At 63.9% G+C, this 57,172-nt stretch carries 50 protein-coding genes and 3 pseudogenes (2 of these 53 running past the window's edge); 33 read left to right on the forward strand and 20 right to left on the reverse strand.

The genetic code is table 11. The features are described 5' to 3' along the window. The 7 genes from AR540_RS12145 to AR540_RS12175 all read left to right on the forward strand — a co-directional run. Nucleotides 1-222 carry the 3' end of a FecR domain-containing protein gene (locus tag AR540_RS12145; protein ID WP_442963789.1) on the forward strand. 723 nt of this gene lie to the left of the window's left edge, so 222 of the gene's 945 nt are visible here — the last part of the coding sequence; its start codon lies off the left edge, out of view; it ends in the stop codon at nt 220-222. Between the two features lie 70 nt (nt 223-292). Next, a complete protein-coding gene (locus AR540_RS12150) occupies nt 293-2,689 on the forward strand; it encodes a TonB-dependent receptor (RefSeq protein WP_059229245.1) in 2,397 nt (798 codons plus the stop codon). A gap of 35 nt (nt 2,690-2,724) precedes the next feature. Further along, nucleotides 2,725-3,618, forward strand: coding sequence for an ABC transporter substrate-binding protein (locus AR540_RS12155; RefSeq protein ID WP_442963790.1), 894 nt, complete (start codon nt 2,725-2,727; stop codon nt 3,616-3,618). Beyond that, nucleotides 3,615-4,616 carry a FecCD family ABC transporter permease gene (locus AR540_RS12160; RefSeq protein WP_059229249.1) on the forward strand — a complete coding sequence of 334 codons (1,002 nt, stop codon included), beginning with the start codon at nt 3,615-3,617 and terminating at the stop codon, nt 4,614-4,616. The genes AR540_RS12155 and AR540_RS12160 overlap by 4 nt, the downstream gene beginning before the upstream one ends. After that, nucleotides 4,606-5,637, forward strand: a complete 1,032-nt coding sequence (locus AR540_RS12165) for a FecCD family ABC transporter permease (RefSeq protein WP_059229251.1) — start codon at nt 4,606-4,608, stop codon at nt 5,635-5,637. Before AR540_RS12160 ends, AR540_RS12165 begins: the two co-directional genes overlap by 11 nt. Nucleotides 5,638-5,647: 10 nt before the next feature. Beyond that, complete coding sequence (locus AR540_RS12170) at nt 5,648-6,445, forward strand: ABC transporter ATP-binding protein (RefSeq protein WP_059229253.1); 798 nt, start codon at nt 5,648-5,650, stop codon at nt 6,443-6,445. After that, a complete protein-coding gene (locus tag AR540_RS12175; RefSeq protein WP_059229255.1) occupies nt 6,436-7,221 on the forward strand; it encodes an IucA/IucC family C-terminal-domain containing protein in 786 nt (261 codons plus the stop codon). The genes AR540_RS12170 and AR540_RS12175 overlap by 10 nt, the downstream gene beginning before the upstream one ends. 103 nt (nt 7,222-7,324) lie before the next feature. On the opposite strand, the gene AR540_RS12180 is transcribed toward AR540_RS12175, so the two are convergent. Further along, nucleotides 7,325-8,221 (reverse strand): LysR family transcriptional regulator, encoded by an 897-nt coding sequence (locus AR540_RS12180; RefSeq protein ID WP_059229257.1) that lies wholly within the window; start codon nt 8,219-8,221, stop codon nt 7,325-7,327. An 87-nt stretch (nt 8,222-8,308) separates the two neighbouring features. Between AR540_RS12180 and AR540_RS12185 the strand changes: the two genes are divergently transcribed. The 5 genes from AR540_RS12185 (at nt 8,309) to AR540_RS12205 (ending at nt 13,369) form a co-directional block, all read left to right on the forward strand. Beyond that, nucleotides 8,309-9,085: an SDR family NAD(P)-dependent oxidoreductase gene (locus AR540_RS12185; protein ID WP_059229259.1), complete on the forward strand. Its 777-nt coding sequence runs from the start codon at nt 8,309-8,311 to the stop codon at nt 9,083-9,085. A 1-nt stretch (nt 9,086) separates the two neighbouring features. Then, nucleotides 9,087-9,842, forward strand: coding sequence for an SDR family NAD(P)-dependent oxidoreductase (locus AR540_RS12190; protein ID WP_059229261.1), 756 nt, complete (start codon nt 9,087-9,089; stop codon nt 9,840-9,842). 40 nt (nt 9,843-9,882) lie between these two features. Continuing rightward, nucleotides 9,883-11,274 carry an aspartate aminotransferase family protein gene (locus AR540_RS12195; protein WP_059229265.1) on the forward strand — a complete coding sequence of 464 codons (1,392 nt, stop codon included), beginning with the start codon at nt 9,883-9,885 and terminating at the stop codon, nt 11,272-11,274. A gap of 17 nt (nt 11,275-11,291) precedes the next feature. After that, nucleotides 11,292-12,659 carry a glutamine synthetase family protein gene (locus AR540_RS12200; protein WP_059229267.1) on the forward strand — a complete coding sequence of 456 codons (1,368 nt, stop codon included), beginning with the start codon at nt 11,292-11,294 and terminating at the stop codon, nt 12,657-12,659. Between the two features lie 332 nt (nt 12,660-12,991). Further along, nucleotides 12,992-13,369, forward strand: a complete 378-nt coding sequence (locus tag AR540_RS12205; protein WP_153014227.1) for a hypothetical protein — start codon at nt 12,992-12,994, stop codon at nt 13,367-13,369. A 105-nt stretch (nt 13,370-13,474) separates the two neighbouring features. Here the strand turns inward: AR540_RS12205 and AR540_RS12210 are convergent, their stop codons facing one another. From AR540_RS12210 to AR540_RS12225, 4 genes are all read right to left on the reverse strand, one after another. Further along, nucleotides 13,475-14,806: a tetratricopeptide repeat protein gene (locus AR540_RS12210; protein WP_059229270.1), complete on the reverse strand. Its 1,332-nt coding sequence runs from the start codon at nt 14,804-14,806 to the stop codon at nt 13,475-13,477. A gap of 73 nt (nt 14,807-14,879) precedes the next feature. Further along, a complete protein-coding gene (locus tag AR540_RS12215; protein WP_059229271.1) occupies nt 14,880-15,413 on the reverse strand; it encodes a ProQ/FinO family protein in 534 nt (177 codons plus the stop codon). A gap of 284 nt (nt 15,414-15,697) precedes the next feature. Further along, the gene (locus AR540_RS12220; protein WP_059229273.1) at nt 15,698-16,363 is read right to left on the reverse strand and encodes a response regulator; all 666 of its coding nucleotides are present in this window, start codon (nt 16,361-16,363) and stop codon (nt 15,698-15,700) included. Next, nucleotides 16,360-19,752 (reverse strand): hybrid sensor histidine kinase/response regulator, encoded by a 3,393-nt coding sequence (locus AR540_RS12225; protein ID WP_059229275.1) that lies wholly within the window; start codon nt 19,750-19,752, stop codon nt 16,360-16,362. Before AR540_RS12225 ends, AR540_RS12220 begins: the two co-directional genes overlap by 4 nt. 374 nt (nt 19,753-20,126) lie before the next feature. Between AR540_RS12225 and urtA the strand changes: the two genes are divergently transcribed. From urtA to AR540_RS12270, 9 genes are all read left to right on the forward strand, one after another. After that, on the forward strand, nt 20,127-21,371 hold the full coding sequence (urtA, locus tag AR540_RS12230) for an urea ABC transporter substrate-binding protein (protein ID WP_059229277.1): 1,245 nt from the start codon (nt 20,127-20,129) through the stop codon (nt 21,369-21,371). Nucleotides 21,372-21,427: 56 nt separating this feature from the next. Further along, nucleotides 21,428-22,345: an urea ABC transporter permease subunit UrtB gene (gene urtB / locus AR540_RS12235; protein WP_059229279.1), complete on the forward strand. Its 918-nt coding sequence runs from the start codon at nt 21,428-21,430 to the stop codon at nt 22,343-22,345. A gap of 10 nt (nt 22,346-22,355) precedes the next feature. After that, nucleotides 22,356-23,519: an urea ABC transporter permease subunit UrtC gene (gene urtC, locus AR540_RS12240; RefSeq protein ID WP_059229281.1), complete on the forward strand. Its 1,164-nt coding sequence runs from the start codon at nt 22,356-22,358 to the stop codon at nt 23,517-23,519. Beyond that, nucleotides 23,516-24,280, forward strand: a complete 765-nt coding sequence (gene urtD, locus AR540_RS12245; RefSeq protein ID WP_059229283.1) for an urea ABC transporter ATP-binding protein UrtD — start codon at nt 23,516-23,518, stop codon at nt 24,278-24,280. The genes urtC and urtD overlap by 4 nt, the downstream gene beginning before the upstream one ends. A 55-nt stretch (nt 24,281-24,335) precedes the next feature. Further along, on the forward strand, nt 24,336-25,025 hold the full coding sequence (gene urtE / locus AR540_RS12250; RefSeq protein WP_059229285.1) for an urea ABC transporter ATP-binding subunit UrtE: 690 nt from the start codon (nt 24,336-24,338) through the stop codon (nt 25,023-25,025). A 391-nt stretch (nt 25,026-25,416) separates the two neighbouring features. Then, entirely contained in the window at nt 25,417-26,646 is a 1,230-nt protein-coding gene (gene fmdA, locus AR540_RS12255; RefSeq protein ID WP_059229287.1) for a formamidase, read from the forward strand. 48 nt (nt 26,647-26,694) lie between these two features. After that, nucleotides 26,695-27,042, forward strand: coding sequence for an FmdB family zinc ribbon protein (locus AR540_RS12260; RefSeq protein ID WP_059229289.1), 348 nt, complete (start codon nt 26,695-26,697; stop codon nt 27,040-27,042). Nucleotides 27,043-27,076: 34 nt separating this feature from the next. Next, complete coding sequence (locus AR540_RS12265) at nt 27,077-28,120, forward strand: aliphatic amidase (RefSeq protein WP_059229290.1); 1,044 nt, start codon at nt 27,077-27,079, stop codon at nt 28,118-28,120. A gap of 20 nt (nt 28,121-28,140) precedes the next feature. Further along, complete coding sequence (locus tag AR540_RS12270) at nt 28,141-29,172, forward strand: AAA family ATPase (RefSeq protein ID WP_059229293.1); 1,032 nt, start codon at nt 28,141-28,143, stop codon at nt 29,170-29,172. Between the two features lie 131 nt (nt 29,173-29,303). Here AR540_RS12270 and AR540_RS12275 read toward each other — a convergent pair whose 3' ends face one another. Together AR540_RS12275 and AR540_RS26550 are read right to left on the reverse strand one after the other, a co-directional pair. Then, complete coding sequence (locus tag AR540_RS12275; protein WP_059229743.1) at nt 29,304-29,828, reverse strand: nuclear transport factor 2 family protein; 525 nt, start codon at nt 29,826-29,828, stop codon at nt 29,304-29,306. Between the two features lie 345 nt (nt 29,829-30,173). Then, nucleotides 30,174-31,080: pseudogene (locus tag AR540_RS26550) on the reverse strand (LysR family transcriptional regulator). A 253-nt stretch (nt 31,081-31,333) separates the two neighbouring features. Between AR540_RS26550 and AR540_RS12285 the strand changes: the two are divergent. From AR540_RS12285 to AR540_RS12305, 5 genes and pseudogenes are all read left to right on the forward strand, one after another. Then, entirely contained in the window at nt 31,334-32,155 is an 822-nt protein-coding gene (locus AR540_RS12285) for a 2Fe-2S iron-sulfur cluster-binding protein (RefSeq protein ID WP_059229295.1), read from the forward strand. Beyond that, entirely contained in the window at nt 32,142-33,134 is a 993-nt protein-coding gene (locus tag AR540_RS12290; RefSeq protein ID WP_059229297.1) for an FAD binding domain-containing protein, read from the forward strand. The genes AR540_RS12285 and AR540_RS12290 overlap by 14 nt, the downstream gene beginning before the upstream one ends. Nucleotides 33,135-33,156: 22 nt before the next feature. After that, nucleotides 33,157-35,346, forward strand: a pseudogene (locus AR540_RS12295) (xanthine dehydrogenase family protein molybdopterin-binding subunit). A 13-nt stretch (nt 35,347-35,359) separates the two neighbouring features. After that, nucleotides 35,360-36,394: an XdhC family protein gene (locus AR540_RS12300; protein ID WP_059229299.1), complete on the forward strand. Its 1,035-nt coding sequence runs from the start codon at nt 35,360-35,362 to the stop codon at nt 36,392-36,394. Between the two features lie 30 nt (nt 36,395-36,424). Then, nucleotides 36,425-37,090, forward strand: a complete 666-nt coding sequence (locus tag AR540_RS12305; RefSeq protein WP_059229301.1) for an NADPH-dependent F420 reductase — start codon at nt 36,425-36,427, stop codon at nt 37,088-37,090. Here AR540_RS12305 and AR540_RS12310 read toward each other — a convergent pair. From AR540_RS12310 to AR540_RS12325, 6 genes are all read right to left on the reverse strand, one after another. After that, on the reverse strand, nt 37,087-37,842 hold the full coding sequence (locus tag AR540_RS12310; RefSeq protein WP_082706984.1) for a carboxymuconolactone decarboxylase family protein: 756 nt from the start codon (nt 37,840-37,842) through the stop codon (nt 37,087-37,089). The genes AR540_RS12305 and AR540_RS12310 overlap by 4 nt on opposite strands. Then, the gene (locus tag AR540_RS24840) at nt 37,823-38,269 is read right to left on the reverse strand and encodes a (R)-mandelonitrile lyase (protein ID WP_236712052.1); all 447 of its coding nucleotides are present in this window, start codon (nt 38,267-38,269) and stop codon (nt 37,823-37,825) included. The genes AR540_RS12310 and AR540_RS24840 overlap by 20 nt, the downstream gene beginning before the upstream one ends. A gap of 44 nt (nt 38,270-38,313) precedes the next feature. Continuing rightward, a complete protein-coding gene (locus tag AR540_RS24845; RefSeq protein ID WP_082706986.1) occupies nt 38,314-38,727 on the reverse strand; it encodes a (R)-mandelonitrile lyase in 414 nt (137 codons plus the stop codon). A 31-nt stretch (nt 38,728-38,758) separates the two neighbouring features. Further along, nucleotides 38,759-39,205: a hypothetical protein gene (locus AR540_RS12315; RefSeq protein WP_059229303.1), complete on the reverse strand. Its 447-nt coding sequence runs from the start codon at nt 39,203-39,205 to the stop codon at nt 38,759-38,761. A 109-nt stretch (nt 39,206-39,314) separates the two neighbouring features. Continuing rightward, the gene (locus AR540_RS12320) at nt 39,315-40,220 is read right to left on the reverse strand and encodes a LysR family transcriptional regulator (RefSeq protein ID WP_059229305.1); all 906 of its coding nucleotides are present in this window, start codon (nt 40,218-40,220) and stop codon (nt 39,315-39,317) included. 87 nt (nt 40,221-40,307) lie between these two features. Then, the gene (locus AR540_RS12325; protein ID WP_059229307.1) at nt 40,308-41,198 is read right to left on the reverse strand and encodes a LysR family transcriptional regulator; all 891 of its coding nucleotides are present in this window, start codon (nt 41,196-41,198) and stop codon (nt 40,308-40,310) included. Nucleotides 41,199-41,403: 205 nt separating this feature from the next. On the opposite strand from AR540_RS12325, the gene AR540_RS12330 reads away from it, so the two are divergent. The 5 genes from AR540_RS12330 to AR540_RS26080 all read left to right on the forward strand — a co-directional run bounded on the left by AR540_RS12330 (nt 41,404) and on the right by AR540_RS26080 (nt 46,095). After that, nucleotides 41,404-42,606, forward strand: a complete 1,203-nt coding sequence (locus AR540_RS12330) for an MFS transporter (RefSeq protein ID WP_059229745.1) — start codon at nt 41,404-41,406, stop codon at nt 42,604-42,606. Between the two features lie 112 nt (nt 42,607-42,718). Beyond that, nucleotides 42,719-43,825, forward strand: coding sequence for an alpha/beta hydrolase (locus AR540_RS12335; protein WP_153014228.1), 1,107 nt, complete (start codon nt 42,719-42,721; stop codon nt 43,823-43,825). Nucleotides 43,826-43,894: 69 nt separating this feature from the next. Next, nucleotides 43,895-44,884: an aldo/keto reductase gene (locus AR540_RS12340; protein WP_059229309.1), complete on the forward strand. Its 990-nt coding sequence runs from the start codon at nt 43,895-43,897 to the stop codon at nt 44,882-44,884. A gap of 120 nt (nt 44,885-45,004) precedes the next feature. Continuing rightward, entirely contained in the window at nt 45,005-45,364 is a 360-nt protein-coding gene (locus AR540_RS12345) for a cyclophilin-like fold protein (RefSeq protein ID WP_059229747.1), read from the forward strand. 548 nt (nt 45,365-45,912) lie between these two features. Next, complete coding sequence (locus tag AR540_RS26080) at nt 45,913-46,095, forward strand: hypothetical protein (RefSeq protein WP_236712054.1); 183 nt, start codon at nt 45,913-45,915, stop codon at nt 46,093-46,095. Nucleotides 46,096-46,722: 627 nt separating this feature from the next. On the opposite strand, the gene AR540_RS26555 is transcribed toward AR540_RS26080, so the two are convergent. After that, a complete protein-coding gene (locus tag AR540_RS26555) occupies nt 46,723-47,451 on the reverse strand; it encodes a methyl-accepting chemotaxis protein (RefSeq protein WP_442963791.1) in 729 nt (242 codons plus the stop codon). A gap of 129 nt (nt 47,452-47,580) precedes the next feature. Continuing rightward, nucleotides 47,581-48,675 (reverse strand): annotated as a pseudogene (locus tag AR540_RS26560) (HAMP domain-containing protein); the annotation flags it as partial. Nucleotides 48,676-50,438: 1,763 nt separating this feature from the next. Between AR540_RS26560 and mgrA the strand changes: the two are divergent. Then, nucleotides 50,439-51,620 carry an L-glyceraldehyde 3-phosphate reductase gene (gene mgrA / locus AR540_RS12360; RefSeq protein WP_236712055.1) on the forward strand — a complete coding sequence of 394 codons (1,182 nt, stop codon included), beginning with the start codon at nt 50,439-50,441 and terminating at the stop codon, nt 51,618-51,620. 64 nt (nt 51,621-51,684) lie between these two features. After that, nucleotides 51,685-52,458, forward strand: a complete 774-nt coding sequence (locus AR540_RS12365) for an L-iditol 2-dehydrogenase (RefSeq protein WP_059229313.1) — start codon at nt 51,685-51,687, stop codon at nt 52,456-52,458. 11 nt (nt 52,459-52,469) lie between these two features. Here AR540_RS12365 and AR540_RS12370 read toward each other — a convergent pair whose 3' ends face one another. The 5 genes from AR540_RS12370 to AR540_RS12390 form a co-directional block, all read right to left on the reverse strand. Next, nucleotides 52,470-53,063 carry a DUF1349 domain-containing protein gene (locus tag AR540_RS12370; protein ID WP_059229315.1) on the reverse strand — a complete coding sequence of 198 codons (594 nt, stop codon included), beginning with the start codon at nt 53,061-53,063 and terminating at the stop codon, nt 52,470-52,472. A 79-nt stretch (nt 53,064-53,142) separates the two neighbouring features. Then, nucleotides 53,143-53,634, reverse strand: a complete 492-nt coding sequence (locus tag AR540_RS12375) for a DUF2269 family protein (RefSeq protein WP_059229316.1) — start codon at nt 53,632-53,634, stop codon at nt 53,143-53,145. Beyond that, on the reverse strand, nt 53,631-54,287 hold the full coding sequence (locus AR540_RS12380; RefSeq protein ID WP_153014229.1) for a hypothetical protein: 657 nt from the start codon (nt 54,285-54,287) through the stop codon (nt 53,631-53,633). The genes AR540_RS12375 and AR540_RS12380 overlap by 4 nt, the downstream gene beginning before the upstream one ends. 731 nt (nt 54,288-55,018) lie before the next feature. Continuing rightward, nucleotides 55,019-55,963, reverse strand: a complete 945-nt coding sequence (locus AR540_RS12385) for a DNA replication terminus site-binding protein (RefSeq protein WP_059229319.1) — start codon at nt 55,961-55,963, stop codon at nt 55,019-55,021. A 96-nt stretch (nt 55,964-56,059) separates the two neighbouring features. Further along, nucleotides 56,060-57,172, reverse strand: partial view of an alkaline phosphatase D family protein gene (locus AR540_RS12390; protein WP_059229322.1) — the 3' portion only. Its footprint extends 465 nt past the window's final position; the window shows 1,113 of its 1,578 coding nt (coding positions 466-1,578); its start codon lies off the right edge, out of view; the stop codon is at nt 56,060-56,062.

The raw sequence follows: 57,172 nt of genomic DNA on the forward strand, positions 1-57,172 counted from the left end.
GCGCAGGACCAGCCGCTGGGCGAGTTCCTGCACGAATTCAGCCGCTATCGCCCGGGCCTGCTGCGCTGGGATCCGGCGGTGGCCCATCTGCGGGTCACCGGCAGTTTCCAGCTGGCCGACAGCGACCGCGTACTGACGCTGCTGGCTGCCACCCTGCCACTGGAATTGCAGTGGCGTACCCGCTTCTGGGTCACCCTGGTGCCGCGTCCGCCCGCCGCCTGAAAAAAGCCTGTCCCCTTTTTCCGCCTCGTCGGTCATTACGAGTACAGGACACTCAACAGGAGGGGATTCGATGGTGGCGTTGGTATTGCGTCCGTTGCTGCGCACGGGCTTGCTGGTGGCGTTGAGCGGTACTCCCTGGTGGATCGGTTCGGCCTGGGCCCAGGAGGCGGCCCGCCGGCACTACGAGATTCCGGCGGGCAGTCTCGCCCAGGCATTGACCCGCTTCGCCGCGGAATCCGGGGTCAACCTGGCGGTCGACCCGGGCCTGGTGGGCAATCGCAACAGCGCCGGCCTCAACGGCGACTACGGCGTGGAGGAGGGGTTCAGCCGCCTGCTGGCCGGCTCGGGGCTGCGGCTGCAGCCGCTGGGCGAGCGCGACTTCACCCTGGCGCCGGCATCGCAGGAGAGCGGCGTCAAGGAGCTGGCCAGCACCGCCATCGTCGCCACCAGCCTGCAGGCGGACGATGCCCCCTATGCCGGTGGCCAGGTCGCGCGCCAGGGCTCCCAGGGGTTGCTGGGCAATCGCGACTTCATGGACACGCCCTTCAGCCAGACGTCCTACACCGCCCAGACCGTGCAGAATCTCCAGGCCCGCACCCTCACCGACCTGATCGCCAGCGATCCCTCGGTGCGCTCCACCAATCCGGCGGGCGGCCGCTTCGAGCAGTTCACCATCCGCGGTTTCAGCCTGTTCAACAGCGACGTGGCCTACAACGGTCTCTATGGCGTGCTGCCGACCTATTCCATCGACATGGAGATGGCCGAGCGAGTCGACATCCTCAAGGGGCCGAGCCAGTTGCTCAACGGCATCTCTCCGCGCGGCAGCGTCGGCGGTGGTATCAACGTGGTGCCCAAGCGCGCCACCGACCAGCCCATCACCGAATTCACCGGCAGCTATGCCTCCGATAGCCAGGTCGGCGGGGCGGTGGACATCGGTCGCCGTTTCGGCGAGGACAACCGCTACGGCGTGCGCTTCAATGGCGTCAAGCAAGCGGGCGACACCACCTGGGATCACCAGAGTGTCGACCGCCAGATGGGCGTGCTCGGCCTGGACTATCGCGTGGAACGCCTGCGCCTGGGGCTGGACCTGGGCCACATCGAGCGCGATACCGACGCGCCCCAGGAGCGGGTGCTGGTTGGCGCCAATGCCCGGGTGCCCGATGCCGATGACGTGCGCCACAACTATGCCCAGCGCTGGACCCGCGCCCAGACCAGGGACACCTTCGGCGCCCTGCGTGGCGAATTCGACGTCGACGATTCGCTAATGGTCTACGGCGCCGTGGGCGCGCGCCGCAGCGATCACGACTTCCTGCGCCACAACGTTTCCATCACCAACGACGCCGGCGACTTCACCGTCCAGCCGCGCGACTTCACCCGCGACGAGAATGTGCGCACCGCCAACGTCGGCGCGCGCAAATGGCTGCAGACCGGGCCGGTCAGCCACGAACTCAACGTCAGCGCCGACTACTTCTACATGGACTTCGAGAACGGCGGCGGTCGCTACGCCAGCGGGCCGAGCAACCTCTACGACCCCCGGGACCTGCCCGCGCCGGGCGTGCGCACCCGGTCCGATGCCAAGGACTACACCGAGAACCGCTTCAGTGGCGTGGCCCTGGCCGACACCCTGGGCTTCTTCGACGACCGCCTACTGGTCACCCTCGGCGCCCGCTGGCAGCGGGTCAAGGTGGACGACTGGTCCGACGGCGTGAAGCAGCCCACCGCCTACGACGAGGAAAAGATCTCTCCTTCCGCGGGCGTGCTGTTCAAGGCCACCGAGCGGCTGTCGCTCTATGCCAACTACATGGAGGGACTCAGCCAGGGCAAGATCGCGCCGTCCACCGCGGTGAACGAGGACCAGATCTTCCCGCCCTTCATCAGCCGCCAGGCGGAGGTGGGCGCCAAGTACGACTTCGGCGCCGTGGCCGTGACCGCGAGTGCCTTCCGTATCAAGCAGCCGGCCTACGAGACCAATGCCACCAGTCGCGTCTTCGGGCCAAACGGCAAGCGCGTCAACGACGGGGTGGAGCTTAGCGTGTTCGGCGAACCGCTGGCGGGCTTCCGCGTACTCGGCGGCCTGATGTACATCGACAGCGAACTCAAGGACACGGTAGGCGGTACCTTCGATGGCAACCGTGCCCCGGCCACGCCCAGGCTCAATGCCAACCTCGGCGCCGAACTGGACATCCCGGCGGTGCCGGGCCTGACTCTGACCGGACGGGGGATCTATACCAGCTCCCAGTACCTGGACCAGGCCAACAGCAAGGAAATCGACGCCTGGCACCGCTTCGACGTGGGCGCGCGCTATGCCTTCAAGATCGACGCCACCCGCGTGACCTTGCGGGCTTCGGTGGAAAACGTGATGAACGAGCGCTACTGGGCCTCGGCCGGCGCCTCGGACGACAGCGAGCCGGGCCTGACGCTCTCCACGCCGCGGACCCTGGTCCTCTCGACCAGCGTGGCGTTCTGAACGCCTTGATGGTGTACGGCGCTGGTACATCGGTGCTGACCCGGCGCCGACTGTTCGGTCTCTGCGGCGCCCTGGCCACCGCCTTGTCCCTGGGCCCAGGCGTGTCCTGGGCGCAGTCCACGCGCGTTGCCACGCTGTTCCAGGGCGCCACCGACAGCGCCGTGGCCCTGGGGCTCAGACCCTGCGGAGTGGTCGAGTCCTGGAGCGAGAAACCGGTCTATCGCTACCTGCGCCCGGCGCTGGCAGGGGTGCCCTCGTTGGGCCTGGAGACCCAGCCAAGCCTGGAGGACCTGGCGCTGCTGGCGCCCGACCTGATCGTCGCCTCGCGCTTTCGCCATGGCCGGATCGCGCCGTTGCTGCAGCAACTGTGCCCGGTGGTGATGCTGGAAGAGGTCTTCGAATTCAAGCAGACCCTGCTGGCCCTGGGCACCGCCGCGGGGCGTGAAGCGGACGCCACGGCACTGCTGCAGGCCTGGCAGGCGCGCATCGCCTACTTGCGCGAGGCGCTGCAACGCCACTACGGCGCCCAGTGGCCGCCAACGGTGGCGATACTGGATGTGCGCGCCGATCACCTGCGCAGCTACCTGCCCGACAGCTTCGCCGGGCGGGTACTCAGTGAACTGGGCTTCGCCTGGCCGGTGGCCAGCCAGGGCAGTGCCGCGCCCTCGATCAAGCTGACCTCCCGGGAAAGCCTGCCCGTGGTGGAGGCCGAGGTCTTCTTCGTCTTCCTGCGCGCCGACCAGACCGCGGTGCAGCGCAACTACGCGAGTCTGCTCGAACACCCGCTCTGGCAACGCCTGAGCGCCCCCCGGCGCGGGCAGGTCTGGCGGGTCGACGGGGTGGCCTGGAGCCTGGGCGGCGGCATCCTCGCGGCGAATCGGCTGCTGGACGACATCGAACGCGTCCTGGCCGCCCAGGGGGTCGGATGACCACGTCCCTCAGATTGCTGCTGCTCGCGCTGGCCTTGGCGCTGACCGCCGTGCTGAGTCTCTCGGTTGGCGCCCGCTGGATCGGGCCTACCAGCGTGGTGGCGGCGCTGGCGCAGGATCCTTCGCTGGCGCTGGACGCCACCCTGGTCAACACCACGCGCCTGACGCGGCTGCTGGTCGCCCTAGTGGTGGGGGCCAACCTGGCGGTGGCCGGTGCCCTGATGCAGGCCATGACGCGCAATCCCCTGGCTTCGCCGGGGCTGTTCGGCATCAACGCCGGCGCCACCTTCGCCCTGGTGCTGGGTATCACGCTGCTGGGGCTGTCCAGCCCGGAAAGTTGGGTGCTTTGTGCGCTGCTGGGCGCGGCGGTGGCTGGCACCCTGGTCTGGACCCTGGGCAACCAGGGCCAGGCGCGCCTGACGCCGCTGCGCATCGTGCTGGCCGGCGGCGCCCTGGCGGCGCTGTTCACCGCCTTCAGCCAGGCGCTGCTGGTCATCAACCAGGAGGGCCTGGACAGCGTGCTGTTCTGGCTGGCGGGTTCGGTGGGTGAGCGCAACCTGGCTACCGCTACGCCCTTGCTGGTCTTCAGCCTGCTGGCCCTGGCCGCCGCCGGGGTCCTGGCCGGACAGCTGGATGTGCTGGTCGCCGGTGATGACCTGGCCCGCGGCCTGGGCCAGCCCATCGGGCTGATCCGGCTGCTGGCCGGGGTGCTGGTGATCTGCCTGGCCGGCGGCGCCGTGGCTCTGGCCGGCAACATCGGCTTTCTCGGCCTGATGGTGCCGCACCTGTTGCGTGGGCTGTTGGCAGGCGCGCGAAACGAGCATCGCTGGCTGATTCCTGGCTGCGCCCTGGGCGGGGCCCTATTGTTGGTACTGGCCGACAGTCTGGCGCGGGTGGTGATCCTGCCCCAGGAGGTGCCCGTGGGCATCGTGACCGCCCTGTTCGGCGGGCCCTTCTTCATCCATCTCGCGCGCCGGGGAGGTCGTCATGGCCGCTGAGTTGGTCTGGCGGCTCGGCCGTTTTTCCCGGCGCCTGGCCCCGGGCACCCTGGGGCGGCTGACCGTCGCCTCGCTGGCGGCCCTGGCGGCCTTGCTGCTGTGCCTCTGCCTGGGCAAGGTCTGGTTGACGCCCCCCCAGGTGTTCGACGCGCTGGTCGAACCGCAGGGCGGTGGCCTGGGCTTCATCGTCACCCAGCTGCGCCTGCCGCGGGCGCTGTTGGCGGCTCTGGTCGGCAGCGCCCTGGCGGTGTCCGGCCTGCTGCTGCAGGGCCAGGTGCGCAATCCCCTGGCCTCGCCGGACCTGCTGGGCATCACCAGTGGCGCCAGTGCCGGGGCGGTCTTCTACCTGGCGGTTCTGGCCGGCAACCTGGGCCCGCACGGCCTGCCGCTGGCTGCGATGCTCGGCGCGGGCCTGGCGGCGTTGCTGGTCTATGGCCTGGCCTGGAATCACGGCGCCTCGCCGCTGCGGCTGGTGCTGGTGGGGGTAGGGGTGTCGGCCATGCTCGCCGCGGCTACCACCTTCCTGCTGGTGTTCAGTCCGCTGACCACCACGCTGTCCGCCTACGTCTGGCTGACCGGCAGCGTCTATGGCGCCAGCTGGCCGGAGGTGCGCGCCCTGGGGCTGTGGTGGCTGGCCTTGCTGCTGCCGCTGGCGGCCCTGGCGCGACATGCCGTGCTGGCGCAGCTCGACGACGACCTCGCCCGCGGTCTCGGCGTGCGCCTGCAGCGGCAACGTGCGGCCTTGCTGGCGCTGGCCGTGGCCCTGGCTGGCGTCGCCATCGCCTGGGGTGGCGCCATCGCCTTCGCCGGGCTCATCGCCCCCCACATCGCCCGGCGCCTGGTGCCGGGCGGCTTCGCCGGTCAGGCGCTGATGGCGGCCCTGGTGGGGGCCCTGCTGGTGATGCTCGCCGACCTCCTGGGTCGTACCCTGTTCCTGCCCCTGGATCTGCCGGCCGGTATCTTCGTCGCCGCCCTGGGGACACCCTTTTTCCTCTACCTGCTGATCCGGCAGCGTCCCTGAAGGAGTCTTCATGGCTACCCTGGCCAGCCGCGGCCTGACTCTCGGCTATGGCACCCAGACCATCATCGAGGGGCTCGACCTCCAACTACCGCCAGGCCGTGTCTCGGTCCTCATCGGCAGCAACGGTTCCGGCAAGAGTACCCTGCTCAAGGCCTGCGCCCGGCTGCTGGAACCGCGCCAGGGCCAGGTGCTGCTCGATGGCCAGGACATCCACCGGCAGTCCACCGCCGCCCTGGCCCGACGATTGGCGGTGCTGCCGCAGACCCCGGTGGCGCCCGAGGGCATCAGCGTGCGACAGCTGGTGGGCCTGGGCCGCTATCCGTACCAGAGCTGGATGCGCCAATGGTCGGCGGACGATGCCGCGGCGGTGGACCGGGCGCTGCGCCTCACCGACCTGCTGGGGCTGGCGGAGCGGCCGGTGGACGACCTCTCCGGTGGGCAGCGCCAGCGCGCCTGGATCGCCCTGACCCTGGCCCAGGACACCGATTGCCTGCTGCTGGACGAACCCACCACCTACCTGGACCTGGCGCACCAGATCGAGGTGCTGGACTTGCTGCGCCAGCTGAACCGGGAGGAGGGCAAGACCATCGTCATGGTGCTGCACGACCTCAATCTCGCCTGCCGCTATGCCGATCACCTGGTCGCCGTCCACCAGCGTCGCGCTTACGCCCAGGGCGCTTCCGCGGCGGTGTTGACGGAAGCCCTGGTTCGCGAGGTGTTCGCCCTGGAATGTCGCATCATCGCCGACCCCTATTTCGGCACGCCGCTGTGCATTCCCTTCGGTCGCGAGGTACCGCCATGTGCCTGAGGCCCACCCTCGACAGTGCCCAACGGGACGAGCTGCGCGCCACCTTCGGCCTGCGCGAAGCCAGTGAGCGCGACAGGCAGCACAGCCAGCCGGTGGCCGCCTGGGTGGACGCCGCGCGCTGCGCCGAGTTGCTCGACGACCTGACGGCGCGCATGAAAGTCCCCACGCGGCGGGTCGCGGCTTCACTGCTGACCAAACGGCTGGGCTTCCTCACCACCGGAGTGGCCTTCCATGCCCTGTCGGCCTATGGCCGGCGCCTGGACCTGACGCCTGGCAATGTCTGGATCGAGGATGGCCACGTCCAGGGGCGCTGGCGATCAGCCCTGCCGCTGAGCGATACCCGGCCGCTGCCTGCCGTGGAGGATCACGCCACCGCACGGGCGCTGCTGGCCCGCACCCTGTTCGGCGAGCTGCTGCGGCCGCTCTGGGAGACCCTGGCGCAGGTTGGCCGTGTCTCGCCGCGCATCCTCTGGGAGAACGCGGCGGTGCGGCTCTATTCGCTGTACGACCGGCGCCTTGCCGAACTGGACGATCCGGCCATTCGTGCCCGCTGCGCCGAGGACTTCGCCTGGCTGCTGGCGGCCACGCCGGCGGAGCTGGGGCTGGAGACCAATCCGCTGGTGCAATTCCGCCGGCCTGCAACGGCTAGTACCGTGGGACGTCCCGTCCGTTTCCGGCGCACCTGCTGCTTCTACTACCAGGCCACGGCACCCGCCGAATACTGCGCCAGCTGTCCGCTGATCCGCCCCCGGGAGGGCGCAGGCCCGGGCATCTGAGCGACCTGTTCCAGGCCTTGCTACCCGCCGCCTTGGCCAAGGAGGCGGTGGACCAGGCCTTGCGTGCGCAGTTGCAGCGGCTGCGCGAGAGCCTGTGACGCCGCTACGCCGGCTTGGTACCGATCTGCTCGCGGAGCAGCTGCAGATAGCGCCGCGCGCCCAGGCCCTGGGGGCGGTTCTTGATCCAGATGACGTCGATCCAGCGACGGATCTGGCTGGCCATGTTGTCGAACTGCACCTGTTCGAGCAGGCCGGCGGCGATCAGCGGGCGCACCAGCGGATGGGGCAGATAGGCCCAGCCCAGGCCGGCCTGCACCAGGTCGAGGGTAGCCAGGTAGCTGTCGGTCAGCCAGACCCGTTGCGACAGCACGATCTGCGGGTCCGAGGCATTGCGGTCACCACCAGCCACCACGATCTGGCGGGTGTCGGCCATCAGCGTCTCGCCCAGCGGCCGGCCCGCGCGGGTCGAGGGATAACCGGGCGCGGCCACTGCCGTGAGCAATTGACTGCCGGCCTCGGCGAAGCCTTCGTGCTCGTCGATGCCCGGGCGCTCGAAGATCAATGCCATGTCCACGCTGCCTTCGTGCAGCAGGCGGATCGCCTCGGCCCGCGCCGCCGAGCGGATCTCGATTTCCAATGCCGGAAACTCCTCGGCCAGAGTCACCAGGGGCCGGCTCCAGGCGCCGGTCTGCAGCTCCGGCGCCATCACCAGCACGAAGCGCCGCTCCAGCCCCGCGTGCAACTGCAAGGCATGGGCATCGAGCAGATTCAACTGGCTGGCTACCTGGCGTGCCTGGGGTTCGAGGGCGCGAGCGGCAGGAGTGGGCAGGGCCTTGCGGGTGGCGCGGTCGAACAGCACCAGGTCCAGCTCGGCCTCCAGTTGGGAAATCGCCATGTTGACGGCGGAGGGCACGCGCCCGAGAGCCCGCGCGGCGGCGGAGAAGGAGCCCTCGTCGATCACGGCGAGAAAGACCCGGAGCGTTTCGCTGGTGAAGGCCATGATCGTCAATTTCTCTGATAACGATCGTCTTTTTGTATCAGCCGGAAAGATCTAAAGTCCAGCGAAACGGCGATGGATAGGTGTCTCATGTCTCGGACGATGATAGGTCAGGTAGCTTTGGTCAGCGGTGTCGGCAGTGCTGCCGGCATCGGCCTCGCCTGCGCACGGCGCCTGGGCACGGCCGGGGCGAAACTGATCGTCACCGCCAGCAGCGCACGGGTTGCCGAGCGGGTGGCGGAGTTGCGCGCCGCGGGCTTCACCGTCGAGGGCCGAGCGCTGGACCTCACCGAAGAAGCGGCGGTCCTGGAGTTCGCCCGCTGGGCCGAAGAGCGCTGGGGCCGGATCGATGTCCTGGTGAACAACGCCGGGATGGCCATGCAGGGTAGCCCCGAGCCCCTGGTCGAATTGGCCCGGATGAGTCTCGCCGACTGGAATCTGTCGCTGGCGCGCAATCTCACGACGACCTTTCTGCTCACCCGCGCCGTGCTGCCCGGCATGCAGCAACGGCGTTATGGCCGCATCGTCCACGTCAGCTCGGCCACCGGCATTCGGGCGGGCAACGTAGGGGAGGCCGCCTACAGCGCGGCCAAGGCCGCCATGGTCGGCCTGAACATGAGCCTGGCGCTGGAGGTGGCGGGCCAGGGCATCACGGTGAACGCCGTGGCGCCCGGCTGGATCGCCACCGAGTCCAGCCTGCCGGAAGAGCTGTGGGCGGCGACCCGCGTTCCCGTGGGCCGCGCTGGCCGTCCCGCCGAGGTCGCGGCGGCGGTGGCCTTCCTGGCCTCAGCGGAGGCGAGCTACATCACCGGCGAATGCCTGGTGGTGGACGGCGGCAACAGCCGCATCGAAAACAAGGGAGCCTGACATGCAAGCTGTCGTCTTGATCAGCGGCGTCCTGGGGGGCATCGGCCAGGCCGTAGCCGAGCAGTTCGTGCGCGGTGGCTGGCAGGTCTTCGGCATCGACCGCGATGGCGCGGCGTTGGCGGCTCGCCAGGCCGGGGGCCAACTGGCTGGCTACCATGCCGCCGATCTGCGCCAAGTCGGCACGACCCAGGACGTGGTCGCGGCCGCGCTGGCCACCCTGGGCCGGCTCGACGCCCTGGTCAATTGCGCTGGCGTCTGGCGCGAAGGCCCGGCGGAGACCTTCAGCGAGGAAGACTTCGACCTGGTGCTGGACGTCAACCTCAAGGCCAGTTTCTTCCTCTGCGCCGCGGCCATCCCCGCCTTGCGCGACACCCGCGGCGCCATCGTCAACCTCAGCAGCGACGCCGGGCGCCAGGGCAACCGCAACGCCGCCGTCTATTGCGCCAGCAAGGGCGCGGTGACCCTGATGACCAAGGCCCTGGCGCTGGACCTGGCCCCCAGCGGCGTGCGCTGCAACAGCATCTCTCCAGGCGACGTAGCCACGCCGATGCTGAGCTTCCAGGCGGAGCGCTACGGCAACGGCGATCCCGCCGGTTATCTGCAAGACCTGCTCGCCAAGTATCCCCAGGGTGAGAGCGCGACCTTCATCCAACCCGAGGAAGTCGCCGAACTGGCCTTCTTCCTTTGCCAGCCCGCCGCCCGCTCCATCACCGGCGCGGACCTGGCCATAGATCGTGGTATCTCGGCCGGCCACTGAGCCGGACGAACCCTTCATCCAACCTCGGAGACCTAGCGTCATGACCACCAGTGGCATCAGCGAAGCGGCAGTCACAGCCTTCACCACCCGCGAGCGCGAGCGTTTCCTCGCGCAGAACCCCAAATCCCGCGTCCTCGCCGAGCGTGCCCGGCATTCCCTGTTCGGCGGGGTGCCAATGCACTGGATGAGCGACTGGTCGATGCCCAGCGCGCTGTTCGTCAGCCATGCCCAGGGCGCCCGCTTCCATGACGTCGACGGCCATGAGTACGTCGACTTCTGCCTGGGCGACACCGGCAGCATGTTCGGCCACTCGCCCGTACCCATCGCCCGCGCGCTAGCGGAGCAGGGCGCTCGCGGCCTGACCACCATGCTGCCAGGCGAGGACGCGATAGTGGCTGGCGAACTGCTCGCCGAGCGCTTCGGCCTGCCGTTCTGGCAGGTGGCGGCCACCGCCACCGATGCCAACCGCTATGTGATCCGCTGGGCGCGGGCCATCACCAATCGCAAGATGCTGCTGGTGTTCGACGGCTGCTACCACGGCACCGTCGACGACGTCATGGTGCGCTACCAGGACGGCCGCACCGTGCATCGCGGTGGGTTGATCGGTCAGGCCAGCAATCTGGCCGAGACCAGTCGCGCCGTGCCCTTCAACGACCTGGCGGCGCTGGAAGCGGCCCTGGCCCAGGGTGACGTCGCCGCGCTGCTCTGCGAACCGGCCATGACCAACATTGGCATGGTGTTGCCCGAGCCGGGCTTCATGGAGCAGGTTCGTGCCCTGACCCGCAAGTACGGCACCCTGCTGATCATCGACGAAACCCATACCCTGTCCACCGGTCCCGGTGGCTGCACCCGCGCCTGGAACCTGCAGCCGGACTTCATCACCTTCGGCAAGCCCATCGCTGGCGGCGTGGCCTGCTCGGCCTACGGCTGCAGCTATGAAATGGCCCAGGCCATGCGCCTCGCGCAGCAGCACGCCAGCGAGACCAGCCATGGTCATGGGCACAGTGGCATGGGCACCACCCTGTCGGCCAACGCCCTGGCCATGCACTGCCTGAGGGTCAACCTGGAAGAGGTGATGACCTCCGCCGCCTACGACCTGATGCTGCCGCTGGCCGCGCGTCTCGCCGCTGGCCTGCGCCAGCTGATCGCCCGCCACGGTCTGGCCTGGTCGGTGACCGAGCTGGGCGCCCGCTGCGAATTCCAGTTCTGCGTCACCCCGCCCAAGACCGGCGCCCAGGCCGAGGCGGCCTTCCACGATAGCCTGCAGCAGGCGCTGCACCTCTATCTGATCAACCGCGGCATCCTCATCACGCCGTTCCACAACATGACCCTGTGCTGCCCGGATACCACCGCGGCCGATGTCGATCGCCTCATCGCCACCCTGGATGATGCCCTGACCGAATTGCTGGCCGTGCCCGGCGCCCGTTGCTGAACAGAAGAGAACTCATCATGACATTCGCCGATCCCCAGGAAGCCCGGGATTTCCTTGCCGCCCATCCCGAGGTGCGCAGCATCGAGCTGATGCTGATCGACGCCAATGGCGTACCCCGCGGCAAGCTGCTGCACCGTGACGAACTGCTGGCCATCTACGAACAGGGCCGCCCGTTGCCCAGCTCCATCCTGGCCCTGACCATCCAGGGCGAGGACGTCGAGGCCACCGGCTTGGTCTGGGAAGTGGCCGATGTCGATTGCTGGACCTATCCGCTGCCCGGCAGCCTGACCCTGCAACCCTGGCGCTCGTCCCCGACCGGCCAGGTGCAGGTGACCATGCACCCGACCCAGGGCTTGCCAGCGGCCCCGGCCGATCCGCGCCAGGCGTTGGTGCGCGTCATCGAGCGCCTGCAGGCCGATGGGTTCCACCCGGTGATGGCCGTGGAGCTGGAGTTCTACCTGCTGGATCGCGAACGCGATGCCGAAGGACGCCCGCAACCAGCGCTGCAGATGAATGGTGGTCGACCCCAGGCGCCGCAGGTCTATGGCGTGTACGAACTGGAGCAGTTGCAGCCGTTCCTGGACGATCTCTACGCCGCCTGCGAGGTACAGGGCCTGCCGGTGCGCACCGCCATCTCCGAATACGCGCCGGGCCAGGTCGAGCTGACCCTGGAACACCGCCTCGATGCCCTGCAGGCCATCGACGAGGGCGTGCGCTACAAGCGGCTGGTCAAGGGTGTTGCCAATCGCCACGGCTTGCAGGCCTGCTTCATGGCCAAGCCCTTCGGCGACCGCGCCGGCAGCGGCATGCACCTGCACGTCAGCCTGGCCGATGCCGAGGGCAACAACCTCTACGCCAGCGAAGACCCCGAGGGCACGCCGCTGCTGCGCCACTCCATTGGCGGCATGATGCACAGCCTGCTCGACTCCCTGGCCATCTTCTGCCCCAACGCCAACTCCTACCGGCGCTTCCAGGCCAACAGCTATGCGCCGCTGGCCAAGAGCTGGGGGGTGAACAACCGTACGGTGTCCTTCCGCGTTCCCGGCGGTCCGGCATCCAGTCGCCACATCGAACACCGCATCTGCGGCGCTGACGCCAATCCCTATCTCGCCGCCGCCGCCATCCTCGCCGGGATCCACCAGGGCATCCGCGATCAACGCGATCCCGGCCCGGCCATCGTCGGCAACGGCTACGAGCAGGCCACCGAATTCCTGCCTACCGACTGGTTCACCGCGCTGCAGGCCCTGGAGCGCTCCAGCTGGGCGCGGGAAGCCCTGGGCGAGCGCTTCGTCGAGGTCTACCTCGCCATCAAGCACACGGAATACCGGCAATTCATGGCCGAGGTGGGGGAGCAGGATTGGCGGTGGTATCTCACCAACAGTTGAACCAGGTGGCGACGTCGTCCTCACCAAACAGGTAAAGGAGATCAGGCAGATGGGAGGCTGCCGTTAGCCGGTAAATCCTAGACGGCCGTCCGCCGGCATTTTTGTCGCTGCATCCGACGCTGCATGCTGCGCCTTTTCAAAAGGGCCGCGGACGAGAGCTTATGCCGAACATTCACCCTCTGCTCAAACTTTGCTCCCTGCTTTGCGTGGTTTCGCTGGCGGTAGGATGCACCTCCAGCGCCCCACCCAAAGCTGCTCCGGTCAGTTATCGGACCAGCTTCACCCCTACGGATGAGTATGCCGTCTTGACTCTGCGGAGCACGGGGGCCCCCATGCCAGTAGCCTATTCGCTGACGTCGAAGGCGCATGGCGAGGTGCAAGTCGGAAAGGTCTACGACGGCGCCACCGGCGACGAGTTGCTATTGCCTTGGATTGCCAAATTTTCCAAGAAGATGAACAGCGGTCTGCTCAAGGCGGTACCGTCTAGAGAGACAGTTTTGGAGGTTGGGGCCACCTATACCGTGTATGGGAAGTCCGAATGGTCGAACGCCTCGAGTAGAAAAGGATTCTGTGGGCCGGTATACAGCACGTTCACACCTGGGCCCCAAAAGCGCTATCTGGCGTTGTTTACCTTTTTCAATGGCAACTGCAAACAGGAGCTATTCGACGTCACCAACGGGACGCCGGTGTTGCTCGAACGTGAAAGCTAGCCGTGTGAGCAAGTAGGACGATAGCTACCTGTTGGACAGACCTCACTGATTACGCAGGACGAAGCGTTTCGTACTACCGGTAGGGACTCGCAATGGCGTCGACCGCTATTGGAAGTCGTCTTCAGCCACCAACGCCGTCCGCCAGCGCTCATCCCGCCGCGATGGGCGTCGGTGCAGACGCTCGTCCAACAAGGCATGGGCCTTGGCATGTTCCCCGCCACGCATGAGCGCTACCAGTAGGGTGTCTTCGAAGACTTGACGCTGGGCACCGCTGCCGCCGATACGCGCGATGTCGGCGCGGACGGGTTCGAGCAGCCGTGCACAGCCGCGATAGTCCTCCTCGGCAAAAGCCAGCAGAGCGCGGCAGAGCACGGCGACGACGGGGCCGGCGGGGAGGGCGCCGTCGGCCATCCGTGCGGTGAGCCCGGTGATGCGCGCTTCCAAGGCGGACCGGTACCCCGTGGCTGCGGCGATCATGGCCATATGGACATCGGCGAAGGGCAGGCCGGGTTGCTGGAATAGGCCGGTAACGCTATCGGCCGTGGCCTGCCAGAGGGCTGGCGAGACCTCATGGCGTTGCAGCGCCAGGCGCCACAGGAAGGAGGCGTTGTCGCTCACCCGATTGAGCGGGCCGGCGGTGGAGTTGGCCGGAGCCACCTGGGCTTCGTAGAGCGCCAGCGCACCCTGGACATCACCGCGTTCCAGGGCCACCAGCGCGCCATGCCAGGCGATATGGCCGTGCAGGGTGCCGTGGCGGGGATAGTCGGGCAGCCAGTCGGCGATCAGCCGCGCCGCCTCTTCGCTGGCGCCGGATTCATGCAGCACATGGGTGAGGGCATGGGCGGCGTTGACGTTTTCTCGCCGCCGTTCGAGGGCGCGCTCGGTCAAGGTCCGCCCGCGCAGCACATCACCGTTTTCGCCATGGGACCAGCCGCGGTAGGTCAGAAACCACCAGTCATCCGCAGCGAAATGCCGGGCATGGCGTTCGCACAGGTCGACCCGGGCCTGATCGTGGTCGACACGGCCGGAAAACGCCAGCAGTCCGAAGGCGCCCAGGGGCAATCCCAGGATCAGGATATCCCTCGGCCAGCGCTCGGCGTGGTCCAGGGCACCTTGCAACGCCTGGGCGGACTCGCCTGCCATCAGCCGCTGCAGCACCTGGACGTGACTGCGTTCGCGCTTGGTCCCGCGTCGCTCGACCAGGCCGTGCGCCCGCGCGATGGCGCTGCGCGCCAGGTCCGCCTGGTTGTCGATCAGGTGCAGGCGGGCCCGGGCAGCCCAGGCCAGGGCGAAGTCGGGGTCCAGGGCGATCGCCTCGTCCAGCCGCGCGTCCGCCCCGGGCCAGAGCGAGAGCAGCAGGTCCACGCCGGTCTGGTAGCGGTCGGCGGCGCTGGCGCAGGTGGAGAGCGGCAGGCCGTAGCGGTCGATCACGGGCATGGCGATCTCGGCGAAGCCACGGGACCTGCAGCGGTTGCCGGGTCCCGTGATGCGGCGTTCCCAGGAGGTCCGCTTACTGGGCGGATTCCGCTTGGGGCACGGGCGCTGTCTCGACCGGCTTTTCCTTCGCCGGTGCCTTGTCGCGGCGGGCCTGTGCGCGTTTGCGACGGGCCTGGCGCGCCGCATGCAGGGCCTGGGACGCGGTCACGACGCCCACCGGCTGGCCGGCGAGGTCGAGACGGGGTGCATTTTCCTTCATGCTCGCCCAGTAGCGACTCCCCTGGCACCAGGCCGCGATACCCAGTTTCAACTGGTCGAGGGAGATGCCGAGCGTTCCCAGGTGCTGCTCGGCATCCTTGAGGATGCCTTCCTTCAGCGGCACCTTGGGCGCCGGGTTGACCGGGAAGGCCAGCGGGAAGTGCTTCTGCAGGCGCCGAATGGCCTCGAAAGCCGCTTCCTCTTCGGGAGACCTGACTTCGCGCGGCGGCTTCCGAGGCTTTTGCGCCTTCTGAGACTTCTGCGGAGGTTGCTGCTTGGCAGCAGGTTGCAGCTGCGCCTTTTCGGCGCGGAGCCGGTCGCGAAGCTCGGCTAGTTGTTCAAAACCCATTGTGCAGCTCATCGGTAGCGGATTTGGTCGGGCGCGAGGATACCCTAAGCCAGGCTTTCGCACAGCGTTGCCGGCCTGCGGGGGCGCGATCAACCGACGAAGGTACCGGCTCCTGCACACTTTCGGCACTCGGCAAGCGTACCGGGGCGATCGCCTGGCAGGCGCCTGCCCGTCGGGTGAACCGACGGAAGAGGCAAGACGGGGGCGCCGACGAGGTATCTCGCCGGATGCCTGGCCCCTGGAGCTCGGGGTGCCGCCCGGGAGCGCCCTTCGCAGCGCTCACGTCATCGACAGGCGGCAATGGCCAGGGTCGCGGCCGCGGTACGGGTTTCCACGCCGAGCTTCACATAGACGTGCTCCAGGTGCTTGTTCACCGTCCGCGGCGAGAGGCCGAGGATGTCGCCTATGTCACGGTTGGTCTTGCCGCAGGCCACCCAGTGCAGCACCTCGACCTCGCGACCGGTCAGCTGGTAGCGGCTGCTGAGGGGCGCGAGGTCCAGCGCAGTCCTGGCCTGGGGGCGGCTCACCGGCAGGCTCCTGGCCGCCTGGAGTTCGCGGGCCGTGCGCAGGTGGGCGGCCACCCGTGCCAGCACTTCGTCGGTCTTCAGCGGCTTGGTGACATAGTCGATGCCGCCCGCGGCGAAGGCCTCCACCACGTGCTCGCTGTCGGTCAGGGCGGTCATGAACAGCACCGGGATGTCGGCCAGTTCGGCCTGGGCTTTGATCCGGCGACAGGTCTCGAAGCCGTCCAGGCCGGGCATCACCGCGTCCAACAGGACCACGTCCGGTCGACGACGCTGCATGCGTTCCAGGGCGCTGGCGCCGTCCATGGCCACCAGCACCATGTAGCCGCTGGTGTCCAGGGCATCTGAGAGCAGCGCGAGGTTGTCGGGAGTGTCATCGACGATCAGCACGACGCCGGCGGGAGCGGGCTGTAGGACGGCATTCATGGGTGTTCTCCTTCCAGGGGCAGGTCGGCCGGCTGCAGGGCGTCCTTGAGGCGGCGGTTGAAGTCGTTGAGCTGGAAGCGCTTGACCAGACTGCGCAGGGTGGCGACATAGGCGGCGGTGAGGGGCTCGTCGCGCTCGATACGGTCCAGGCATTCGAGGATACCCTTGACGTAGCCCAGGGCGCCCAGCTCCTGCAACTCGGCCAGACTGGCGGCGCTCGGGGCCTGGAGGGGCCGCGACGGTGCCTGGGGTGGCCCTTCCGGACGCTCCAGCCATTCCAGGTCCAGGTGCCTTTTGATCTTCTCCAGCAACCGCGGCGTGTGTACCGGCTTGGCCAGGTAGTCGTCGCAGGCGGCGGCGGCGCTACGCTCGCGGTCGTCGGCGAAGGCATTGGCGGAGATGACGATGATGGGCGCCCGGGAGAGGCCGTTGCGGCGGATCAGGGTGCTGGCCTCCAGGCCGTCCAGTAGCGGCATGGACAGGTCCATGAGGATCAGGTCCGGCTGCCAAAGGGCCACCTGGCGGATGGCGTCCTGGCCATTGCTGGCCTCGGCCAGTTCGAAACCCAGGGGCTCGAGCATGCCCGCCAGCACGCGGCGATGGTCGAGGTGATCGTCCACCAGCAGCACCCGCCGGCGCGGCCCCTGGTAGCCGCTGATGTGGTGCTCGACGTGGACCAGCGCCTGGGGGACGCGTACCTCTGAGAGGAATAGTCGCACGACGAAGCGGGTGCCCTGACCCGGCGTACTCTGGACATCCAGGGCGCCGCCCATCAGGGTCACCAGCATGCGAGTGATGGTCAGGCCGAGGCCGAGGCCGTTGTCCGGGCGTAGCGGATCACCGCGTTCGAAGGGTTGGAACAGCCGCTCCAATTGCCCCGGGGCGATTCCCAGGCCGCTGTCGAGGATCTCGAAGGTGGCGGTTTCCCGGGCGTAGGTGACCCCCAGTACCACGCCGCCACGGTCGGTGTAGCGCACGGCATTGCCGAGCAGATTGATGAGGATCTGGCGGACGCGCTTCTCGTCGCCACGGACCACCGCCGGCAGGCGGCCCTGGGCGTCGAGGCGGAAGCTCAGGCCCTTGTCCTGGGCCTGGGGGGCGAACATCTGCCGCAGTTGCTCGATGAATTCCGGGAAGGGGATTTCCGAGGGTTCCAGGTTGAGCTTGCCCGCCTCGATCTTGGCCACGTCGAGCAGGCCGTCGATCAGCGACAACAGGTGCGAGCCGCTGCGATAGATGGTGGCCAGGGCGTCCTGCTGGCTGCCGCTGGCGGGATCGCGCTGCAGGATCTGGGTGTAGCCGAGGATGCTGTTCAATGGCGTGCGCAACTCGTGGGACAGGCCGGTGACGTAGCGACTCTTGGCGGCGTTGGCGGCTTCCGAGGCTTCCTTGGCGCGCTGCAGGGCCTCGTCGGTCTTGCGGTGGGCCTCGATCTCCTGCATCAGCAGGGCGGTCTGGCGGGTCGATTCCTCCAGGGCCACGTGGCGGCTCTCGCGGGTCAGCACCACCCACCAGGCCAGCGCCCCGGCGAACAGGGTGAGCACCATGAAGGCCTTGAAGAAGCCCTGGTAGAGCAGGTGGCGTTCGTCGCCCTGGAGGCCCTGGGAGACTTGACTGTAGATCAGCGCCAGGGCGCAGAACATCAGCCCGACCATGACCAGGAGCACGCCCAGGTAATGCGCCAGGCGGGTATGCAGGCGTGGCACCGAGGTGTTCGGCAGCAGCCAGCGCAGCAGGGTGTCGAACTGCGCGGACAGGCGCGCCTCGGGCTTGCACAGGTCGCCGCAGCGCGCGTCCAGGGCGCAGCAGAGCGAGCAGATGGGCGCGCCATACGCCGGGCAGAAGGCGATGTCCTCGCGCTCGAAGGCATTGGCGCAGAGCACGCATTCCAGGTGTACCTGTCCGGGATGGACCAGCTTCAGCACGCTGGTGCGGGCGATGTAGTAGCGGCCGCGGGTGAGCCAGGCCAGCAGCGGGGCGCAGACCAGCGCCGCGAGCAGGGATACCGCTGGCGAGGCGGCCTGGGCCAGGGCGCCGAACAAACCTGCATGGGCCAGGCCGGAGAGCAGCGAGGCCAGCAGCATGGCGCCGACGCCCACCGGGTTGATGTCGTAGAGGTGCGCGCGCTTGAATTCGATGTGCCTGGGCGACAGGCCCAGGGGCTTGTTGATCACCAGGTCGGCGACCACCGCGCCGATCCAGGCGATGGCGATGTTGGCATAGAGCCCGAGCACCTCCTCGATGGCCTGGAACACCCCCAGCTCCATCAGCATCAGCGCGATCAGCACATTGAACACCAGCCAGACCACGCGGCCGGGATGGCTGTGGGTGACCCGGGCGAAGAAGTTGGACCAGGCCAGGGAACCGGCATAGGCATTGGTCAGGTTGATCTTGATCTGGCTGACGATGACGAAGAGCACCATGGCGCCCATGGCCCATTCCGGCGAGGCGAACACGTAGCCGAAGGCCACCAGGTACATCTGGGTCGGTTCGGCGGCGCGCTCCAGGGGGATTTCATGCTGCAGGGCGAGAAAGGCCAGGAAGGCGCCAGCGAGCATCTTCAGTGCGCCGGGCAGAATCCAGCCGGGGCCGGCCAGGAGCAGCGCCGCCCACCAACGCCGGCGGTTGACGGCGGTCTTCTCGGGCAGGAAGCGCAGGTAATCGACCTGTTCGCCGATCTGGGTCACCAGCGCCAGGCCCACGGTACAGGCAGCACCGAAGGACAGCAGGTTGAAGGCGCCGGCCTCGCCCTCGCGCCCGGCGAAGGTGGTCCAATCCGCCAGGGCGCCAGGGTTCTTGGCGATGACGAAGGCATAGGGCAACGCCAGCAGGATCAGCCAGAGCGGCTGGCTCCACAGCTGCAGGCGGTTGATCAGGGTGATGCCGTAGGTGACCAGGGGAATGACGATGATCGAGCAGATCACGTAGGCCAGGGCCAGGGGGATGCGGAAGTACAGCTCCAAGGCCAGCGCCATGATCGCCGCTTCCAGGGCGAAGAACAGGAAGGTGAAGCTGGCGTAGATCAGCGAGGTGATGGTCGAGCCGATGTAGCCGAAGCCGGCGCCGCGGGTGAGCAGGTCCATGTCCACCCCATAGCGGGCCGCGTAGTAGCTGATCGGCAGGCCGGTGAGAAAGATCACCAGGCTCACCGCCAGCACCGCCCAGAGGGTGTTGGTGAAGCCATAGCTGATCGCCAGGGCGCCACCGATGGCCTCCAGGGCCAGGAAGGACAGGGCGCCCAGGGCGGTATTGGCGATGCGGAATTCCGACCACTTGCGGAACGACCGGGGGGTGTAGCGCAGGGCGTAGTCTTCCAGCGTCTCGTCGGCGACCCAGCTGTTGTAGTCCCGACGGATCTTGGCGATGCGTTGCGTCCCGTTCTGCTGCACGGCAGGGCTCCTGGCGGTTCGGCGGTAGGCTCAGAGCCTGTTCATGGTCCCGCGAGCTAGAGCCAAACAAGGCGTTTTCCACGCAGTTTGGCCGACGCGCAGCAGGTTATGGGCAGGCTCGTCAGGCAAGTTCCGTGCCCCTGCCTGAGCATGGTGTAGAGCGCCCGGGCAGCCTGCCCGTTGCTGCGCGCGGGCGCGCGCGAGACAGAGCATGCCCCAGGGCGTTGCAGCGGGCTGTACGTCAGATGACGTAGGCCCTTACGTCATCCTGCGTATGTTCCCGGGCGACAGCCGCGCCCCATTCTTGCTCCGCAGCGAAAACCCGCAGTCCTGGCCACCAGGGACGAACGGCAATCACCTAGAGGAGCGAGAAGATGCACAGATCATCGGGCGTGAAATCCAGCCTTCCCCGGCGCCTGGCGCTGGGCGCCGCGGCGTTGTCCCTGCTGGCGGCCAGTATGTTCAGTCAGGGCGTGATGGCAGATACCGCCAATACCACCGGCCTGGCCGTCACCGATACCACGGTCACCGTCGGCCAGTTGCATTCGGCCACCGGCACCATGGCCATCTCCGAGACCGGCGCCATCCAGGCCGAACGCCTGGCCATCGAGCAGATCAACGCCCAGGGCGGGGTGCTCGGCCGGCAGATCAAGATCGTCCAGGAGGATGGCGCCTCCGATTGGCCAACCTTCGCCGAAAAGGCCAAGAAGCTGCTGGAAGCCGACAAGGTCGCCGCGGTGTTCGGCTGCTGGACCTCGGCCTCGCGCAAGGCGGTGTTGCCGATCTTCGAGAAGGACAACGGCCTGCTCTACTATCCAACCTTCTACGAGGGCCTGGAGCAGTCGAAGAACGTCTTCTACACCGGCCAGGAAGCCACCCAGCAAATCCTCTCGGCACTGGACTGGCTGGCCAGGGAGAAGGGCGCCAAGACCTTCTACCTGGTCGGCTCGGACTACATCTGGCCGCGCACCTCGATGAAGATCGCCCGCAAGCACATCGAGAACGTGCTGCACGGCGAGGTGGTGGGGGAGGAGTACTACCCCCTGGGCGGCACCCAATTCGGCTCCCTGACCAACAAGATCAAGCTGAAGAAGCCCGACGTGGTCTTCGCCGCGGTGGTCGGCGGTTCCAACGTGGCCTTCTACAAGCAGCTCAAGGCCGCCGGCATCACCTCCGCCAGGCAGAATCTGCTGACCCTCTCGGTGACCGAGGACGAGATGCTCGGCATCGGCGGCGAGAACATGGCCGGCTTCTACTCCTCGATGAAGTACTTCCAGACCCTGGACAACCCCAACAACAAGACCTTCGTCGAGGCCTTCAAGGCCAAGTACGGCAAGGACGCGGTGATCGGCGACGTGACCCAGGCCGCCTACCTCGGCCCCTGGCTGTGGAAGATGGCGGTGGAGAAGGCCGGCAGCTTCGACGTCGACAAGGTGGTCGCGGCCTCGCCGGGCCTGGAACTCAAGAGCGCGCCGGAAGGCTACGTGAAGGTGCACGACAACCATCACCTCTGGAGCCGCTCGCGCATCGCCCAGATCCAGCCGGACGGCACCTTCAAGGTGGTCTACGAGTCGCCCGAGCTGATCGAGCCCAATCCCTTCCCTAAAGGTTATCAGTAAGAGCCAGTTCGGGGCCGCCGCTGCGGCGGTCCCGCCCACCTTTGCGGGAGAGCCTCATGGAAAGCTTATCGGACTTCGGCGCGATCGCCGTGATGCAGGGCTTCAATGGCCTGTCGGTGTTCTGCGTACTGCTGCTGATGGCGCTGGGCCTGGCGATCATCTTCGGGCAGATGGGGGTGATCAACATGGCCCATGGCGAGTTCCTCGCCGTCGGCGCCTACACCACCTATGTCGTGTCCACGCTGATCCAGCATCACCTGCCCGCCTTGCAGCCCTATTACTTCTTCTTCGCCATCGTCCTGGCCTTCTTCGTCGCGGGCGCCATCGGCTGGCTGGTGGAGTGGGCGATGATCAGCCGGCTGTATCAGCGGCCGCTGGACACCCTGCTGGCCACCTGGGGCCTGTCGCTGATCCTGCAGCAACTGTTTCGCTCGGTGTTCGGCGCCCGCGAGGTGAGCGCCGAGATGCCGGAATGGCTGATGGGCTCCTGGAGTCCGACCGCCAGCATCGACATTCCCAAGAACGGCCTCTTCGTCATGGCCGTGACCGTGCTGCTGACCATCACCCTGTTCCTCATGCTCTATCGCTCGCGCTGGGGCCTGCAGGTCCGCGCCACCATGCAGAACCGGTTGATGGCGCGCGCCGTGGGCATCAACACCCGCCGCGTGGACCGCATGACCTTCGCCCTGGGGTGCGGCGTGGCCGGGGTGGCCGGCGCGGCCTTCACCACCATCGGCTCCATCGGTCCCACCGCCGGCTCGCTGTACATCGTCGATACCTTCCTGGTGGTGGTCTTCGGCGGCGCGGCCAGTCTGCTCGGCACCATCGCCTCGGCCTTCGGCATCGCCCAGGCGCAATCGCTGCTGGAGTTCTTCCTCTCCGGCTCCATGGCCAAGGTGCTGACCCTGTCGGCGGTGATCCTCATCCTGATGCTGCGGCCCCAGGGGCTGTTCTCGGCAAAAGTCCGCAAGTAGGGAGCTCAAGATGAACAAGGCAATCGACAACCTGCTCGGCGGTCGCCAGGGCGCTCTCGGCCTGCTGGTGCTGGCCGGGCTGATCCTGGTGGTGTTCCCGCTGGCGCTGGATACCTTCCGCCTCAACCTGGTCGGCAAGTACCTGACCTATGCCTTCGTCGCCGTCGGCCTGGTGCTGTGCTGGGGCTACGGCGGCATCCTCAGCCTCGGCCAGGGCATCTTCTTCGGCCTGGGCGGCTATTGCATGGCGATGTTCCTCAAGCTGGAGGCCTCGGACCCGGCGAGCACCAAGATCCAGTCCACTCCTGGCATTCCGGACTTCATGGACTGGAACCAGATCACCGAACTGCCCTGGCTCTGGCAGCCGTTCCACAGCTTCGGCTTCACCCTGGTGGCGGTGATCGCGGTGCCGGCACTGCTGGCCTTCATCATCGGCATGGCGATGTTCAAGCGCCGGGTCGGGGACGTCTATTTCTCCATCGTCACCCAGGCCATCGCCGCCATCCTGAGCATTCTCATCATCGGTCAGCAGGGCCTCACCGGCGGGGTCAACGGCATCACCGACCTGAAGACGGTACTGGGCTGGGACATCCGCCCGGACAGCGCCAAGGTCACCCTTTACTTCGTCAACGCCGCGTTGCTGTTCGCCTGCATCCTGCTCGCCCGCTTCGTGCTGGCCTCCAAGCTCGGCCGGCTGCTGGTGGCCATGCGCGACAAGGAAGAGCGGGTGCGCTTCTCCGGTTACGACGTGGCCAGCTTCAAGATCTTCGTGTTCTGCCTGGCCGCGGCCTTCTCGGCGGTCGGCGGGGCCATGTTCGCCCTGCAGGTGGGCTTCATGTCGCCGTCCTTCGTCGGCATCGTGCCCTCCATCGAGATGGTCATCTTCGCCGCAGTCGGTGGGCGCCTGTCGCTGCTCGGTGCGGTGTACGGCACCTTGCTGGTGAATTTCGGCAAGACCTACTTCTCCGAGTCTTTCCCCGAGCTGTGGCTGTACCTGATGGGTGGGCTGTTCATCGCGGTCGTCCTCTATTTCCCCAATGGTCTTGCCGGCCTGTGGAAGAGCCATGGCCTGCCGCTGCTTGCACGGCTCAGACGCCGCCAAACCACCCACGCCGTCGCAGCGCCGGCCACGACCACTGCGACCAAGCCCTCTACTCTGGAGACCACGCGATGAACACCAGCCCCGTCGGTTTCCAGCTGGCCAAGCCGGTGCTGGCCATCGAAGGCCTGACCGTCTCCTTCGACGGTTTCAAGGCGGTGAACGACCTCAACCTCTATGTCGACCGCAACGAGGTGCACGTGGTGATCGGCCCCAACGGCGCCGGCAAGACCACGGTGCTCGACCTGATCTGCGGCAAGACCCGCGCCACCGCCGGCAGCATTGAATTCAACGGTCGCGAGCTGACGAAGATGAAGGAATTCGACATCGTCCGCGCCGGCGTCGGCCGCAAGTTCCAGAACCCCTCCATCTACGAGAACCTCACGGTGTTCGAGAACCTGGAAATGTCCTACCCCGAGGGTCGCAAGGTGTTCGGCGCGCTGTTCTTCAAGCGTAGCCCGGCGGTGGTCGCGCGGGTGGAGGAGGTGGCCGGGCAGATCTTTCTCGCCGACCTGCTGCACCAGCAGGCCGACCTGCTCTCCCACGGCCAGAAGCAGTGGCTGGAGATCGGCATGCTGCTGATGCAGGACCCGGAGCTGTTGATGCTCGACGAACCGGTGGCTGGGATGAGTGTGTCCGAGCGGGCCCAGACGGCCGAATTGCTCAACCGCATCAGCCAGGGCCGCTCGGTGCTGGTCATCGAACACGACATGGAGTTCGTCAAGAGCATCGCCCACAAGGTCACGGTGTTGCACCAGGGCAAGGTGCTGGCCGAAGGCAGCATGGAGGCGGTGCAGAGCAATCCCAAGGTTATCGAGGTGTACCTGGGGCACTGAAAATCTGAGCCTTCGTCCATCTCCACTCACCCAACCGATCACGGAGATCCCGGCCATGTTCACCATCCAGAACCTCGTCTCCGGCTACGGCCAGAGCCGCATCCTCCACGACCTCAGCCTGGACGTGGCGAAACAGGAAATCGTCGCCGTCATGGGTCGCAACGGCATGGGCAAGAGCACCTTCTTCCGCAGCCTCATGGGCATCCTGCCGAGCTGGAGCGGCAGCGTGGCGGTGGACGGCCAGGACGTCTCCCGGCTGGAAACCCACCAGCGGGTCGAGCGCGGCATCGCCTACGTGCCCCAGGGGCGGATGATCTTTTCCCACATGACGGTGCTGGAGAACATCCAGACCGGCCTGCCGGCGTCGGCGAAGGGCAGGGTGCCGGACGATCTCTATGCGCTGTTCCCGGTGCTGCACGAGATGCGCCAGCGCAAGGGCGGCAACCTGTCCGGTGGCCAGCAGCAACAACTGGCCATCGCCCGCGCCCTGGCTACCAATCCCAAGGTGCTGCTGCTGGACGAGCCGACCGAGGGCATCCAGCCCTCGATCATCAAGGACATCGCCCGTACCCTGAAGGAGATCCGCAGCATGCGCGACCTGACCATCGTGGTCTCCGAGCAGGTGCTGTCCTTCACCCTCGACATCGCCGACCGTTTCCTGGTGATCGAGAAGGGTCGCTTCGTGATGGAGGAGACGCGAGACAAGGTCGACGAGGCCACCATCAGCCGCTATCTATCGGTCTGAGAGCCTGCTCAACGTCAGCTGCGCATCGGCCACACCGCGTTGGAAAGGCCCTGGAAGGCCAGCCCCATCGGAATGCTCATCGTAAATTCCGCTTCCTCAGGCTTTGATTCGCTGGCGCTCACCCTACGGGCCAGCCGTTGGCTGTTACTCCCGTTGGTCGTTGCGCCTTGTTTGACTCTAGCTCGCGAGCCTTTGAACAGGCTCTGAGCTCGTCACTGTGGCAGCCGCCCGCAAGCGCTGGACGGCTGTTTTCGCATGCCTGGAAAAAGTGGCTGCAGGCCGCGTCCTTCATGGGTTTCGGCATACGTCATCCGACGTATTTGCAGGGTCGGCGGCAGCATCGAGACTGGCGCGGAACCTTCCCGCCACCGGCACAGCAAGGAGCTGCGCGATGACCGATACCCTGATCGAGGTCGACCTCACCCAGGCCGCCACCGACAACGAGAACGTCCACAACCGCTGGCACCCGGACATTCCCATGGCCTGCTGGGTCAACCCGGGTGACGATTTCATCCTCGAGACCTACGACTGGACCGGTGGCGCGATCAAGAACGACGACGACGCCAGCGACGTGCGCGATGTCGATCTGTCCACCGTGCACTACCTGTCCGGGCCGGTGGGGGTGAAGGGCGCCGAGCCGGGCGACCTGCTGGTGGTCGACCTGCTCGACATCGGCGCCAAGGCCGAGTCGCTGTGGGGCTTCAACGGCTTCTTCTCCAAGCAGAACGGCGGCGGCTTCCTCACCGACTACTTTCCCTCGGCGCAGAAGTCCATCTGGGACTTCGAGGGGATGTTCACCAGGAGCCGGCACATCCCGGGCGTGCGCTTCGCCGGCCTGATCCACCCCGGGCTGATCGGCTGCCTGCCGGACCCCAAGCTGCTGGCCAACTGGAACGCCCGCGAGCAGGAATTGATCGACAGCAACCCGACCCGGGTGCCGCCGCTGGCCAATCCCCCATTCGCCGCCACCGCCCATATGGGCAAGCTCACCGGCGCCGCCCGGGAGGCCGCCGCCGCCACCGGTGCGCGTACCGTGCCGCCGCGCGAGCACGGCGGCAACTGCGATATCAAGGACCTCTCCCGTGGCTCGAAGATCTTCTTCCCGGTCTATGTCGAGGGCGCCGGTCTTTCGGTGGGCGACCTGCACTTCAGCCAGGGCGATGGCGAGATCACCTTTTGCGGCGCCATCGAGATGGCCGGCTGGGTGCACATGAAGGTCGAGCTGATCAAGGGCGGCATGGCCAAGTACGGTATCAAGAATCCCATCTTCAAGCCCAGCCCCATCGTGCCCACCTACAACAACTTCCTGATCTTCGAAGGCATCTCGGTGGACGATGCCGGCAGGCAGCATTACCTGGACGTCAACCTGGCCTACCAGCAGGCCTGCCTCAACGCCATCGAATACCTGAAGAAGTTCGGCTACAGCGGCGCCCAGGGCTATTCGCTGCTGGGCTCGGCGCCGGTACAGGGGCACATCAGCGGGGTGGTCGACATCCCCAACGCCTGCGCCACCCTCTGGCTGCCGACCGACATCTTCGAATTCGACATCAACCCCAGCGCCGCCGGCCCGACCCGCCACCTGGACGGCAGTATCGACATGCCCATCGCCTACGACAAATGAGCCGCCCGGGCGCGGCCATCCACCGCGCCCAGCCGCCAGGAGCCCGCCATGCCCATCTACGAATACGATTGCCCACACTGCGGTGACTTCACCCTGCTGCGGCCCATGGCCCAGCGCGATGACCCCTGCGCCTGCCCCGACTGCGCGACGCCGAGCCCCCGGGTGATCCTCAGTGCCCCCGGCCTGGCGACCTTGGCCGGGGGCCAGCGCCGCGCCCACGAGACCAACGAGCGTGCAAGCCACGCGCCCCAGTCGCTGGAGGAATACAAGGCCAGGCGCAGCCATGGCGCCGGCTGCAGCTGCTGCGCGCCGAGCAAGCCGGTGGCGCGGAGCAAGGCCAATCCCCATGGGCTGAAGACCAGTCCGTCGACCCGGCCCTGGATGATCAGTCACTGATCTGCGCTTCATCCCCCCTCGAAGGAGCAACCCGATGCGCCATGGCGATATCTCCAGCAGCCCCGACACCGTCGGTGTGGCTGTCGTCAACTACCGGATGCCGCGCCTGCACAGCAAGGCGGAGGTGCTGGACAACGCCCGCCAGATCGCCACGATGATCAAGGGCATGAAGCTCGGCCTGCCGGGCATGGACCTGGCGGTGTTCCCCGAGTACAGCACCATGGGGATCATGTACGACCGCGACGAAATGATGGCCACCGCCGCGACCATCCCCGGCGAGGAGACGGCGATCTTCGCCGCCGCCTGCCGCGAGGCCCGGACCTGGGGCATCTTTTCCCTCACCGGCGAACGCCACGAGGAGCATCCGCACAAGGCCCCCTACAACACCCTGGTGCTGATCGACGACCAGGGCGAGATCGTGCAGAAGTACCGCAAGTGCATCCCCTGGTGCCCCATCGAAGGCTGGTATCCCGGGGACCGCACCTACGTCAGCGAGGGTCCCAAGGGCCTGAAGATCAGCCTGATCATCTGCGACGACGGCAACTACCCGGAGATCTGGCGCGACTGCGCCATGAAGGGTGCCGAGCTGATCGTGCGCTGCCAGGGCTACATGTATCCGGCCAAGGAACAGCAGGTGCTGATGGCCAAGACCATGGCCTGGGCCAACAACTGCTACGTGGCGGTGGCCAACGCCACCGGCTTCGACGGGGTCTACAGCTATTTCGGCCATTCGGCCCTGATCGGCTTCGATGGTCGCACCCTGGGCGAGTGCGGCGAGGAGGAAATGGGTATCCAGTACGCCCAGCTGTCGGTCTCGCAGATTCGCGACGCCCGCGCCAACGACCAGTCGCAGAATCACCTGTTCAAGTTGCTGCACCGGGGCTACACCGGCGTCTACAACTCCGGCGATGGCGACAAGGGCGTGGCCGATTGCCCCTTCGACTTCTACCGCACCTGGGTGCTGGATGCCCAGAAGGCCCAGGCGGATGTCGAGCGGATGACCCGCTCCACCATCGGCGTAGCGGACTGCCCGGTAGGCGAGCTGCCGCATCCCGGTCAGGAACGACAGCTGGGCTGAGCCGCCAGGGAGGAGGGCGCATGCCATTCGTCAACGACCTGCTGGAGCACAACCGCGGCCAATTGGCTCGCGAGGGCCAGGCGCCGCTGCCCTCGCGCTTCCTCTTCGAACCAGCCGCGGTCATGGCGCTGCTGCGCGCCCGCATCCTCGGCCAGGACAGGGTGCTCGACCAGGTGGAAGCCTTGCTCAAGGTGGTGAAGGCCGACATCGGCGACCCGGAACGACCGCTCGGCGTCAGCCTGTTCATCGGCCCCACCGGCGTCGGCAAGACCGAGCTCGTGCGCCTGCTGGCCCAGGGCATCCACGGCCGCCCGGATGCCCTGTGCCGCATCGACATGAATACCCTGGCCCAGGAACACTACGCCGCGGCCCTGGCCGGCGCGCCGCCTGGCTACGTAGGGAGCAAGGAAGGCACCACCCTGTTCGACGCCGAAGCCATCTCCGGTAGCTACGGCCGTCCCGGCATCGTGCTGTTCGACGAGTTGGAAAAGGCCGATGGCCAGGTCATCCGCACCCTGCTGAACGTGCTCGACAGCGGCCAGCTGGTGCTCAGCGCCGGCAGCAAGCGCCTCGACTTCCGCAACAGCCTCATCTTCATGACCAGCAACCTGGGCGCCCGCGCCGTGGAGGCCTATCGCGCCCGCTTCGAGCATGGCTGGCGGCGCTGGCTCAACCGGCTGCCCCAGGAGCAGGGCCGTATCCTGGAAGAGAGCTTGCACCAGCACTTCGATCCGGAATTCCTCAACCGCATCGATCGCATCCTGGCCTTCGAACGCCTCGAACACGACTGGCTTCCCGGCCTGCTCGACATCGAGCTGGGCAAGCTCAACCAGCGCCTGCACCGCCACGGGCGTAGCCTGGAACTGGACGAGCGCGCCAAGGCCTTCCTTTGCCAAGGACACGATGCCCGGTTCGGTGCCCGCGACCTGGTCAGGTGGCTGCGCCGGGAATTGGAACCGGCGGTAGCCGCCAGGCTGCTCGCTCAACCGATGGCCTGCCGCCTGCAGGCGCTGTACGGGGAGGAGGGCCTGAACGTTCGGGCGTTGGACTGACCAAGATCCTTACGAAACGAGAGCTGACAGGAAGCGGCCGGGTAGCGGTCTCAATCTTTGGCGCCCGGCCCTTGGGAGAAACCCGGCAAGCTCAGCCCGATGGCGGGCGGGAGGAGGGTGGCCGCACCGGGTTAGCCGGCCCTCCGCGAATCCTGCTCCGCTGCGAGCGGGATACGGTCGATGACGTCCTGATAAGGCGCCAGGTCGAGGAAGGCCTCGACCCGGACGGCCCGGTCATCGTGCATGTCGAATATCCAGACGTACTCGTTGCGATAGGGAGCGCCATCGCGGGCGGTGGCCGTGCCATTCCAGCGCACCACCACCTGGTTGCCCTGCGCCCAGATGGCCTGCACCCTGGGCACGATTGGCGTCGCCAGTCGCTGTGCGAAGGGCCGTACCGCGCGGTGCAAGAACTCCTGGCGACCGCGATAGACACCCGCAGCGGGGCCGCTGCCTTGTATGGTCCAGACCACGTCGGGCGAGATGACGTCCTCGAAGAAACTGCCTTTGCCTGAGGTCCAGTCGGCAAAAGCCCGTTCGATGACCTGACGATTGCGCTCGGACAGCGGTTCGGCAGCGCCGGCCGTGCCGGTAGCGCAGATCAGCGTGGCAAGCATCAGGAGCGCGGCCCAGGCGAACCGGTTGGATGGATTCATGGCGGTCAAACCTCGCGACTAGGACTCGTTGACGGGCTTCCTGCACGGCTCTCCGGATGGAGACGTTGCCCGGGAATCACCATAAGCCTGCGGGCCTGTATGGATAAGCCGCCAAAGCCTGGACGACTTGGTTAGCCTTTCTTACCGATCAACCTATGGAGACCGCGATTGGCCTGTGCTAGCCGTTAGTACTTAGCCTGATCAGTCGACGCCTGGCATCCAGCACCGGTAAAGAGCGGCCAGGTAGCCGTAGCGAAGGACGTTGCCTACACGGACGCTTCGACGGTCGCCAAAGGGCCTGGGCAACCCAGGAGAACCTAGGGCGTAATTCCTAGTTTATCTTCGTTATCGCTGGTCTGCCGAATCATTATAACTCAGTGCCTCTACAACAACCGCAAGGGCCCGTGGAAGCTCCTGTTGGCGTGCAAAGAACAGGTGGTAGCCGGGAAATGTGCGCCACCAGCCTTCCAATACCGGTAGAAGCCGGCCTTCAGCTAAATGCGGGCGGACAAGATCCTCAGGAATGTAGGCCATGCCATGAGACGACAGTGCAGCGCGCAGCATCGGATAGACGCCGTTGAACACTAGCCGGCTGGGCACACGAACATTGACTTCGCGACAACCCTGCTTCAACTCCCAGGCATAGCAGCCACCGTTCGCCAGGCGCAGGGCGATGCAGTCGTGTAGAAGCAGATCCTCAGGAATGACTGGCGCAGGTCGTCGCTCCAGGTAGGCAGGCGAGGCGACGACAGCAAATCGTAAATCCGGACCGATCCGGATTGCAGAGGTGTCCTTATCTAGCCCATCGCCGATGGCGTACGCCGAAGTCAAAGCGGCCTTGCACGATGTCGCTACGGGCGTAGTCGTCGTTCAGCTCTAACTGTAATTGGGGATAGGCCTGTAGCAGCGGCGCTAGGCGCGGCCAAAGTAAGGTATCGATCGCATGATCGGTTGCAGTGATACGGACGTTGCCGGCCGGTGCATCGTTGTGCGCTATCACTCGCTGCAGCTCGGCCTCGATGTCCGCCAATCGCGGTGTGATTTCCGCCAACAGATACTGGCCGGCCTCGGTGACGGCTACGCTGCGCGTGGTTCGAGTCAGCAGGCGTATGCCCAACCGGGTTTCGAGTGCGCGGATGCGACTGCTGAGCATGGATTGCGACATGTCCAATTGGGCGGCAGCACGAGTGAAGTTACGTTCGCGGGCCACCGCAATCAGTGCCAGCAGGTCGCCATAGTGATGACGCGCCATCCGTCCGCCCTGTTACGAAAAGGAAGTCAGTGTAGCAATCCGGAAGGCTGGCGCGGCCTCAGTCATTTCCTGTCCTCGATTTGGTAAAGAAGCGAATGGGCTAGGCGCCATACCGGTTGGCGAGGGATCTATCGCTCTGTTGCATGGCTGCGTTCGATGTTACCGGGGTCTCGCTTACCGCTGAGCTGCTTAGAGTCCGGGTTTGCGCGGCGCTGATCCGCGCTATCGCCATGGATATCTGGAGGATCGCCCCATGCCCTGCGTGCCCGAGCATGATTCCAACGCCGAACTCAACGCTGACGAAGTAGTCCTGCTTGAGGCACTGCCCGAGCTAGATCATGTCGGCCAGTCCCGCCGAGCCTTCATACTGCAATCCGCTGCGGGTGGCCTGGGCCTGTTCGCCAGCCAATTACTGGTACAGGAATCCGCATTGGCTGACCTGGTGTTGGCTGAAGACGCCCTCCAAGCACCGGTCAAGGCTCAGAACGTAGTGGCGGTGGCTGTCCAAGTGAACGGTCAGCGACACCAGCTGGCGCTGGATTCACGGGTTGTGCTGCTCGATGCGCTGCGCGAGCGGCTGGGCTTGACCGGCACCAAAAAGGGCTGCGACCAGGGACAGTGTGGTGCCTGTACCGTTCTGGTGGATGGCCAGCGCGTGCTTTCCTGCCTGACGCTAACGGCGACGCTCGAGGGTCGCACCGTCACCACCATCGAAGGCTTGGCACAAGGCGACCACCTGCATCCCGTCCAGGCCGCCTTCATCAAGCACGATGCCTTCCAGTGTGGGTATTGCACACCAGGTCAGATTTGCTCGGCGGTCGGCATGCTGGACGAGGCGCGGCGTGGTCAAGTCAGCCATGTCACCGCTGACGTCCGCCGTCAGGCGACGCTGCTTGACGACGCCGAGATCCGCGAGCGTATGAGCGGCAACATCTGCAGATGCGGAGCCTATCCCGGCATCGTTGCGGCGGTCCAGGAGGTTCACTCAGGACGGCAGGCAGCGCGTACCTGGGGATTCGCGGACGAAGAGCAACTGGCCTGGGCACGGCAGGAGGATGGTCATGAGACCGTTTGAGTATGTCAGGGTGACCGATGCCCAAACGGGCGTCAGCGCAGCGTCTGATCACCCAGGTGCGCGCTTTATCGCCGGCGGAACCAATCTGCTCGATTTGATGAAGGAGGATGTCGAGCGGCCTACGCGCCTGGTGGACGTTGGAGCGCTGCCGCTGCGCCAGATTCAGCGTAATCGCTCGGGGCTTGTGCTTGGTGCTCTGGCCAGCAACAGCGAGACAGCCAACCATCCGCTGGTGCGTGAGCACTACCCACTGCTGACTCAGGCTATCGTCGCTGGAGCGTCGGGACAGTTGCGCAACATGGCCACGAATGGCGGCAACCTCATGCAGCGCACCCGCTGCCAATACTTCTACGACACGACACTACCGTGCAACAAGCGTGCTCCAGGCAGCGGTTGCGGGGCTCGCGACGGGCTCAATCGGAGTCATGCCATTCTCGGCTGGAGCGAGGCCTGCGTCGCCACCTATCCAGGCGATATGGCCAATGCCCTGTATGCGCTGGATGCGCGGGTCCGGGTGCGTGGGGTGAATGGTCGTGAGCGGCTGATTCCGGTCGGTGAGTTCCATCGCCTGCCAGGCGACACGCCTGAGCGGGACAACCAACTGCTCCAAGGCGAACTCATCACGGCACTGGAGCTGCCTGCAGCTGCCGGCGATTTCGCGCGCCACAGCTACTACCTCAAGGTACGTGACCGTGCTTCTTATGCCTTCGCCATGGTAGCGGTGGCCGTTGGCCTAGAGCTGGAGGGGGATCGTATTCGCCAGGCGCGTCTGGTGCTGGGTGGCGTAGCGCACAAGCCTTGGCGAAGTCTCGCTGCCGAGGATGCGCTGCGCGGACGTCGGATCGATGCCGAGAGCTTCGAGTTGGCGGCGCAACTGGCCCTGGAGGGCGCCCGGCCATTGGCGCACAACGGCTACAAGATCGAACTGGGTCGACGGGCAGTGGCGCGAGCCCTGGCCCAGGCCGCACAACTGGCCTGACGACAGCGAGGATTATCCGTCCATGACACGATATCTAGGCAAGGAAACTACACGGGTCGACGGCGTTGCCAAGGTCACCGGTCAGGCCAAGTACGCTGCAGAATTTCAGGTGCCGCATCTGGCCTATGGCTTTTTGGTGTTGAGCAGCGTGGCCCGCGGGCGTGTGCTGGAGATCGACACTGCCGAGGCCGAGCGGGCGGCAGGCGTCATCCGCGTTTTCACCCATGGTAACACTCCCGTTTTCGGCCCGGGCTCGGAGATGGGGTCGCCTACCCGAAACTGGGCGCTGCAGTCTGATCGCATCCTGTTCAACGGACAGCCCATTGCGCTGGTGGTCGCCGAGAGTTACGAGCAGGCAAGGTACGCGGCGAGGCTGGTGCAGGCGCGATACCAGTCAGAGCCCCATTTCACCGATCTTGATGCGGTGCTCGATCAAGCACAGCCTGATTCCGACAGTGCCCAATCCCATCCCCGTGGTAACCCCCAGGCCGCTTTAGATTCCGCGGCGATTCGGCTGAGTGCCGAGTACCGTATCCCGGTGGAACACCACAATCCTATCGAGCCCCATGCCGCCATCGCAGTCTGGGAAGGCGAGCAGTTGACGCTCTTCGACAAGACCCAGCAGGTCAATGGCGTGCGTCAGCATCTCGCTTCTAGTCTCGGTATGTCACCGGAACAAATAAGGGTGATTTCGCCCTTCGTGGGGGGGGCGTTCGGCTCTTCGCTCAAGCCCAATTACTATCCGCTACTGACCGCCATGGCCGCTCGCGAACTCAAGCGCCCGGTCAAGCTGGTCTATACCCGCAGTCAGATGTTCACCGGTCACGGCTACCGGCCGCAAACCACCCAGCGTGTCACCCTGGGCGCCGATCGGGGTGGTCGCCTGCAGGCGATGATTCACGAGGCCTTTCACAATACCTCGCGTTTCGAGACATTTTCCGATGCCACCACGCAGTTCACGCGGTAGGTCTATGCCTGCCCCAATTTGCACGCGCCGCTACGGGTCGCGCCCACCGATCTGGCTACGCCAACCTGGATGCGGGCACCGGGTGCGGTCAGCGGCATGTTTGCGCTGGAAAGCGCCATGGACGAGCTGGCTCACGAGCTTCGCATGGATCCCCTGCAGCTGCGGCTGGTCAATTACGCCGAGCACGATCCGGAAAGTGGCAAACCCTTCACCAGTAAGGCACTGCGCGAATGCTATCGGCTTGGCGCTGAGAAATTCGGTTGGCAGCACCGCTCGCCCGAGCCCCGTTCGATGCGCGACGGCAAGCTACTGGTAGGTTGGGGAATGGCTACTGGCGTCTGGGGTGCCATGCAGATGCCCGCGAGTGCGCGGGTCATCTACCAGGCCGACGGCACGGCACGAGTAGCCAGCGCCACCAGCGACATAGGTCCTGGCACTTATACGGTGATGACCATGATTGCCGCGGAATTCCTTGGTTTGCGTTTGGATCAGGTGCACTTCGAGCTGGGCGACACCCGGCAGCCCAAAGCGCCACCTCAGGGCGGCTCCTTTACTACCTCGAGCGTCGGTACCGCGGTACGAGGGGCTGCCCTAGGCATCACCGCCCGGCTGCTGGGCTTGGCGCAGCGTGAACGCGGCTCGGCTCTTGCGGGAGAGGCGCCGGATGCTGTGGAACTCTTCGACGGAGTGTTGCGCGTCAAAGCCGACCCGCAGCGTAGTGTGCCGGTAGCCGACCTGATGGGGCGCCATGGCCTCGTGGAGATCGTCGAAACCTATGACTCAGTACCGTCGCCAGAGCGTGAGCAGTACGCGGCCCTGGCCCATGGCGCACAGTTCGTCGAGGTCAAGGTCGACCCTGAACTGGGTACGGTGCGCGTTACTCGCGTCGTCGAGGTCACGGCCTGCGGCAAGATCCTCAACCCCTTGGCGTCCCATAGCCAGGAGATTGGCGGAGTGGTCTGGGGCATCGGCATGGCATTGGAAGAGGCCACCGAAATCGACCATCGCTTTGGTCGCATCATTAACGCCAATCTCCAGCACTACCACGTGCCGGTGAACGCTGACATCCACTCCATCGAGACGCTGTTCGTCGAAGAAGACGACACCCTGGTCAATCCCCTGGGCGTGAAGGGCATGGGCGAGCTGGGTATGGTGGGTATTCCCGCTGCCATCGCCAACGCGGTGTTCCATGCCACCGGCAAGCGCATCCGCGAATTGCCGATCACGCCAGAAAAGCTGCTGTAGCGCGAGGCGTCGGATGGAACAGCTGGATCTGCTGGTGTTACGCAGCGCCCGTGACTGGATGAGCGAGGGGCATCGAGTGATGCTGGCTACCGTGGTGCGTACCTGGGGGTCGTCCCCACGCCCGCCCGGAGCCTTGATGGCCTTGCGCGAGGATGGAAGAAGCGTAGGCAGTGTCTCTGGTGGCTGTATCGAGGACGATCTGGTCGCTCGCTACACGCGCCTTGAGGGTGGCGCGGGAATGCCTGTGGGGGTGCCGGAGCGGCTGCGTTATGGCGTCAGTGCCGACGAAGCGCACCGCTTCGGGTTACCCTGTGGCGGCACTCTGGAGCTGGTACTGGAATTCCAGCCCGAGCTCGCTGTGCTGATTGAGCTGGTGGCGCGCCTCGAAAGGGGAGAGCTGGTACGACGCTGCCTGTCTCTGATCGATGGCCAGGTCAAGCTGACCGGGGGAACGGTCGATGCGACTCTGTATTGCGATGACGCTCGCCTGGAGACACCACTTGGCCCCGGTTATCGGCTCCTGCTGATAGGCGCTGGCGCCCTTGCTGAGTACGTGGCGACCATGGCGTTGTTCAACGGCTTCGAGGTCACGGTTTGCGATCCTCGTCCCGAGCAACGGGCGAGCTGGGGGTTGGCTGGTGTGCACTGGCAGTCAGGCATGCCCGATGATGCCGTCGTCGACTTCGGTGCTGATTCGCGTAGCGCTATTGTCGCCCTGACCCATGATCCGCGCCTGGACGACCTTGCGCTGCTTGCGGCGCTGGAAAGTCCGGCTTTTTATGTCGGTGCTATCGGCTCCCGGCGCAATGACCGCAACCGTCGCGAACGATTGTCGCTGCACTTCGGGGCGACCGCGACCACCCTCAAAAGACTACGCGGGCCCATCGGGCTGTATATCGGTAGCCGGACCCCGGCGGAAATTGCCGTGAGCGTCATGGCGGAGATTCTGGCGGTCAAGAACGAGGTGTCCCTGCCAGCAGCGTGGGCGGTGGCGCAAGCCAAGGATGACGCCGAAGCCATAGGTGTACGACGCCTGGCATCGGTTTAGCTTGGTGGTCCCTAATCAAGGAGCGCTTTCATGAGGATCGGTATCCTCGGCGCGGGGCGTATGGGCGGCACCCTTGGCAGTCTGCTCACCGCACAGGGCCATCAGGTCACCTTCGCCTATGCCCGCAATCGAGAGAAGCTCGAGCGTCTTGTTGTGGCGGCCGGGCCTGGTGGGCGAGTGGGAACGCCATCGGAAGCCGTGGCTGAGGCTGACTTGGTGCTGCTGGCCGTACACTGGTTGCAACTGGATGACGTGCTGGCGCAGGCCGGTAGCCTCGCAGGCAGGACGGTCTTGAGCTGCTGCAACCCACTGGACGCCGATGATCGCGAGCTGCTGATCGGCCATTTCGATTCAGGCGCCGAGAACCTGGCGCGGCGGCTGCCCGATTCCCGACTGGTCGCCGCTTTCCAAGCAACGCCGAGCGAAGTCTTGCGCAGCGTTTACGACAACCGTGCCGATCCCCTACGGCCGAGCCAGTTGTTGTGTGGCGATGACGCGACAGCAAAAGGCCAGGTCGCCGGTCTTATCACCGAGCTGGGCTTCGAGCCGGTAGATGCCGGGCCGTTACGCGTTGCTCGCTACCTTGAACCTTTTGGCATGCTATCTGGTGTCCTGGCCTACGAAACCGATCACGGTCCGGAGTGGGCCTATCGCTGCGCGCGATTGGATCGGTTATTTGAGGTAGCCCGTCGTTAGGACGTGGGAAGAGCTGCCAGGGCCATACTCACCCGTGCCCCTGTCCGCATGTCTACTTGGTCGCTGAGTATCACCGCCAACTCTTGCAACTGGTTCGTGGTCAGGCCCACGTTCCGACTGATCCTCAGATGCGCTTGCAGCTGAGGGTCGGTACCGGAGATCGCGGCGAGCATGGATACCGTAGCCAATTCACGACTTGGCCAGTCCAGGTTGTCACGGGAGAAGATGTCGCCGAATAGATGGGTCTTCAGATACTCGTCAATAGCTGGAGCGAACTCGAACAACGCCCCCGTCACAGGGGCGCCGCTGAGGCGTGTCTGGTTAGCGGTACCCGCCTGCAGCAGGGCTTCGCCGCGTGGTATGGGTTGGCTAGGTGCCTTGCCAGGCTCGTCCACGACGCCGCGCTGACGCCGGGTCTGCAGTACCTGCATGAACTGCCCTAGGGCATTCAGGCTGCGTGGGAAACCAGCGTAGGCGTACAGCTGCAACAGGACTTCTTGAATTTCGCTGACGGTGAGTCCGGCATCCAGGCCGCGCTCCAGGGCAGGTGCCAGACGTGGCAGATCTCCCATCGCCGCGAGTGCGGCGATGGGCAAGAGAGCCTGTTGTGGTACTGATAGGTGAGGCGAAACGGTCGTACTCATGGGGAAAGTTTCCTGGGCAACGGCCAAGTGGCGCTCGCTGGATACGGCGAGCCCTGGTGCGCAAATGACCATGGCGGTGAGTAACAGACTAATGCGGATATTGCTCATCGCTTACCAGCTCCATCCAGTCCACATTGCGACCAGCTTGGGTTCCAGTGACGGCCAGGTGCGTCATCGCCGTGGTAGGGGTGGCGCCATGCCAATGCTTGACACCCGGTGGGCACCAGACGATATCGCCGGGACGCAGCTCCTGCACGGGCTGGCCCCACTGTTGAGTCAGGCCTGTACCCGAGATCACCACCAGGCGTTGACCGTAGGGGTGCGTGTGCCACGCCGAACGTGCCCCCGGTTCGAAGGTCACGAGGGCACCGGCAGCGGTGAGCGACTCGCTGGCCGGCCAAACGGGATCGATCCTGACGTGACCCGTGAAGAAGGCCGCAGGTCCTGGTAGCGAGGCTTGACTACCAGCACGTGTGATCTCTTGGCCCGGATCGGCAGCGGCGGCGCCCTGGCTCAAGATGATCGCGGCAAGCAAGGGCGTTCGGGGACGTGAAGGCATGGCGGTCTCAGCTCGTAGTCTCAAAGGAAGGGCGATGATCCAGCGAGGTATTGCTCGTCGGTGACGTGTTCCAGCCAATCAACGGCGCGGCCATCCAAAGCTTCCTGAATGGCGATGTGTGTCATGGCCGTGGTTGAAGTCGCGCCATGCCAGTGACGATGTCCTGGAGGGCACCAGATCACATCGCCGGCGCGGATTTCGACGATGGGACCACCGTTGCATTGTGTCCAGCCGCAGCCGGAGGTGACCACCAGGGTCTGGCCCAACGGATGGGTGTGCCAGGCAGTCCGCGCCCCGGGCTCGAAGGTCACGCTGGCGCAAGAGGTACGTGCCGGTGCCGGCGGAGTGTTGAGCGGATCGATACGGACGGTACCGGTGAAATACTCGGCGGGTCCTGGCTGGGAAGGCTGTGAGCCAGCGCGTTTGAGTTCCATGGAAATCTCCCGGTTAGTTGGAAATGGTAGGTCAGTCGCCAGCCGGTTCATGCTGGACGGTGAGGGACGTGGGCTTCCTCGCCATTGCAAGGTCACCATTTAGATCACCAAGGCGAATTAGCTCGCTGGTATAGGGGTAGCGAGGGTAGAACAGGGCAAGGTCGCTCCACGGTGCGTAGGGCGAGATTTCGTCCTGCTTGGGTGCCGCTTCGATCAAGGCATTGCTGGATTTGGGCGGAGTTGACGTGGTGTGCCTGCCGGTGGTCTGGTTGGCTGCGAGTAACGTCTCTGGGGTATGAAAGCCGCAGCTGAGCGCCTCCCGCGAAGGGGCGCCTCTGGATTGTTCGAGAAAGCGCGAATAAGGCATCAGGTGCAGGGTGCCCTGAGCGACGGTAATAGCGGGAGGCTGCCGTGAACCGTTGGAGCACAGGTTGACGAGGGGTGCCCTCATCGCCGCGGGTGAGCGCTGTAGTGGCATGCCGGTGTCCTCGGATTTGGCTCGAGGTCGTGACGTTAGCCGCCCTGGAAGGCAGGAAAAACGGCAAAACAGTGCATGGGGCTATGCAGCAGAACGATGAATGCGCGCTTCATTGCTCGTGACGGAGTGCGGCGATCAGTAGAGCCATGGCGCCGGAGGGCTGGCGGCGACTGGGATAGTAGAGGTGAAAGCCGGACCAAAGCGGTATCCAGTCTTCCAGTACCGAAATCAGATGGCCTGTCCCTATATAGGGCTGTACCAGGTCCATTGGCACATAGGCTAGGCCTAGGCCTGCCATGGCGGCATCCAGGCAGTCGTAGATGCTGTTGTAGATCAGTTGTCCATCCACGCGGACGTTGACCTCGCGGCCATCTTTTTCGAACTCCCAAGCCCAAAGGCCGCCATGGGTCGGAAGCCGCAGATTGATGCAGTTGTGCTGCAAAAGATCGTTCGGCTCCCGCGGTAGCTCGCGGTCGGCGAAATACCGCCTGGTGGCTACCGCGGCGAAGCGGATATCCGGACTGATACGCACAGCGATCATATCTTGGGCAACCTGTTCGCCAAGCCGTACGCCGGCATCGAAGTTTCCTGCAGCCAGGTCCGTGAGCATGTTATCGGCGCAGAGCTCCACCTTGATGCCCGGATACTGCGGCAGGAATCGGCGTAGCTTGGGAGTCAGCACGGTGCGAATGGTGTGATCTGAGGCGGTGATACGGATAGTTCCGCTGGGGCTGCTGCCCATCTCTGCGACGGAGTCGAGACAGGCGTCGATCTCGACGAACTCTGGTTCGATGGCCTGTAGCAATCGCTCGCCTACGGCAGTGGGCACGACACTGCGTGAATTGCGGGTCAGAAGCCGCGTACCCAGTCTTTCCTCCAGCCCACGAATGGCATGGCTTACGGCGGTTTGCGACAGCCCGAGCTGCGCCGCTGCTCGGGTGAAGCTACGCTCACGCGCTACGGCGAAGAAGACAGTCAAGCCGTTGAAGTTGGTTTTTAGAAGAGAATCAGGCAAAGCCTTTGGCTCCTAAAAAGTACCACTTGAGCGTAGGCATCTGGTGTGGCTCGGTGAGACGAGTGGCTAGGAAGTGCTGGCCTGGTTTCATTTCACCTTTAACGCCTCCAGAACGAGAGAGAACGCCGGTGAGGGCTGCCTACGATTTGGGTAATACAGGTAGTAGCCTGGAAATGGCGAACACCATTCTTCCAGCACACGAATCAGCCGGCCCTCATCAATGTGTGGTGCGAACTCTTCCTCAGGCAGCCAGGCTACACCCAGTCCTGCTAGCGCAGCATCCACGATATTGGGAGACGTGTTGAAAATCAGCTGCCCATCTACCCGCACCTTGACCAGCTCCTCCTTGCGCTGGAAATCCCAGACGTGGAGCCCGCCACCGGACTGCATACGGATGTTGATGCAGTTGAGATCGACCAGATCACGAGGCGTCTTGGGCTTTGGATGGGTGGCGAAGTAAGCCTGAGATGCCACCACGGCCATGCGCATCTTCGGTCCGATCGGTACGGCAATCATGTCTTTATCGATGGTATCGCCCAGGCGAACACCGGCATCGAAGCGGTCCGCCACGATGTCTCGGAAGCCATAGTTGATATCGAACTCGATCTTTATCTCGGGATACTTGAGCAGTAAAGGCGCCAGCTTCGGCATCAGCAGGCTCCGTTGGACGTGATCGCCACAGGTGATGCGAACGGTACCGGTTGGCCTGTCATGCAGCGCTGATAGCTCGTCCAGTTCAGCCTGGATTTCGTCGAAAAGGCTACCGATGGTGTTCAGTAAGCGCTCACCTGCCGCCGTTGGCGAAACGCTGCGAGTGGTGCGAGTGAGGAGACGGATCTGCAGCCGTGCTTCCAAACCGCTAACGGCTTGACTCAGCGCCGACTGTGTGACGCCCAACTGGGCCGCTGCGCGCGTGAAGGTACCCGCACGTGCGACGGTCACAAAAGACAGCAGGTCGTTGAAATAGCGTTTGCTCATGACTTCAGTTTCTCATGAAGAATTCATAAGTAGAGCTTATAGGCCTATTCATTATTGATTAGCTAGTTGCAGGAGATCGCCCGGTCCACACTGAGGGCATACCCAGTCACGCTATCGCGCAGTCCAGCTGTCCTCGACCTCGGTTGCCGACGATGCCCGACGCGTGGCCGTTACCACTTTTGCTTTTCAAACAGCCGGGTCTCGCATGACAGTCAGCACGATCAATAGCGCCAACGAAGAACCCAGGCCGGTGGAGTCGTGGAGTGGCGTCTTCGCCATGGCGGTGTGTGCCTTCGCTCTGGTCGCGTCGGAATTCTTGCCGGTCAGCCTACTGACACCCATTGCCAGGGATCTCGATATCACCGAGGGCATGGCAGGCCAGGGGATAGCGATTTCAGGGACCTTCGCTGTCCTGACCAGTCTGTTCATTTCGGCCCTCGCCGGAAGTCTGAACCGCAAGACTTTGCTGCAATGCCTGACGACAGCGATGGGAATATCCGGCGCTATCGTCGCGCTGGCGCCCGATTACTACACCTACCTGCTGGGCAGAGCTCTGATCGGTATCGTGGTCGGTGGCTTCTGGTCGATGTCTGCGGCCACGGCCATGCGCCTGGTACCGGAGCGAGACGTGCCACGGGCGCTGGCCATCGTGAACGGTGGCAACGCACTGGCGACGGTTGTGGCCGCCCCTCTGGGTGCCTGGCTGGGCGCTCTCATCGGTTGGCGCGGTGCCTTTTTCTGCTTGGTACCGATAGCCCTGCTGGCGTTGGCCTGGCAGTGGCAGACCCTACCGTCCATGCCAGGCGGCACGCGCGTGAGCGGCCTGACCGAAGTGTTCAAGGTCTTCCGCCTACTCAAGCGACCCGGTGCCGGCATTGGCATGCTGGCTAGCAGTCTGCTATTCCTCGGCCAGTTTTCCTTGTTCACCTATGTACGCCCCTTTCTGGAGACCGTCACCGGTATCCATGGCATCGGTATCTCTCTGCTTCTGCTGGTGATTGGCGCCTCAGGCCTTATCGGCACGCTGTTGATTGGTCGCGTCTTGCAGCATCGCTTTTACCAGACACTTGTCGTCATTCCGCTACTGATGGCACTGGTGGCCATGGCCTTAATTGTCTTCGGCGAATGGCTGGTCGCAGTCGTGGCGCTACTGGCCTTGTGGGGGCTCACCGGTACGTCGGCGCCAGTCGGCTGGTGGGCCTGGATTGCCAGGGTCTTTCCTGGCGATGCCGAAGCCGGCGGCGGTCTGTTCGTCGCCGTGGTTCAGCTGTCCATCGCGCTGGGATCCACATTGGGTGGGCTGCTGTTCGACCACCACGGTTTGCAAAGCACCTTTCTGATGAGCGCCGCGGCACTCGTCGCTTCAGCGGTATTCACCCTATGCACCGCCCGCACACACGCCTCTTGAGGCGAGCTCACTTCTCGAATCGAGGCAGAGCCCTCCAGCAGTGAGGGTTCGCACTCAATCCCAGCCCCTGAATCCCGGTACTGCTATGCCGGTCCTGTTACTGGAGAGCTACATGATAGCCAAGCATGACAATCGCACCACCCACTACACTGGCGCCCTACAGATCGCGGCTCTCACCGCTGCATTGTTCGGGCTATTGGGTTGCCAAAGTGAGTCTTCCGCGAATTCATCTACCCGCCTTGCAGCAGCCGGCACCCAGCTGCCGTTGACACAGGGGTGGGATAAAACCTTCCCTCAAAGTGCAGCCGTCGAGCATCGAAAAGTAACGTTCCCTAACCGCTATGGCATCACTCTCGCGGCGGATCTATACCTGCCGAAGAAGAGGGCCAAAGAAGGCTCGCCTGCCATCGTGGTCGGTGGTCCCTTCGGTGCGGTCAAAGAGCAGTCTTCTGGACTCTATGCGCAAACCATGGCTGAACGTGGCTTCGTAACCCTTGCCTTCGATCCCTCCTATACCGGCGAAAGTGGCGGTCAGCCGCGGAACGTCGCTTCACCCGACATCAATACCGAAGACTTCAGCGCCGCCGTGGACTTCATCGGCCTTTTGCCTGAGGTCGATCGCGAGCGGATTGGTATCATCGGCATCTGTGGCTGGGGTGGCATGGCGCTGAACGCGACTGCAGTTGATAAGCGCGTCAAGGCGGTGGTGACCAGCACCATGTACGACATGACCCGGCTTATGTCCAAGGGCTACAACGATAGCGTAACACTGGTGCAGCGGACGCAGGTCCTCGAGCAACTGAGTCAACAGCGCTGGAAGGATGCGGAGAGTGGTGCCCCTGCCTATCAACCGCCCTACAACACGTTGAAGGGCGGTGAGGCGCAGTTCCTTGTCGACTATCACGACTATTACATGACGCCGCGGGGCTACCATCCCAGGGCGGTCAATTCCGGCAACGCCTGGACGATGACTACGCCTCTGTCGTTCATGAACATGCCGATTCTTACCTACATCAAAGAAATTTCGCCGCGTCCGATTCTATTCATCCACGGCGAAAATGCTCATTCGCGCTACTTCAGCGAAACCGCCTATGCGGCGGCCGCTGAGCCCAAGGAGCTCGTCATTGTTCCGGGCGCCAGCCATGTCGACCTATATGACCGTCCAGACAAAATCCCCTTCGACCGTATCGCCGACTTCTTCGGCAAGTACTTGAAATAGCGGCAGACGTATACGGCGTATCCATAGCGCGCGCTGCGACGCAGCCGGTCTCCAGAGGAGTTGAATGACATGTACTACGCGCAACTGGGACGTACCGGTCTGAGAGTAAGTCGTATCGGGTTGGGCACCATGAATTTTGGTGAATGGACCGACGAGCCCACTAGCTTCCGGATCATGGACGAGGCGCTGGACGCGGGTATCAACTTCTTTGACACCGCTGACGTCTATGGAGGCCCGCAGGCGCCCGACATGGTAAAGGGTTACGGCATCTCGGAAGAAATCATCGGGAAGTGGCTGACGCAAGATGCTTCACGGCGAGACAAGATCGTGCTGGCTACCAAGGTGTATCAGCCGATGGAAACTGGTCCAAATGACAGGTACCTGTCGGCCTACCATATTCGCCGCGCGTGCGAAGCCAGCCTGAAGCGTCTGAAAACAGATCACCTCGACCTCTACCAAATGCACCATGTCGACCGAGCAACGCCTTGGGCAGAAATCTGGCAGGCGATGGAGCAGTTGATCCGTGAAGGCAAGATCACCTATGTCGGCAGCAGCAATTTCGCGGGTTGGGACATTGCTACCGCCCAATGCACGGCAACGTCGCGGAACCTGCTAGGCCTTGCCTCGGAACAGAGCCTCTACAACCTGACTGAGCGTGCCGTCGAGCTCGAGGTGGTACCCGCTTTGCGTCATTTCGGCATAGGCTTGATTCCCTGGAGCCCGATCGGCAGGGGAATTCTCGGCGGAGTGTTAAGCAAGATTGCAAACGGACGCAGGGCGACACCGGCAATGCAACAGCAAATCGAACTACTACGTCCGCAACTGGAAGCGTATGAGTTGCTGTGCAAAAACCTGGGTGAGAACCCCGCCAATGTGGCACTTGCCTGGTTGCTGCAAAATCCTGTGGTGACCTCTACGCTGAGCGGTCCTCGGACGGTTGAACAATTGCGCGAAAACCTAAAGACACTGGACCTAAAGCTATCTCCCAATACCTTGGCGAAGCTGGATCGGATCTGGCCGGGTCCAGGCGGTGAAGCGCCTCAAGCCTATGCTTGGTAGAAACCGCCGGAGGTAGGTCCAGTGTCTAGATACCGGATGCCGATCCTAGCCCTGACGGTAGCGCTGATATTCAGCGCTACCGCCTTGGGCGAGGGCATGAATCAAGAAGAGCAACGCTCTATGTACAACATTCGCATCACCTTAGGCGACCGTTTCGTTAGTGCCTTTCTGGAAGACAGTGCGGCCACTCGCGACTTCGTGGCTCAGCTCCCCCTGACTCTGGATCTGGAGGACTACTCGGCGACAGAAAAGATCGCCTATCTACCGCATAAGCTTGCCACTCACGGTGCTCCCCCGGGGATAGACCCTGAAGTGGGTGATGTTGCCTATTACGCTCCATGGGGAAATCTGGCGCTGTTTTATCGGGATTTCGGTTATTCCGCTGGTCTTGTTCGGCTAGGTCGGATTACCGCCGGCATCGAACATTTGGGATACCGCGGATCGAAGCTCGTCAAGATCGAGCGCGTACCTGGTGAATGAAAGCATGTATGAACTCCGCCTAAGGATACGATCCGCACGGTTAATTGACATGCCGGATGTCTTTTCATCCTCGATCAGGTGTTCCTCGCAGATGCGAGCCGAGCATGCAAGCTTTCTGAAGATTTAGGGCTCGTAGGTAGCCGTGAGACGATGTGTCCCTGCATCGCTCGGAACGCGGATTGAGTCCAAAGGAAGAGTTGCTCACTCTTCCTTTTTTTATCATCGAACAAGCGCTCACCAGAGGTATCGGCACGATGCGCGGGACGTCTTGGTTTCATCTGCCGTGAGGGAACAAAAAACCGCAGCAAAAATATACCACTCCTTTACCCTCATGCCAGGACCGTCCACCCCCGCCGCCCGGGCTCTATCCGCTGACCACTCGCGCCGCGCGCGAGAAGGGAACAGGAAAGCAAAAAAGACGGAAGGAAAGGGGGAGGGTGGCCTAGGGGAAGAAGGGAAAAAAGTTAGACACCCGATGTCCTCGAGGTCAACGACCAACCGGCGATCACGCTGACCACCTCGGCGTTGGCCAAGCCGCCGGCACCGTCATGCGCTTGCCGGCCGACTTCCGCCTGCAGGCCAGCATGCTGCCGCAGGTATTGGCCAGCAGTACGAGCAAGCAGGCGGTCACCGCCGAGCTCGAGATGCTCCGGGTCGCACTGAGCTACCCACGCGAGATGCGACCGCGGCTGCTCTGGCGTGCCCTGGGCGCCGGCGTCACCACCAAGTAGCTTCCGCACACCCGCCACGCCTTCGAAGTGCCACGGCGGATCTCGTTCACTTGGGGCTGGCCACACCACCAGTAACCAGCGCATACCGCTGGCCACCATGCGCGAGTAACTGCAGGCGGAGGCCGAAAGCAGGGCGCAGCAGCAGGGAATACCGGTAGAACAGACGCCCGAGTACCAGGATTTGCGTACGACCGCGAACCTGGCGGACGACCTTGTGCTGGTCAAGCGAGAGGTCGTAGCCCCGCACCCGCGCTGCACGCTCCGGTGCGGGGAGCGCCGCGGAGAAGTTGGACGCGCGATCATCAAGGCCAACCTGCCGCGCCGGCGAGGCCGAGCCCAAGGTCTCGGCGTTGCGCGACTTTGATCGTGCGGCCCGCGGCCGTCAGCGCGGGGATGTGAAGGCGCGAGCCGAGATATCGGCAGAGCGCAACCTTTACCTGCCTACCGATGGCCAGCGGATGAAGGTGGAGGAGGGTGGTTGGGGGGCCGGTCAAGACGCCTTCGACTTACAAAATAGCCGGCGTGCCCCATGAGAGATCGACAGAGCTTGGAGCGGAAACCAGCAACGTTCCCAATTCTTGGCCGACGTCCAAAGGCTCTGCATAACACCTTCTGTTCGCTGCGGTATTAAATCCTGAAACGTCCAACCAAGTGACTCAGTTCTTCGGAAACGTTTACCAAGGAGCGAGAAACAGTCTTCGTTGTGCCCACCACCTCGGAAACTTGTTCGGCATCGGCACTTATGCCCAAAATATGTTTGTTGATGTCCTCAGCGACTTGGTGTTGTTCCTCTGCAGCAGTGGCGATCTGGATGTTCATGTCTTTGATTACCGTTACGGCGTTGTGTACTCCGGCGAACGCAGCCTCTACTTGCGAGGTGTAAGCAACCGAAGCGTTGGACTGCTGCAGACTTTCTTTCATTTCCTGAGTAACGTTTTTGGTGCTGTCGACCAATTTGGACAAAAGTGCGTTGATCTGCTCGGTTGAATCGCTAGTTCGCTTGGCCAAGGCCCGCACCTCATCCGCGACCACAGCGAAACCACGGCCTTGATCACCGGCACGAGCTGCCTCAATTGCGGCATTCAGAGCCAGTAGATTGGTTTGCTGGGCGATGCCCTTAATCGTACCCAGGATCTCGTTAATCGCCTGTGTGTCCTGCTCCAGCCCCTGCAAAGAGCCCGACGCCGCGTGGATACGTGCTCCCAACACCTCTACCTGGTCGATCATCAAAGCAATTACCTGCTGGCCCACATCAGCCTGGTTCTCGCCCTCCTTCGCCGCTACGGCAGCGCTACTACAGCTTTTAGCAACTTCGTTGGCGGTAGCAACCATTTCATGGAACGCGGTGGATAGCATATCCACCGCTTGGGCCTGACGCTGAGCAACGTCGTCCAGCGTCGACGCTTGCTGCCCGACTCTGCCGGCGTTCTGCTCGACGCTTTCGCTGGACGCGCGAATATCGCCGATTAATGTTTGGATGCTCCCTATAAATGAATTGAAACCTGCCGCCAGGGCGGCCGTTTCGTCTCGACTACCCGTGTCGAGACGCTGAGTCAGATCGCCTTCACCACTCGCAATCTGCCGCAGGCTCAAAGTCGTCTTGTTGATTGGCGAGATAAGCCGGTTAGCCAGCGTCCAGCCAAGACCGACGAAGATCAGAATCAGCACCGCGCTCATTCCAGCAATGACTACAGCAATGCTCTTTGCTTTCGCGAGCAATTCCGAGGTCTCAATCAAACCAATGTATTTCCAGCCAAGTTTGCTGGAGCGATAGATATTCGCTGTGTAGTCCTTATCGCCCAGCTTGACTGTTAAATTTCCCGAATTCACCCCTGCAAGCGTTTTATAACCATCCCCAAGACTTTCCAGCGTCTTGAAATTGTGCGAAGGGTCGCTAGGATCTGCGATCACGTTGCCCGTATCCTCGACCAACATCAGATAGCCTGTGTCGCCAAAATGCACACGCTTGACCGCCTCGGTCAGCTGCTTAAGAGAAACATCAATACCAAGGACGCCATAACCCCCAGTGGCATCAGTGAAACGCTGGACTGTGGAAATGATAGTGGCGTCATCTTCAGGAAAGAAATAGGCCGCTGTTCGTACCGGCTTGCCACCGCCAGACAGGCCAGTGGTGAACCAAGTACTTTTGCGTGGATCGAAATTGGCCTTGATGGTAGAGGCTGGGTACTGCAGATAGCCGCCCTGGCTGGTGCCCATGTAGACATAAGCGTAGTTAGGATGCGACCTTCCAATTTGCGTAAAGTAACTCCACAACTCGCCTGCAATACCAAAAGAAGGTTGCTGTAATTGAGAGGGCTTGCCGATATCCATGTAATTGGGGAGGGTAGAGTCAGCGCTTTTAAACAGCGCACCATCGGAGAGCATAAGGGCGTTCTCAGCGACGCCACTTAAAAAGACATTGAAGCCATTATCGACTTCGGTCATCTGCTTGGTACTGCTTTCTTCGAAGTAGGTCGCCTCACGATCTATGGCCATTTTGGTGACAAATATCGTAATAATCACGATCGGAATAACCGTGACTGCTACAAAAGCCGCTATTAACTTGTTTCGTATGGTCATTTAGCACCCGGCATGAAGTGTGACTGGACAGGAGAGGCAACGGCAGAGCCATGATGTGATTTTTTAAGGATGGAAGACTACAGTGAGCATGTAACGTGTTTTCGCCAAACCATAGTCACACGATTCCAAAATCCGCACATCGAAAAATTCGACAGGAAGCAGCGGCGGCGATAATTTTGACGGCTTTATGATTCCGGCAGTATTCCAATTATCCGACCCATGAAAAGAAGTTTTAGGAAAGTCGGTTTTTTAGCGGCGGATGCGATAAGCCTTTCTGACGCTATCGGCTGAGTAATATCCAGGCGGACCGGGTATATAGATGTAGCGTTGTAGGGCGCTTTCCATCTGCGGCTGCCCAGTTAGCAATCTTATCTCTTTCTTTACCCAGATGGTTTTTACGGCCTGACGCATGGCTAGCCATCGATTATCTAGATAGTGCGCCATTTGTTTGATTGCATATCCAAAGGCGCCGAATAAGACGACGACCCTGGCGCTATTGTCGATGACGATGAGCCAGTCCCCCGCACACTACAGAATGCAGCGTTGCCGCGAACGCACTTGTAATTAGGGCGGCGCTTGTGCCGAATATAAGAACTCAGCGGCGCAGTGGTCGGTTCATGAGAGATACTGGCGCTCTGAAGATAAGTTACATACCTCCAGGGACTGCAATGCCCACAGCAACGACCAATTCTTGTACTGCAGCGACCTTCGCCCCTCCTTGCCTATACGCTGAACGGGAGGGTTCAAGCCGCTCTATCCCGCGGCTTAGGGGCGGTGCCTACAAACGACGATCATGGCCAAGCAATCGTTAAAGCCACTTCGATGGACTGATCCAAGCGTTGGTAGTGATCAAAACTGCTTTGAGCGATCCCTAGGGTCTGAGCGCTGCGCGACTTTGATCGTGCGGCCCGCGGCCGCCAGCATGGGGATGTGAAGGCGCGGGCTGAGGTGTAGGCAGAGCGCAATTTCTACCTGTCTACCGATGGCAAGTGAATGAATATGAAGGAGGGTGAGCGGGTACCCTCAAGATGCCTTCGACCTATCGGCTGGGCGGCATCACCTTCGAGTCACAGGTCTAGCGCCTGAGCTCAAGTGTGGTTTTGCAGCGAGATACCTGTCCAGCGTAACGGAGGCAATCCTGGTAGCCAGCCGGTATGGGTTTGCCTGGTGACCTGCACCAGTTGCCAAGCACTGCCATCATCAAAAAATCACTGTTACCAGGATCAAAAGATCGATCGGGTGCCCACCTGAGGATCTGGCTGCCCAGAGACCGCATTGTCCAGGCGACCACCGAGCAAAGCAGGTGAAGCAGCGGTGCGCCTCCCAAGGCTTCGACGGCAGAGACCGAGAGTAGGGCGCAGCAGCAAGGGATACCGATCGGGCAGACGCCCGAGTACCAGGGTTGCGGATCGTGCGCTACCTCCATACTGTACTAACCATTTAACATAATATACATTATGCGAAGTCGTGGTTATGAAGGTTGACCTGGGCCTCGTGGTTTTTACGCCTGGACCCTCCACCTGCGATTCCAGCCTACCAGGATCGTCGCCAAGCGATGCCAGTCACAGACGCCTATCCATCAGCACCGCAGAATCCACCTGCCCGTTTTCTGCCGGTGCTCATCTCTCGCCGTGATCCCAGCCGTATGCCCGTGCAGGTTTGAACAAGTCGCTACCGGCAGCTTTAATCCGATGACACCTTCCACGTCACGATTCCGCTTCCACGTCCCGCCGATTCTCCATTTCTTCCGAAAGGAGCTTTGCATGGCCTATCAAGCCGCTTCCGATCGCTACGACCGTATTCCTTACCGCCGCGTGGGTCGCAGCGGTCTGGTGCTGCCAGCGCTGTCCCTTGGGCTGTGGCACAACTTCGGTGACAGCACGCCGCTGGATCGGCAGCGCGCCTTGCTGCGCACCGCCTTCGATTTGGGCATCAATCACTTCGATCTGGCCAACAACTACGGCCCACCTTATGGCAGCGCCGAGATCAATTTCGGCCGGCTGCTGCGCGAGGACTTCGCCGCCTACCGCGACGAGCTCATCATCTCCAGCAAGGCCGGCTGGGACATGTGGCCCGGACCCTATGGCCAAGGTGGCGGCTCGCGCAAATACGTCCTGGCCAGCCTGGACCAGAGCCTCAAACGCCTGGGGCTGGATTACGTCGACATCTTCTATTCGCACCGTTTCGATCCGGATACGCCGCTGGAGGAAACCGCCGGTGCCCTGGCCACTGCGGTACAGCAAGGCAAGGCCCTCTATATAGGTATCAGCTCCTATTCAGGTACCAAGACCCGCGAAATGGCCAAGCTCTTGGCCGACTGGAAGATTCCGCTGCTGATCCACCAGCCTGCTTACAACCTGCTCAACCGCTGGATCGAGAAGGACCTGCTGGACGCGACCGAAGAGCTGGGCAGCGGCGTGATCGCCTTCACGCCCCTGGCTCAGGGGCTGCTGACCGACAAGTACCTCGATGGCGTGCCCGCCGATGCCCGGGTCAACCAGCCCGGTGGGCAGTCGCTGCAGCAGGGTCATCTGTCGGCCGAGAATCTCGAGCGGGTCCGCGCCTTGAACGCCATCGCCAAGCGCCGTGGCCAGAGCCTGGCCCAGCTGGCCCTGGCCTGGACCCTGCGCGACCCACGCGTCACCAGTACCCTGATGCCGGGTACCCGTCAATCCACCTACAGCTCGGCCTATCTGGCGGCTGCACCCTTCGCCAAGATCACCCTGGACATGATGCAGCATGCCGATCCCGCCCATCCCTCGGCCCAGCCGGTACCCTACGTCGGCATCCAGTACGTGACCATCCCCGAGTTCCAGGCCCTGGGTACCAGCATCGGCCAGCTGTTCGCCGCGGCCCTTACCGGCCAGATGAGCGTCGAGCAGGCGCTGACCGCCGCCCAGACCGCGACGGTGCGCGACATGAAACGCGCCGGCTATCCCAAGTAACCGACTGACCGCCGCGGTGCACCTGGGGCACCGCGGCCCCAAGCTGCCCAGCGGAGCGACGAGCATGAACAGACTGGAAGGAAAGAGCGCGCTGATCACCGGAGCGGCCCGCGGCATTGGCAAGACCTTCGCCAAGGCCTATCTCGAGCAAGGCGCGACGGTGGCCATCGCCGACATCAACATCGACAAGGCTCGCGAGACCGCCGCGGAGCTGGGCGATCGCGCCTATGCCGTGGCGTTGGACGTGACCGACCAGGTCGCCATCGACGCCGCCATCGCCCAGGTGGTCGCCACCACCGGCAAGCTGGATATCCTGGTCAACAACGCGGCGCTGTTCGACCTGGCACCCATCGTCGAGATCACCCGCGAAAGCTATGACCGGCTGTTCGCCATCAACGTCGCCGGTACCCTCTTCACCTTGCAGGCCGCCGCGCGGCAGATGATCGTCCAGGGCCACGGCGGCAAGATCATCAACATGGCCAGCCAGGCCGGCCGCCGCGGGGAAGCCCTGGTCGCGGTCTATTGCGCGACCAAGGCCGCCGTGATCAGCCTCACCCAGTCGGCAGGTCTCAACCTCATCGAGCACCGCATCAACGTCAATGCCATCGCCCCCGGTGTGGTGGACGGCGAGCACTGGGCGGGTGTGGACGCTCTCTTCGCGCGTTACGAGAATCGCCCGCTGGGTGAGAAGAAACGTCTGGTCGGCGAGGCCGTCCCCTATGGCCGGATGGGCACGGCGCAGGACCTGGTGGGCATGGCGCTGTTCCTGGCATCCAGCGACAGCGACTACGTGGTGTCCCAGACCTACAACGTCGACGGTGGCAACTGGATGAGCTGAGCGATGCGCCTTCAGCTCAGGTCGTGCAGGTCCTTGCCGAGCGCCGGACCGATCCGCAGGTCGGCGAAGGTGACTTCCAGGCCTTCGCGCTGCGGCGAGCAGCAATAGGGCCCGACCTGCAAGGCCCCACCCTCGCCCTGCGCGAAGCGGCACAGGCGCAGCAACGGCCAGAGCTGGCCATCGAGCGAGTACTGGATGCGCAGCACCTCGGCCTGCAGCGTCAGGCGCAGCCAGAAACCGTGCAATGCATCCGGTACCGCCCCCAGCGCCCAGTCGGAATGTCCCAGCGTCAGGACGCTGCCCAGGTGGGCGATGCCGTCGTTGATCTCCAGCCCGGTCTTGCACCACCGCTCGCTGCTCCGGCGCACCATCAGCCCGGCCTGGTCGTACAGTGCGGTGAAGGTCCCGGTGACCCTGACTTGCGCGGTGAAGTCCGCTGCCACCGGGTGGCCGAGAAAATGCCCGCTGTCGCGCGCGAAGCCGTACTGGGTCTTCTGCCAGAAGTCACTGTCGGCGTCGGTGCGGACGTGCAGCGAACCCTCGATCTCGGACCAGCGTCGCGGCTCGTTCAGCCAAAGGGGAGACGGGACGTTCGCGGATTCCATGGCAGCATCCAGAGTGAGTTGGGCTGCGGACACCTTAGTCCAAGGTACCGCGGCGTGCCAAAGGAGGCAGCTGTCGACGCTAGCCGAAGAAGGCCAGCAGCTGATGGGGATAGAGCTTGGTGACCATCATCAGGACGATGACGAACATTCCTGAAAAGCCCGCTACGCCCATCCAGAACCAGAGTGCATATGCTCGCTGGAATTCCGGCCCCAGCGCCCTGCCCTCGGCGACGGCCCCCTGGGCCAGCTGCAGCATCCGACCTTGCAGCCAGAGCACGGGTAGCCAGAGTGCGCCTATCGCGAAGAATAGCACCAGCGAACCCGACACCCAGCCCGAAGATACCGGGAGCCCCAGCAGGCTGACCAGCGCGATGCCCGTGCCCAGTTGCAGGAATCCCGCCGGCGTGGTGATCCAGGTATCGAAGAACACCACCATCCGTGCAACCTCGGCGATCACCTGGGGCCTGCGGCTGCGGGTAGCGGCGATCAGGTAGAGATAGGAGCTCATGCCGAAGCCGAACAGGAACACGGCGGCCAGGATGTGCAGATACTTCAGTGTCAGATAGGTCATCGCGTCCACTCCGTGACCGTGATGAACGAGGGGCCTATCTCGTCCAGGTACTCCTGTAGGTCCAGCTCACCCACGCAGATGCGGGCACCGGGGACTGGTCGATAACCGGCAGCCATCTTCCGCGCCAGAGCGATGGCCGCGCAGCAGGGAATCTGCGGTCCCTTGTCATGCGTCGCCAGCAACTCCCAGCGGTAGCTCAGGGGGCGGTCATCCGCTGCCAGGCCGGTCAGCTCCAGGTAGAAAGCACTCTTGCCGTTGCCGAACTTCTCGAACCCCTGGCCAAGGCGATGCAACCAGCGCGCCACCCGGTCGGTGTCGCTCACCACGCCACTACGCACGAGCCTCGCCAGCAGATAGTTGGCCAGGGTGCCTAGCGCCAGCCCGGGCCCGGCCTTGAAACGGACGTCGCGTGCGCCATAGCGCTGGGGGAAAAGCTCCATGTCCGGCACGTCCACATCGGCGACCAGCCGCCAGCCGCGGATGCCCTTTATCTTCACCGGGTACAGTCCCTGCCACCCTGCTACCTCGACGGGCTGGCCATTGCGCCACTGCGGAATGGGGCGGCCGGCATAACTGAGCACACCCTTGACGGTGGAAAGGCCCGGCATCCTGGCGGACGAGGTGATGCCGTAGTGCAGCGTTTCGACGCGCATGTTGTCGCCTGCTCGGGCAATGAAGGCGTCGATGACGGCCGCTGACAGGGTGGGTACCGAGCTACAGCCGCTGAGGATGGCGACGCCCCGGGCCGCGGCCGCCTGGTTCAGTTGATGGAACCGAAGTTTCCGTATGCACCGACCACCATCACGCGCAGTTCTACCGGCATCCATCCCATCCCCTGTCCAACCACAGACTCGTCCCCGAACTGACGGCGACGCTTAGGGGAGCATAGGACAACTCAGGGACGCATGCAGGGCTCGCTTCAGTCTGCCGAAAGACGGTACCGGGCATGGCTTGGCGATTCGGCGGGACTTTTCGCCAGGCAAGAAAAAAGGGAGCCCTCGGGCTCCCTAATCCAGGTACGCGTTGTCCTCTTGTTTTTGTTGTCGGACGTCAGCGTCATCGATTGTCAGTACGCCCCACCAGGAGGTGGGAAGTGAACAGATTACTTTGGTCACTCGAAGGAGCTCCAAAATGATCGGTTCGCGAGCTTCAGCCGTCTTGTTCTTGTTGTGGGCTTGTGGCGGCGCATCTTGTTGTTCTTGTGCCAATAATAAAGCAGGCACTGTGCCAACATTATCAAGTCATTGAAAATAAAGGATTTTAAAAAATAACAACCAGTCACAGGCCCGGCGCAGCGAAGATTTCGTTACCTTTTCACCCGCTGCCGAAGGATCTCGTTACGACCTGGCTGCATCCGGTAACGACCTTGCCTCCCCCGCCTCGATCAGCGACTGTAGGTCGAACGCTTCAACGTGGCTTCGTTGTTTCTCTGGGCGGCTGGCCGTTCCGGATTGTCCGTGGGCAGGTACAACAGGCGTGTGGCCAGCACTTCGCGGCGGGGTTTGATGTCCGGACGCAAAGCGCCGCGCTGGGTCCGGTCGAAGTCACGCAGCTCCACCACCTGCATGCCGTCCTGGGCCGGCACCACGAAAACGGGCAGGTTGGCGTGGATCATGGCGTCGTAACGGCTTTCCTCACCGAACCACAGCATGGCCCTGGGATGAGGCGCGATCTTCTTGTGCCTGACCAGGATGTCGTCATCCGCCATACGGATCAGCGCCTGGTGCTCCTGCCACTCCGGCGTGCGATCCAGGGCGATGTGCTCTCGATCCGCGCGGGCCAGGGCCAGCGTCTTGAGCTGCTCGCGGACTTTCGCCACCGTGACCCTCTCGCCTCCGGCGGTATGGCCGGCCCAGGTGAAGGTCAGCTGGCGTACCGGATCAGGGAAACCGTGCACCTTGCGGATCAACTGCTTGGTATTGAAGGCCCCGCCCAGTGCCTTGCGCATGATCCGCGGCCGGGCTTCCGGTGCCAGTTCCAGCTCCAGCCGGGTCTGCTCGATGGCTGCGCTGAAGGCATGCTTGCACGCGTTGATGGCGAGGATTTCCTTCACCAGGGGTTCGCCCAGGGCGATGTAGCCCGGCAGGCGGCTGACCGTTCCGGGCGCCTGCCCAGGTTGGAGGTGAAAGGCCAGCAGGGCTTCCCGTGTCAGCTCCACTGCCGCACTGCCCTCGAAGGCCTCGACCTCGATGAGATCGGGCACTCGTTGCTGGGTCAACAGCGGCAGCCGCCAGACCTTGGCCGCCACTACCCGGCTCGGCCACAACTCATTGAAGGCGACGATACTCGCCTGGAGGTTCTCGAAGGCGCTCTTGATGTCTTCGTACATTGCAGACTCCAGCCAGATAACTGCCAGATTGTAGCATTTGAGCGCCTTATTGCCTTGTTTTGATTACCTTGCATAGAGGTAGGACAAATAGATTGCTTATGTTATAGGGGTGGTATTATTTTGCTCAGGAGTTAATATCTGGGTGAACTGAGCCTTGCCATCCAGATCTCGCAGAGCGATCGTCAGCTGCCCTGACTGGCCATCGATTTCCACCTCGCCGAAGAACTGAAAACCGGCCAAGGGCGAGGTATTGGGCTTGGGTGGTGCCTTCTGGAAGACCACCTCCGGACCGAAGGTGCCATCCAGCGGATTGGGGCCGAAGCTGCCGGCGTTGAGCGGCCCGGCGACGAATTCCCAGAAGGGTTCGAAGTCCTGGAAAGCGGCGCGATCCGGGTGATAGTGGTGCGCCGCGCAGTAATGCACGTCACCCGTCAGCCAGACGGTATTGCGGATGCGTTGGCGAGCGATGAAGCTCAGCAACTCCGCGATCTCCAGCTCCCTGCCCTTCGGAGCACCCGGATCGCCATTGGCGATCGCCTCCCAGCGCGCCTGCCCCTGGGCATCCTTGCCGTCGGGGACCTGCAGGCCGATGGGCATGTCCGCGGCGATGACCTTCCAGGTGGCTCGCGAGGCCTGCAGCTGGCCCTTCAACCAGTCCAGTTGCTCGCGCCCAAGGAAAGCCCCCGCCCCACCGACGTCGTGGCCCAGGTTGCTGTCGTTGCCCGCGCGATAGCTGCGCATGTCCAGCACGAAGACGTCCAGCAGCGGACCATAGGCGATCTGCCGATAGATGCGCCCTGCCCCGTCGGCCGAAACGCCGCGCATGGGGGCGTACTCCAGGAATGCCTGGCGCGCCCTCTGGCTCAGGACGCCGATATCCTTCACCTGGTAACGGTCATCCAGCTCCTTGGTCGGCGACCAGTTGTTGGTGGTTTCATGATCGTCCCACTGCCACACCTGCGGCACCTCGGCATTGAAGCGGCACAAATGATCGTCCATCAGGTTGTAGCGATAGTTGCCGCGAAATTCAGCCAGCGTCTCGGCCACCTTGCTCTTGGCTTCCGTGGTGAGATTGCGCCAGATGCGGCCCTCTTCCACGGTCATTTGCGCCGGCACCGGCCCGTCCGCATAGATGGTGTCGCCACTGTGCAGGAAGAAATCTGGGCGGCGTTCGCGCATGGCGGTGTAGATCCGCATGCCGCCAATATC

It is taken from the genome of Pseudomonas sp. EpS/L25 (genome assembly GCF_001512295.1).
In the GTDB taxonomy this organism is placed as follows: Bacteria; Pseudomonadota; Gammaproteobacteria; order Pseudomonadales; family Pseudomonadaceae; genus Chryseomonas.

Bases quoted from the DNA above. Each gene is read 5' to 3' on its own strand.
- AR540_RS12150 (WP_059229245.1), top strand. From the start codon at position 293: ATGGTGGCGTTGGTATTGCGTCCGTTGCTGCGCACGGGCTTGCTGGTG.
- AR540_RS12160 (WP_059229249.1), top strand. From the start codon at position 3,615: ATGACCACGTCCCTCAGATTGCTGCTGCTCGCGCTGGCCTTGGCGCTG.
- AR540_RS12165 (WP_059229251.1), top strand. From the start codon at position 4,606: ATGGCCGCTGAGTTGGTCTGGCGGCTCGGCCGTTTTTCCCGGCGCCTG.
- AR540_RS12170 (WP_059229253.1), top strand. From the start codon at position 5,648: ATGGCTACCCTGGCCAGCCGCGGCCTGACTCTCGGCTATGGCACCCAG.
- AR540_RS12175 (WP_059229255.1), top strand. From the start codon at position 6,436: ATGTGCCTGAGGCCCACCCTCGACAGTGCCCAACGGGACGAGCTGCGC.
- AR540_RS12180 (WP_059229257.1), bottom strand. From the start codon at position 8,221: ATGGCCTTCACCAGCGAAACGCTCCGGGTCTTTCTCGCCGTGATCGAC.
- AR540_RS12185 (WP_059229259.1), top strand. From the start codon at position 8,309: ATGTCTCGGACGATGATAGGTCAGGTAGCTTTGGTCAGCGGTGTCGGC.
- AR540_RS12190 (WP_059229261.1), top strand. From the start codon at position 9,087: ATGCAAGCTGTCGTCTTGATCAGCGGCGTCCTGGGGGGCATCGGCCAG.
- AR540_RS12195 (WP_059229265.1), top strand. From the start codon at position 9,883: ATGACCACCAGTGGCATCAGCGAAGCGGCAGTCACAGCCTTCACCACC.
- AR540_RS12200 (WP_059229267.1), top strand. From the start codon at position 11,292: ATGACATTCGCCGATCCCCAGGAAGCCCGGGATTTCCTTGCCGCCCAT.
- AR540_RS12205 (WP_153014227.1), top strand. From the start codon at position 12,992: ATGCCAGTAGCCTATTCGCTGACGTCGAAGGCGCATGGCGAGGTGCAA.
- AR540_RS12210 (WP_059229270.1), bottom strand. From the start codon at position 14,806: ATGCCCGTGATCGACCGCTACGGCCTGCCGCTCTCCACCTGCGCCAGC.
- AR540_RS12215 (WP_059229271.1), bottom strand. From the start codon at position 15,413: ATGGGTTTTGAACAACTAGCCGAGCTTCGCGACCGGCTCCGCGCCGAA.
- AR540_RS12220 (WP_059229273.1), bottom strand. From the start codon at position 16,363: ATGAATGCCGTCCTACAGCCCGCTCCCGCCGGCGTCGTGCTGATCGTC.
- urtA (WP_059229277.1), top strand. From the start codon at position 20,127: ATGCACAGATCATCGGGCGTGAAATCCAGCCTTCCCCGGCGCCTGGCG.
- urtB (WP_059229279.1), top strand. From the start codon at position 21,428: ATGGAAAGCTTATCGGACTTCGGCGCGATCGCCGTGATGCAGGGCTTC.
- urtC (WP_059229281.1), top strand. From the start codon at position 22,356: ATGAACAAGGCAATCGACAACCTGCTCGGCGGTCGCCAGGGCGCTCTC.
- urtD (WP_059229283.1), top strand. From the start codon at position 23,516: ATGAACACCAGCCCCGTCGGTTTCCAGCTGGCCAAGCCGGTGCTGGCC.
- urtE (WP_059229285.1), top strand. From the start codon at position 24,336: ATGTTCACCATCCAGAACCTCGTCTCCGGCTACGGCCAGAGCCGCATC.
- fmdA (WP_059229287.1), top strand. From the start codon at position 25,417: ATGACCGATACCCTGATCGAGGTCGACCTCACCCAGGCCGCCACCGAC.
- AR540_RS12260 (WP_059229289.1), top strand. From the start codon at position 26,695: ATGCCCATCTACGAATACGATTGCCCACACTGCGGTGACTTCACCCTG.
- AR540_RS12265 (WP_059229290.1), top strand. From the start codon at position 27,077: ATGCGCCATGGCGATATCTCCAGCAGCCCCGACACCGTCGGTGTGGCT.
- AR540_RS12270 (WP_059229293.1), top strand. From the start codon at position 28,141: ATGCCATTCGTCAACGACCTGCTGGAGCACAACCGCGGCCAATTGGCT.
- AR540_RS12275 (WP_059229743.1), bottom strand. From the start codon at position 29,828: ATGAATCCATCCAACCGGTTCGCCTGGGCCGCGCTCCTGATGCTTGCC.
- AR540_RS12285 (WP_059229295.1), top strand. From the start codon at position 31,334: ATGCCCTGCGTGCCCGAGCATGATTCCAACGCCGAACTCAACGCTGAC.
- AR540_RS12290 (WP_059229297.1), top strand. From the start codon at position 32,142: ATGAGACCGTTTGAGTATGTCAGGGTGACCGATGCCCAAACGGGCGTC.
- AR540_RS12300 (WP_059229299.1), top strand. From the start codon at position 35,360: ATGGAACAGCTGGATCTGCTGGTGTTACGCAGCGCCCGTGACTGGATG.
- AR540_RS12305 (WP_059229301.1), top strand. From the start codon at position 36,425: ATGAGGATCGGTATCCTCGGCGCGGGGCGTATGGGCGGCACCCTTGGC.
- AR540_RS12310 (WP_082706984.1), bottom strand. From the start codon at position 37,842: ATGAGCAATATCCGCATTAGTCTGTTACTCACCGCCATGGTCATTTGC.
- AR540_RS24845 (WP_082706986.1), bottom strand. From the start codon at position 38,727: ATGGAACTCAAACGCGCTGGCTCACAGCCTTCCCAGCCAGGACCCGCC.
- AR540_RS12315 (WP_059229303.1), bottom strand. From the start codon at position 39,205: ATGCCACTACAGCGCTCACCCGCGGCGATGAGGGCACCCCTCGTCAAC.
- AR540_RS12325 (WP_059229307.1), bottom strand. From the start codon at position 41,198: ATGAGCAAACGCTATTTCAACGACCTGCTGTCTTTTGTGACCGTCGCA.
- AR540_RS12330 (WP_059229745.1), top strand. From the start codon at position 41,404: ATGACAGTCAGCACGATCAATAGCGCCAACGAAGAACCCAGGCCGGTG.
- AR540_RS12335 (WP_153014228.1), top strand. From the start codon at position 42,719: ATGATAGCCAAGCATGACAATCGCACCACCCACTACACTGGCGCCCTA.
- AR540_RS12340 (WP_059229309.1), top strand. From the start codon at position 43,895: ATGTACTACGCGCAACTGGGACGTACCGGTCTGAGAGTAAGTCGTATC.
- AR540_RS12345 (WP_059229747.1), top strand. From the start codon at position 45,005: ATGTACAACATTCGCATCACCTTAGGCGACCGTTTCGTTAGTGCCTTT.
- AR540_RS26080 (WP_236712054.1), top strand. From the start codon at position 45,913: ATGCGCTTGCCGGCCGACTTCCGCCTGCAGGCCAGCATGCTGCCGCAG.
- AR540_RS26555 (WP_442963791.1), bottom strand. From the start codon at position 47,451: ATGCTATCCACCGCGTTCCATGAAATGGTTGCTACCGCCAACGAAGTT.
- mgrA (WP_236712055.1), top strand. From the start codon at position 50,439: ATGGCCTATCAAGCCGCTTCCGATCGCTACGACCGTATTCCTTACCGC.
- AR540_RS12365 (WP_059229313.1), top strand. From the start codon at position 51,685: ATGAACAGACTGGAAGGAAAGAGCGCGCTGATCACCGGAGCGGCCCGC.
- AR540_RS12370 (WP_059229315.1), bottom strand. From the start codon at position 53,063: ATGGAATCCGCGAACGTCCCGTCTCCCCTTTGGCTGAACGAGCCGCGA.
- AR540_RS12375 (WP_059229316.1), bottom strand. From the start codon at position 53,634: ATGACCTATCTGACACTGAAGTATCTGCACATCCTGGCCGCCGTGTTC.
- AR540_RS12380 (WP_153014229.1), bottom strand. From the start codon at position 54,287: ATGCGCGTCGAAACGCTGCACTACGGCATCACCTCGTCCGCCAGGATG.
- AR540_RS12385 (WP_059229319.1), bottom strand. From the start codon at position 55,963: ATGTACGAAGACATCAAGAGCGCCTTCGAGAACCTCCAGGCGAGTATC.